The organism is Almyronema sp., from assembly GCF_052168255.1.
GTDB lineage: Bacteria > Cyanobacteriota > Cyanobacteriia > Phormidesmidales > Phormidesmidaceae > Sphaerothrix > Sphaerothrix epifaneia.
Genome location: NZ_JBQLZL010000022.1, coordinates 56247 through 109066 on the forward strand (window position 1 = coordinate 56247; position 52820 = coordinate 109066).

General features: G+C 50.1%; 37 protein-coding genes and 1 tRNA gene (1 of these 38 only partly in view). 27 read left to right on the plus strand and 11 right to left on the minus strand.

Translation table 11 applies throughout. The features are described from left to right. Positions 1–34: the 5' portion of a type I glyceraldehyde-3-phosphate dehydrogenase gene (locus tag ACTS3T_RS03655; protein ID WP_377966625.1), read on the minus strand. It extends 980 nt beyond the left edge of the window; 34 of the gene's 1014 nt are visible here — the first part of the coding sequence; the start codon lies at positions 32–34; the stop codon falls past the left edge of the window. Positions 35–578: 544 nt separating this feature from the next. Here ACTS3T_RS03655 and murC point away from each other — a divergent pair. The 7 genes from murC to ACTS3T_RS03690 all read left to right on the plus strand — a co-directional run bounded on the left by murC (position 579) and on the right by ACTS3T_RS03690 (position 10506). Beyond that, positions 579–2129 (plus strand): UDP-N-acetylmuramate--L-alanine ligase, encoded by a 1551-nt coding sequence (gene murC, locus ACTS3T_RS03660; RefSeq protein ID WP_377966623.1) that lies wholly within the window; start codon positions 579–581, stop codon positions 2127–2129. A 48-nt stretch (positions 2130–2177) separates the two neighbouring features. Further along, complete coding sequence (gene murB, locus ACTS3T_RS03665) at positions 2178–3092, plus strand: UDP-N-acetylmuramate dehydrogenase (protein WP_377966621.1); 915 nt, start codon at positions 2178–2180, stop codon at positions 3090–3092. 77 nt (positions 3093–3169) lie between these two features. Beyond that, positions 3170–3514 (plus strand): YbaB/EbfC family nucleoid-associated protein, encoded by a 345-nt coding sequence (locus tag ACTS3T_RS03670; protein WP_377966619.1) that lies wholly within the window; start codon positions 3170–3172, stop codon positions 3512–3514. Between the two features lie 20 nt (positions 3515–3534). Continuing rightward, on the plus strand, positions 3535–4014 hold the full coding sequence (locus ACTS3T_RS03675; protein ID WP_377966617.1) for a low molecular weight protein-tyrosine-phosphatase: 480 nt from the start codon (positions 3535–3537) through the stop codon (positions 4012–4014). Between the two features lie 340 nt (positions 4015–4354). Continuing rightward, complete coding sequence (locus ACTS3T_RS03680; protein WP_377966614.1) at positions 4355–6814, plus strand: response regulator; 2460 nt, start codon at positions 4355–4357, stop codon at positions 6812–6814. A gap of 125 nt (positions 6815–6939) precedes the next feature. Beyond that, positions 6940–8694: a hybrid sensor histidine kinase/response regulator gene (locus ACTS3T_RS03685; protein ID WP_377966612.1), complete on the plus strand. Its 1755-nt coding sequence runs from the start codon at positions 6940–6942 to the stop codon at positions 8692–8694. Between the two features lie 21 nt (positions 8695–8715). Continuing rightward, positions 8716–10506: a GGDEF/EAL domain-containing response regulator gene (locus ACTS3T_RS03690; protein WP_377966610.1), complete on the plus strand. Its 1791-nt coding sequence runs from the start codon at positions 8716–8718 to the stop codon at positions 10504–10506. A 4-nt stretch (positions 10507–10510) separates the two neighbouring features. On the opposite strand, the gene ACTS3T_RS03695 is transcribed toward ACTS3T_RS03690, so the two are convergent. Next, a complete protein-coding gene (locus ACTS3T_RS03695; RefSeq protein WP_377966608.1) occupies positions 10511–11176 on the minus strand; it encodes a response regulator transcription factor in 666 nt (221 codons plus the stop codon). Positions 11177–11435: 259 nt separating this feature from the next. Next, the gene (locus ACTS3T_RS03700) at positions 11436–13022 is read right to left on the minus strand and encodes a glucose-6-phosphate isomerase (protein ID WP_377966606.1); all 1587 of its coding nucleotides are present in this window, start codon (positions 13020–13022) and stop codon (positions 11436–11438) included. Between the two features lie 453 nt (positions 13023–13475). Here ACTS3T_RS03700 and glpX point away from each other — a divergent pair, with 453 nt between their 5' ends. From glpX to ACTS3T_RS03725, 5 genes are all read left to right on the plus strand, one after another. Next, positions 13476–14513, plus strand: a complete 1038-nt coding sequence (gene glpX, locus ACTS3T_RS03705) for a class II fructose-bisphosphatase (RefSeq protein ID WP_377964452.1) — start codon at positions 13476–13478, stop codon at positions 14511–14513. 338 nt (positions 14514–14851) lie between these two features. Continuing rightward, positions 14852–16144, plus strand: coding sequence for a glutamyl-tRNA reductase (locus tag ACTS3T_RS03710; RefSeq protein ID WP_377964450.1), 1293 nt, complete (start codon positions 14852–14854; stop codon positions 16142–16144). Between the two features lie 184 nt (positions 16145–16328). Then, positions 16329–19241, plus strand: coding sequence for a zinc-dependent metalloprotease (locus tag ACTS3T_RS03715; RefSeq protein ID WP_377964448.1), 2913 nt, complete (start codon positions 16329–16331; stop codon positions 19239–19241). A 127-nt stretch (positions 19242–19368) separates the two neighbouring features. Next, entirely contained in the window at positions 19369–20169 is an 801-nt protein-coding gene (locus ACTS3T_RS03720; RefSeq protein WP_377964446.1) for a M15 family metallopeptidase, read from the plus strand. Between the two features lie 50 nt (positions 20170–20219). Next, the gene (locus ACTS3T_RS03725; protein ID WP_462934794.1) at positions 20220–20861 is read left to right on the plus strand and encodes an ATP-dependent Zn protease; all 642 of its coding nucleotides are present in this window, start codon (positions 20220–20222) and stop codon (positions 20859–20861) included. A gap of 9 nt (positions 20862–20870) precedes the next feature. Here ACTS3T_RS03725 and ACTS3T_RS03730 read toward each other — a convergent pair whose 3' ends face one another. Continuing rightward, the gene (locus ACTS3T_RS03730) at positions 20871–21827 is read right to left on the minus strand and encodes a diguanylate cyclase (protein WP_377964442.1); all 957 of its coding nucleotides are present in this window, start codon (positions 21825–21827) and stop codon (positions 20871–20873) included. 567 nt (positions 21828–22394) lie between these two features. Here ACTS3T_RS03730 and alaS point away from each other — a divergent pair. Then, complete coding sequence (gene alaS / locus ACTS3T_RS03735; protein WP_377964440.1) at positions 22395–25055, plus strand: alanine--tRNA ligase; 2661 nt, start codon at positions 22395–22397, stop codon at positions 25053–25055. A gap of 368 nt (positions 25056–25423) precedes the next feature. Beyond that, complete coding sequence (locus tag ACTS3T_RS03740; protein ID WP_377964438.1) at positions 25424–27211, plus strand: DMT family transporter; 1788 nt, start codon at positions 25424–25426, stop codon at positions 27209–27211. A gap of 28 nt (positions 27212–27239) precedes the next feature. On the opposite strand, the gene ACTS3T_RS03745 is transcribed toward ACTS3T_RS03740, so the two are convergent. Beyond that, positions 27240–27327, minus strand: a tRNA-Ser gene (locus tag ACTS3T_RS03745). A 139-nt stretch (positions 27328–27466) separates the two neighbouring features. Here ACTS3T_RS03745 and ACTS3T_RS03750 point away from each other — a divergent pair. The 6 genes from ACTS3T_RS03750 to ACTS3T_RS03775 all read left to right on the plus strand — a co-directional run bounded on the left by ACTS3T_RS03750 (position 27467) and on the right by ACTS3T_RS03775 (position 31900). After that, positions 27467–27835 (plus strand): 2Fe-2S iron-sulfur cluster-binding protein, encoded by a 369-nt coding sequence (locus ACTS3T_RS03750; RefSeq protein ID WP_377964436.1) that lies wholly within the window; start codon positions 27467–27469, stop codon positions 27833–27835. A 103-nt stretch (positions 27836–27938) separates the two neighbouring features. Next, complete coding sequence (locus tag ACTS3T_RS03755) at positions 27939–28481, plus strand: thermonuclease family protein (protein ID WP_377964434.1); 543 nt, start codon at positions 27939–27941, stop codon at positions 28479–28481. A 7-nt stretch (positions 28482–28488) separates the two neighbouring features. Further along, positions 28489–29316 (plus strand): inositol monophosphatase family protein, encoded by an 828-nt coding sequence (locus tag ACTS3T_RS03760; RefSeq protein ID WP_377964464.1) that lies wholly within the window; start codon positions 28489–28491, stop codon positions 29314–29316. 100 nt (positions 29317–29416) lie between these two features. Further along, positions 29417–30373, plus strand: coding sequence for a J domain-containing protein (locus ACTS3T_RS03765; RefSeq protein ID WP_377964432.1), 957 nt, complete (start codon positions 29417–29419; stop codon positions 30371–30373). Continuing rightward, the gene (locus tag ACTS3T_RS03770) at positions 30373–31614 is read left to right on the plus strand and encodes an ATP phosphoribosyltransferase regulatory subunit (protein WP_377964430.1); all 1242 of its coding nucleotides are present in this window, start codon (positions 30373–30375) and stop codon (positions 31612–31614) included. Before ACTS3T_RS03765 ends, ACTS3T_RS03770 begins: the two co-directional genes overlap by 1 nt. Before the next feature lie 58 nt (positions 31615–31672). Then, complete coding sequence (locus ACTS3T_RS03775; protein ID WP_377964428.1) at positions 31673–31900, plus strand: indolepyruvate ferredoxin oxidoreductase subunit alpha; 228 nt, start codon at positions 31673–31675, stop codon at positions 31898–31900. Positions 31901–31995: 95 nt separating this feature from the next. Here the strand turns inward: ACTS3T_RS03775 and mutL are convergent, their stop codons facing one another. Beyond that, entirely contained in the window at positions 31996–33702 is a 1707-nt protein-coding gene (gene mutL / locus ACTS3T_RS03780; RefSeq protein WP_377964426.1) for a DNA mismatch repair endonuclease MutL, read from the minus strand. Positions 33703–33967: 265 nt separating this feature from the next. On the opposite strand from mutL, the gene ACTS3T_RS03785 reads away from it, so the two are divergent. Further along, complete coding sequence (locus ACTS3T_RS03785) at positions 33968–34327, plus strand: rhodanese-like domain-containing protein (protein ID WP_377964424.1); 360 nt, start codon at positions 33968–33970, stop codon at positions 34325–34327. Here ACTS3T_RS03785 and ACTS3T_RS03790 read toward each other — a convergent pair. Beyond that, positions 34324–35460: an ABC transporter ATP-binding protein gene (locus tag ACTS3T_RS03790; protein ID WP_377964422.1), complete on the minus strand. Its 1137-nt coding sequence runs from the start codon at positions 35458–35460 to the stop codon at positions 34324–34326. The two genes, ACTS3T_RS03785 and ACTS3T_RS03790, sit on opposite strands and share 4 nt — an antisense overlap. Positions 35461–36002: 542 nt before the next feature. Here ACTS3T_RS03790 and carB point away from each other — a divergent pair. Both carB and ACTS3T_RS03800 read left to right on the plus strand, forming a co-directional pair. Continuing rightward, positions 36003–39245 carry a carbamoyl-phosphate synthase large subunit gene (carB, locus tag ACTS3T_RS03795; protein WP_377964420.1) on the plus strand — a complete coding sequence of 1081 codons (3243 nt, stop codon included), beginning with the start codon at positions 36003–36005 and terminating at the stop codon, positions 39243–39245. A 418-nt stretch (positions 39246–39663) separates the two neighbouring features. Beyond that, on the plus strand, positions 39664–39801 hold the full coding sequence (locus tag ACTS3T_RS03800; RefSeq protein ID WP_377964418.1) for a hypothetical protein: 138 nt from the start codon (positions 39664–39666) through the stop codon (positions 39799–39801). An 87-nt stretch (positions 39802–39888) separates the two neighbouring features. On the opposite strand, the gene pdeM is transcribed toward ACTS3T_RS03800, so the two are convergent. Continuing rightward, positions 39889–40542, minus strand: coding sequence for a ligase-associated DNA damage response endonuclease PdeM (gene pdeM / locus ACTS3T_RS03805; RefSeq protein WP_377964416.1), 654 nt, complete (start codon positions 40540–40542; stop codon positions 39889–39891). A gap of 391 nt (positions 40543–40933) precedes the next feature. Between pdeM and ndhO the strand changes: the two genes are divergently transcribed. Next, positions 40934–41155 carry an NAD(P)H-quinone oxidoreductase subunit O gene (ndhO, locus tag ACTS3T_RS03810; RefSeq protein WP_377964414.1) on the plus strand — a complete coding sequence of 74 codons (222 nt, stop codon included), beginning with the start codon at positions 40934–40936 and terminating at the stop codon, positions 41153–41155. A gap of 363 nt (positions 41156–41518) precedes the next feature. After that, a complete protein-coding gene (gene mdh / locus ACTS3T_RS03815; RefSeq protein ID WP_377964412.1) occupies positions 41519–42475 on the plus strand; it encodes a malate dehydrogenase in 957 nt (318 codons plus the stop codon). Here the strand turns inward: mdh and ACTS3T_RS03820 are convergent. From ACTS3T_RS03820 to ACTS3T_RS03830, 3 genes are all read right to left on the minus strand, one after another. Next, positions 42467–43090, minus strand: coding sequence for a CDP-alcohol phosphatidyltransferase family protein (locus ACTS3T_RS03820; protein WP_462934796.1), 624 nt, complete (start codon positions 43088–43090; stop codon positions 42467–42469). The genes mdh and ACTS3T_RS03820 overlap by 9 nt on opposite strands. A 436-nt stretch (positions 43091–43526) precedes the next feature. Next, positions 43527–45215, minus strand: a complete 1689-nt coding sequence (locus ACTS3T_RS03825; RefSeq protein ID WP_377964408.1) for an NAD-binding protein — start codon at positions 45213–45215, stop codon at positions 43527–43529. A 288-nt stretch (positions 45216–45503) separates the two neighbouring features. Further along, positions 45504–47045 carry a phytoene desaturase family protein gene (locus tag ACTS3T_RS03830; RefSeq protein ID WP_377964406.1) on the minus strand — a complete coding sequence of 514 codons (1542 nt, stop codon included), beginning with the start codon at positions 47043–47045 and terminating at the stop codon, positions 45504–45506. Between the two features lie 77 nt (positions 47046–47122). Between ACTS3T_RS03830 and ACTS3T_RS03835 the strand changes: the two genes are divergently transcribed. Further along, positions 47123–51622, plus strand: a complete 4500-nt coding sequence (locus ACTS3T_RS03835) for a TIR domain-containing protein (RefSeq protein ID WP_462934797.1) — start codon at positions 47123–47125, stop codon at positions 51620–51622. 52 nt (positions 51623–51674) lie between these two features. After that, on the plus strand, positions 51675–52484 hold the full coding sequence (locus ACTS3T_RS03840) for a DUF928 domain-containing protein (protein ID WP_377964402.1): 810 nt from the start codon (positions 51675–51677) through the stop codon (positions 52482–52484). Positions 52485–52820 lie beyond the last annotated feature (336 nt).

Here is a 52820-nt window from a genome sequence, read left to right on the forward strand (position 1 = left end):
TGCGTCCAAAACCGTTGATCGCTACTCTAACCACTGCGCTTTACCCTCTGTCTTAATTCAATCAAGTTAAGTTTGATGTAAACGACATCATCATACACACTAGCCGGAACCCAGGGCAATCACCTCAGCACGGCCTAACGGTTCAATCAAGGGTAGGCAAAGTGAGTGGTTGAAAGCCTTACGGTTGATTTGGCTGCGATCAAAATTTAAACAGAAAAGCGGCCTAGCCGCGAAAATTCGTTTTTCTTCTTAAACAAATAAATCGCGCTCAGCAAAGTTTATGGCTGCTCGTAGGCTAGACTCTGAAATTACTCTTTTGAGGGTGAAGTCAGTGCAGATTGACTGAGAAATCGCAGATTTTTGCTGAATTTGGCTGAAGCGTTTGAATCTTCTAGATATAGATTGATAGCGTATGAGTCTACCTCCTGATCCCAACAGCTTTATCGGCAGTGCTGCTGAGGGCTGCGTCTGGATTCTCTGCTTTTCCCAGTCGCTGTTAAGAGAATTCCAGGGATCAAGGAAATTCCTGGTATGATATCGCGTGATATTGGTGTGGTGTGGTGTGTGAGGAAATTAGAATGCTGAATTCTGTAGATTTCAGCGGCAGGCCTTTCCATTTTATTGGCGTTGGTGGAATCGGCATGTCCGCGCTTGCCTATATCCTGGCTAGGTGTAACTTACCAGTCACGGGTTCAGATGTGCGTCTGAGTCATATTACAAAGCGACTGCAAGACGAAGGTGTTCATATATTCTGGCAACAGCAGGAGTCCAACCTGTCGTTTTTTCAGACGCCTCAAGCGATCGCCGCACCTGCTTCTCGGCCTAGCTCAGCGCCGCCCCTAGAGAGAAATTCGGCGGTTTCGGCTGCTCATGAATCTAGACGCCGACCCGCCGGAACAAGTTTCTTACCCCAAGTCATTTGCTCAACTGCAATCGACAAGAACAACTCTGAGTACCGCGCGGCTATAGAGTTGGGCTGTCCTATTTTTCACCGTTCCGATCTGTTGGCTGCTTTAATTGCCCAGTACAAGGGCATTGCGGTGGCTGGCACCCATGGCAAAACAACCACTAGCAGCTTGATTGGCTATTTGCTGCTCAAGGCCAATCTCGATCCCACCATTATTGTGGGGGGAGAAGTGGCGGCTTGGGAGGGAAATGCTCATTTAGGCCAAGGTGACTATCTCGTCGCAGAAGCGGACGAATCAGATGGTTCTTTGGTCAAGCTTTCTGCCCATATTGGCGTGATTACGAATATCGAACTTGATCATCCTGACCACTACAGCACCCTCGAACAAGTTGTCAGCATTTTTGATACGTTTGCCCAGAGCTGCCAGACGGTTGTCGGTTGTATCGACTGTCAAACGGTTCGCCAATCTATTCAACCCGATGTTACCTACAGTCTTGACCCTGAAACAGGCGCAGACTATGTGGCGGATGAAATTACCCATTATGCAGGTGGCACAGTCGCGACTGTCTGGGAAAAAGGCCGACGGCTTGGTCAGATTACCCTGCCGCTATTAGGACGCCATAATTTGAGTAATGCGTTAGCTGCGATCGCAGTTGGTCGTCTAGTCGGCTTAGACTTTGCCACTATTGCTGAAATTCTCAGCAGTTTTCAAGGGGCGCGGCGGCGCTTTGAACAGCGGGGATTTCATAACGGCATTTTGTTTGTCGATGATTACGCGCATCATCCCAGCGAAATTCGCGCCACCCTTGCCGCTGCTCGCATTAAAGCTAGTGAAGAACAAGACGAATTTCCTGGTCGCCGCGTGATTGCCGTTTTTCAGCCACACCGTTATAGCCGAACAGCGACTTTGCTGGCAGAGTTTGCTGAAGCTTTTAGCCAAGCTGATCAGGTAATTGTGACTGATATTTACAGCGCAGGTGAAAAAAACGCCTACGACATCAGCGGTTATCAAGTCACCGAGGCGATCGCCAAGCATCATACCCATGCCATTTACCGCGCTTCCCTAGCGGAAGTAACACAAGCCCTCAAGCAGGGACTACAAACTGGCGACATTGTCCTGTTTCTGACAGCCGGTAATCTTAACCAGGTGATCCCCGACGTCATGAGCTACTATCAGCAGCACAATGTCACTCCCCTGGCTGAAGCTGCTCAACTCGCTTAAAACTTGTATCAAGGTGCATTGATGTTGTCACTTACGGCTCGAGATCCTATGGCACAAGAGACTTACCGGGTTGGCGAAAACTGTGTAGTTCAGTCTCAAATACCGCTCAGCGGTTTGACTTCGTTTCGGGTAGGTGGCCCCGCAGAATGGCTGGTATTTCCACGTCAGCTAAGCGATTTGCAAGCCAGCCTAGAATGGGCTAAGCAGCGTGATTTGCCGATAACGTTCTTAGGGGCAGGTTCTAACTTGCTCATTAGCGATCGCGGCTTACCCGGTTTAGTCGTTTGTACCCGCTATCTCAGACAAGCCGAGTTTGATGAATCAAAAGGGCAAGTGTGGGCATCTGCTGGAGAACCGCTTGCCACCCTAGCCTGGAAAGCCGCTAAGCGAGGCTGGCAGGGGCTAGAGTGGGCAGTGGGTATTCCCGGAACGGTGGGCGGGGCTGTTGTGATGAATGCTGGCGCGCACGGAGCTTGCACGGCGGATATTTTGGTGTCGGCAGACATCCTGGATCCCAGCGGTAATTGTTCTCAACTGTACCCTGAGGATCTGGGCTTTCAGTATCGCACCTCGGTTTTACAGGGAGACTCTCGTTTAGTTACGCATGCCGTTTTGCAACTAAAACCAGGCAGCGACCGACAAGCGGTTATGGCTGCCACTGCTGCCGACCTCAAACAGCGCCGCACCACCCAGCCTTACCATTTGCCTAGCTGTGGCAGCGTCTTTCGCAATCCGACCCCTCATAGTGCTGGTTGGTTGATTGAGCAAGCGGGTCTGAAAGGGTATCAAATTGGCAACGCTCAGGTTTCTACTCAACACGCCAACTTTATTTTGAACTGTGGTGGCGCAACTGCCAGCGATATTTTGCGCCTGATTCGCCATGTGCAACACCAAGTTGAGACACGATGGGCGCTGCCCCTAAAGCCTGAGGTTAAAATTTTAGGGGAATTTCAGCTGGCATAGGCTGAAGCTCATATCAGCGTTAGAATGATTAAGATTCAAGCGTCTATAATTACCGTTTCGCAAACCATTAATAGACTATGACAAAAGGGCAAGGATTCGGCTTCGGCTTAGGCAAAATGAAGGAACTAACAGAAGCTTTCAAAAAAGCTCAGCAAGTTCAAGAAGGCGCTAAGCGACTGCAAGAAGAACTTGAACAAATGGAAATTGAGGGGCAAGCCGGAGGCGGTCTTGTCAAGGTAGTGCTAAGCGGCAATCAAGAACCCCGTGGCGTTACGATTGCAGCAGAAGCGCTCAATGAAGGGGCAGAAGTGCTATCTGACTTAGTCACCGCTGCTATGCAAGATGCCTACGACAAATCTACCGCAACCATGAGAGAGCGCATGGAAGAACTCACGGGTGGCCTCAACCTGCCAGGGCTTTAGCAGCTTGGCTAGATAGGCTAATGGTGACGAAACTTTTATTCGTGTGCTTAGGAAATATTTGCCGCTCTCCTTCTGCCGAAAACATTATGAATCACCTGATTGAGGAGCGGCAGCTGAGTCATACCATTGTGTGTGATTCGGCGGGTACGTCTAGCTACCACATAGGTAGTGCGCCCGATCGCCGGATGGCTTTAGCTGCTCAGAAGATGCTGGGTATTGCGCTTGAGGGTAAGGCTAGGCAGTTTCAAGCGCAAGATTTTGAGCGGTTCGATTTGATTCTAGCTATGGATCGAGAAAACCAGCGTGATATTTTATCTCACGACCTGAGCAACCAGTACCGTTCAAAAGTTCGCTTGATCTGTGATTTTTGTCGCCACCACCCTGACCAAGAAGTGCCTGATCCCTATTATGGTGGGGCTGAAGGTTTTCAATATGTAATCAGACTTTTGACAGATGCCTGTGAAGGTCTGCTTGAGGATATCTTAATACAGACTGACTGAGCGCTTTTTTGGCTAGTCATATTTGAGACTTGTCTGCTAACTAATTTTGCGGGCAAGTTTTTTGATTAACTAAGCTGCCCAAACTTTGGTTGAGCAGCTAGCTCATAGCTTTTGTCCCTCAATCTGCACCGAAAAATTAATCAGCTTTCGGTCGCAAATGTGTTTATTGTTACCCATGACGAGGTCATCACTCAGGCAGGCAAGGGTATTTTTAGAGTATTGCTCGATTTTGCCTCTGCGCTGGCGTTATTTTGTCGTTATTCGGCTGCTTGGTCAAAAGGTGGGCTGAAGTCGGCAGTGAGGCAAAGACTTTTACTGGCCAGAAGGATACTCACGCAATATGCAAGTTGGAGTGCTTTTGCTCAATGCCAATAGCGAAATTCTGGTCGCTAATCCGTCAGCGGTCGCCCTCCTGCATCTTCCTGAAACCTATCAAAAGCTGAAGTTCGGCCAAGGTAGCCAGTTTTTCGATGACCAAGGTCGTACCATCCGTTTTGACCAACTTCCCGTTCAACGGGCGATCGCTCAGCAACACTCTATTCAGGGGTGTGTGATTGGTTGGCGCTTAGCCTCGACCGACTTACAGGGCTGGCTAGAAATTAACGTAGATATTCCGCCAGCTATCCAATCCAATACCGACGTTGCTGCCATCTGTACGGTTCGCGAAATGACCGCTCCAAATCCAGCGCCAGAGTCTTTTCAAGAGCGGGTTTGGCCGGAAAAAGCAGGTTTGCGAGTCATTCAGGCTATGCGCCAAACCTTAGACCTACAAACTATTTTCAGCTCAACGGTAGAAGAGCTGCGTAAAACTTTAGCTTGCGATCGCGCCGTAATTTATCGCTTTAAACCCGATTGGAGTGGCGAATTTGTAGCCGAAGCAGTAGCTCCCAACTGGCCGCTACTCATGACTCGCCAGCTTGATCAACCCGAACTGAATCAAATCACTATCAATCGCTCAAGCTGTGTGCTAAAAACGCTAGGGGATCCTACTAATTGCATTGAAGATACCTATCTGCAAGAAACCCAAGGTGGCATCTACAGCAAAGGACTACCCTACCGTAGCGTTTGCGATATCTACACGGCTGGTTTTGACGACTGCTATTTAGAACTTTTAGAGCAGTTTCAAGCTAGAGCTTATGTAATCGTGCCAATTTTCTGTCGGGATGTCCTTTGGGGTCTGTTAGCCGTTTATCAAAATGCGCAGCCTCGTCATTGGCTATCTCACGAAGTTGAAATGGTTGTAACGATTAGCAGCCAGCTAGGCGTCGCCGTTCAGCAGGCCGAACTGCTCAGTCAGACGCAACAGCAAGCCGCCGAACTACAGCAGGCGAAAGAGATAGCCGACAACGCTAACCAGGCTAAAAGCGAGTTTTTAGCCCATATGAGCCATGAGTTGAGGACACCGCTCAACGCCATTTTGGGGTTTGCCCAAGTTCTGCAGCGAGATGACGAGCTATCTAACAATCAACGCCAAGCCATCGAAGTGATTTCCCACAGTGGAGAACATCTACTGGCTTTGATTAACGACATTTTAGAAATGTCAAAAATTGAAGCAGGTCAGGTCAGCCTCAGTCTTACCCCAATTCACCTCGCCAGTTTTCTAGCAGAAATTGAAGAAATGCTGCTTTTTAAGGCCAAAAGCAAGGGACTCGAGCTTATTTTTGAGCCTATAGAAGCGGTGCCTGCCTGGGTAATGGCAGATGAGAGTAAGCTCAAGCAAATTTTAATTAATCTGCTGAGCAATGCAATTAAGTTTACGGTAGTCGGTTTTGTGCGATTGCGGATTCATCCCGTCTCTACCCCAACTGTTTTGCTGCCTGCCACCCACAACCCTGTCTTGCTTCAATTTGTTGTTCAAGACAGCGGCCCCGGTATTGCCCCTGCAGAACAACATCTGCTTTTTAAGGCGTTTAGCCAAACTAAAACAGGACTACAGGCGCGAGAGGGAACCGGGTTAGGACTCGCAATTAGTCAAAAATTTGCTCACTTGATGAAAGGGCGAATTTGGGTTGATAGCCAAGTAGGGGCAGGCGCTAGCTTTACTTTAGAAGTGCCTTTGTCTATTGCAAATGAACTGTCTCATCCGCAGCCTGCTTTACGTGGGCTGCAAGGCAAAGCGGTGGGTTTGGCTGCTGAACAACCCAACTATCGTATTTTGATTGTGGATGATGACAGCTGCCACCAGCAGCTTTTACACGACGTGCTGGGGCATCTCGGTTTTCAGACGGTGGCAGCTAACAACGGTCAAGAAGGAATTGATTTGTGGCGTCAGTGGCGACCTGATTTTATTTGGATGGACATGCGGATGCCTGTTTTGGACGGCTACAGTGCCGTACGCATGATTCGAGCCGAGCCTGCAGGACAGACGATTCCGATTGTGGCGCTGACAGCTGATGTCTTTGAAGCGGAGAAGCAAAAGATTTTAGCTTCAGGTTGTAACGATGTTTTATGCAAACCGTTTCAAGTTGAAGACCTATTGGCGAAATTGCGAGCTTATCTGGGTGTGGAGTATCTCTACCAGCAGGCAGATATACCGCCGATACGGGTGAAAGAAGAGCTTGACTTAACCCATAGGACGCTTGAACAGCAAATTCTAGCTGTTTTGTCCCAAACCTCTAGCGACTGGCGGGCGAATCTCTACCGCGCGGCTACTCAAGGCAGCGATCGCCTGGTTTATGAGCTAGTTCAGCAGCTAAGTGCTGAGCAGCAACTACTAGCGACTCAGCTAATTCATTTAGCCGATAATTTCAGATTTGAAGAAATTATGCAGCTAGTTGAGCCGAACAACACTGATGATTGAGAACACAAGGACAATTTCTCAAAAAAAAATGGGCACTCTGACCTAGAAACCCTTTGGCTAAAACTAAGGGAATGCTTGTGCAGCTTGCGTTGAGCATAAGATAGTTTTGCTTTGATTTCTACCTGATGTTTACCTCTCTTATGCAAAGAGCCAAAGTTGGTGTGCTGCTGCTCAACGAAGCGGGACAAATTACTTTCGCCAATTCTGTCGCCACCCACTTACTGGATCTGCCGCAGGATGCTATCGGTCAGGTATTTGGCAGCCAGCAGCAGTTTGTCAATCAGCAGGGAGAGGTTTTAGCGTTTGAGCAACTGCCTACGCAGCAAGCCCTCACGACCGGGCAGGCGGTTTCTAATATGCTGTTGGGTCTCAATCTGACTGATCAACCATCACCGCGTTGGCTGCGGTTTGAAGTAGAATTACAAGTCAATTCTGGCGAGGCGATCGCCCTAGCGACTCAGCTTGTTTGTCTGTGCTGGGAAGTCGATTCACCCTTAGCTCAGGGGCTGCCAGACCTAGACGACGGCGCTATGCTGGCCTATATGGGGCATGAATTGCGGACACCGCTCAACGCAATTTTGGGGTTTACTCAGCTAATGCAGCGCGATCAAACGTTAGCCAGTAACCACCATGAGCTATTGAGTATCATTGAGCGCAGTGGCGAACAACTCCTCAATTTGATCAGCGACTTAGTCGAACTTGGTAAGATCAAGGCAGGGCAGGCTAGCTTAAACTATGCGCCGCTGAGTTTGCGCAATTTGCTGACAGGGCTTGAACAAATTTTGAGCCTCAAGGCAGAGGCTCAAGGGCTACCGCTACAGTTTGATTTGGCAGCAGAGGTTCCCACTTACGTTAAAGCTGACGAAGGTAAACTCCGTCAGAGCTTGCTCAGTTTACTGAGCAGTATTATTAGACTTTCTCAATCTGAACCGCTTCATATAGCCGTTGAATCGGTAGCCACCTCTGCTAGCGAGATGGTTTTGCGCTTACAGGTGTTTAGCTCGTCGGCGAATGTCGCTCAACTGCGATCGCATCTGCTCGAAGCCACTCAGCAGCAAAATCCCGATGGCTGGAATCTCAGATTGACCATTAGCCAAAAACTGATTCAAATGCTAGGCGGTACGCTGCGCATTGGGGCTGAAAGCGATTTAGTGGCAGTCTGTGAACTGCCCATATGGCTAACTGAACCCGAAGGATCAGACGCGCAAGCACAGACTCAAAACCAGATAGTTGGGCTAGCCTCAGATCAGCCAGCGTATCAAATTTTGGTGGTTGATGATGATCCTGTGAGCCGTTCTCTTATGGCTAGGATTTTAGGAGAGATTGGTTTTAAGGTGAAACAGGCTATTGACGGCCAGCAAGCGGTGCAGATCTGGCAACAGTGCCAGCCTGATCTCATTTTTATGGATATGCGTATGCCTAAAATGGATGGCTATGAAGCCACTCAGCAAATCAAAGCGCAAGCGCCCGCCTTGCCCATTCTGGTGCTGACCGCTAACCAGCTTACGGCAGAACAGATCCGAGCAGCTCAATGGACGGATCTGGTTTCTAAGCCAGTTCGCCGAGAAGTGCTACTAGGTAAGCTTCAGCAGCACTTGGGCTTACGCTATCTTTACGAAGCAGCCTCACGACCGCCTGAACAACCTGTTGCTTTGCCTTTAGAACTACAAATCGAAACCCTGCAACAAATGCCTCACGACTGGCTGCAAGCGGTTTATCAAGCTGCTGCCCAAGGCAGCGATCGCTTGATTTACAACCTGGTTCAACAGGTTCCTGCCGAGCAACTTGCCCTTTCAAAAGCAATAACCGCGCTTGCCGATGAGTTCCAGTTTGACCAAATTTTGAAATGTTTGCAGCGGGCAGGTCTAGACGCTGCTTAATCAATCCCAGAGAAAGAGTTTATGCAAAGTCCTCCCGCCACCAGCAGCAGTATCTTGATTGTGGATGATAATCCCGATAACCTGCGTCTGCTCTCTGAGGTTTTGACGCATGAAGGTTACGAAGTGCGTAAGGCAACCAGCGGCTCTATGGCGATTAAATCGGTACAGACACTCTTACCCGATTTGATTTTGCTAGATATTTTGATGCCGGAAATGAGCGGTTATGAGGTCTGTCAACAGCTCAAAACAAATCCAGTAACCGCTGCTGCCCCCATCATTTTTCTCAGTGCCCTCAACGACCCGTTTGACAAAGTAAAGGCCTTTAACGTAGGGGCTGCAGACTATATTGCGAAACCTTTTCAGTTTGAGGAGGTGATTGCCCGCGTCCGTCATCAGTTAGCGCTGCGAGCGGTTAACCACGAACTAGAAAGTCTCAACGTTGCGTTAGAAGAGCGAGTACAGGAGCGGACGCAACAGCTAGAACTTGCCAATGCTCAGCTTTTAGAGCTGGCTTTTCAAGACAAGCTCACAGGGTTGCCAAATCGCACTTTGTTTGTGCAACGGCTGGAAAAAAAGCTGTTCAAATCGCAAGCTTCAGAAAACTATGACTTTGCTGTCTTGTTTATAGACTGCGATCGCTTCAAAACCATCAACGACGCGCTCGGACACGACGCGGGTGACCAACTACTCAAAGACGTTGCCGAACGAATCAAACAGCTAATGCCAAAGCGCGATGTGCTGTCACGCTTTGGCGAAGACGAGTTTGCTCTTTTACTTGTCGATATTGCTAGTCAGCAGGCAGTATTGCAATTAGCAGACAAAATTCTGGCAGCCTTTGCCCAGCCCTTTAGCGTGCGAGAACGCGATATTTTTCTCAGCATTAGTATGGGCATTGTTTTAGGCGATGTTCATCATACCCAGCCTGAGCATTTGCTACGAGATGTCAATAAAGCTTTGCATCAAGCTAAACTTTCAGGGCAAGGGCGCTATCAGTTGTTTGAAACCAGTTCGCGAGACGAGAGTTTGCAATCTCTCAACTTAGAAACCGATTTGCGAACCGCAATTGAACAGCAGGCGATCGCGGTTTTGTATCAACCCATCATCAATTTACAAAATGGCCAAATTGCTGGATTAGAGGCTTTGGCTCACTGGCATCATCCCACGCAGGGCGCTATTCAGCCCGGTGTTTTTATCAGCCTAGCGGAAGAAACCGGGCTAATTTCAGAAATTGATTTTCTGGTGATGAAACAGGCGGCTCAACAGCTCCAAGCTTGGCAAAAGCAGCAGTTAGTTGATGCCGATTTGTCAGTAAGCCTGAATATTTCCCCTAAACATTTGGCTCAAAATACGCTGTTGCGCCAAGTAGATTACATCCTCGAAGAAACAAAACTTTCACCGCAAAATTTGAGAGTTGAAATTACCGAAAGCTCTATTGTTTTTGACACTGAATTTTCAATTTCAATGCTACAAGTGCTGCAAGAGCGGGGATTAAAACTGAGCTTAGATGATTTTGGCCGTAGCTATTCATCCCTTAGCGCTTTGCAAAGACTACCAGTTAATTTTCTCAAAATTGATCAATCCTTTGTTCAAGGCTTAGAAAATCAGCCCCTCGATGACAGTATTGCTGCTTTGATCGTAAATATTGCCCGCACAATGCATATGGAGGTTATTGCTGAAGGGATTGAAACTTCTCATCAACTGACTTTAGTAAGAGAGTTGGGTTGCAAACTGGGGCAGGGCTACTTTTTTTCTAAACCTCAAGCTGCGGAAGCAACTTTGGCTTTATTGCGAGAAAAACAGCAGTTTTTCTAAGTTTTTACTTAATTAAATGGTGATCTAAGGCAAAACGAACCAGTTCGGCTCGATTGCTCGTTTCAGTTTTGCGTAGCAAGCTACTGACGTATTTTTCGACGGTTCGAGGACTGAGAAAAAGGCGATCGCCGATTTGAGCATTAGATAACCCACCTGCTAGCAACACCAAAACATCTTGTTCGCGTGAAGTGAGTTCGGGGGATGAACCTCTCAGCGGTTCGGCGGTAACAGCGGCGTGGGCAAACTGTGATGGCACTGCCGCCATCTGTAGCTGTTGTAGCCAAGAATTTTGGATGATTTGAGTGCGCTCTAGTAAATTACGGACGACTGCGCCTAGTTCTTCTAATTCAAACGGCTTTGGCAAATAAACATCGCACCCCAATTGGTAACCACGAACCCGATCTTGGGTTTCATTGCGAGCCGTCAAAAAAACAACAGGTAGTAGACGAAAAGGAGGATGCTGGCGCAGTTGTTGAATCAGTTCATAGCCGTCAACCTGAGGCATGGCAATATCGGTAATGATCAGGTGAGGCTGTTGTTTTTCAACTAGCTTTAGCGCCTCGCGCCCATTACTAGCGACAATTACGGAATAACCCGATAGCCGCAAAAATTCTCCAATCGAGAGGCGAGTACCTTCTTCATCATCCACAACTAGAATGGTCAACGGCATAGGGATTGCAGGCTCAAGTCGCTACTTCTAGCGTAGGCGAAGTTTACAAGCGCTAGCAGACTAGGTGGCTTGAAGTTTAGGGAGAGATACATATTGTTGCGAAAGCTTACATTTTCTCTGCCCAATGACCCTGGTGTTTAATCAAACGCGAGAGCCTACCTTTAAAGTTCCCCGCCCAAAACTCAGTAAACCAGTGTTTTTTGGGCTAGATCCGGCGATCGCCTGCTTCCGTCGTTAGCCCGTGTTGGTGTGACTAGACTCAAAGCGCCGACAACCTGATTTCGCTGGGCAGACCGGGATCTCCCTGAATAACAACCTGTCGCTGGTTAGCGTGCAGGTGGCGCACAAGTTTGTAGACAGTTTCGATATCGTGAGTAGCCCCCATTTTTTCTGCCAAAGACTGAAGCGACAAAGGTTCTTCTGCGGCTTGAAGAATCTGAACCGCTTGCAACTGCAGTTCTAAAACACTAGCGGCTGCTTTCTTGCCCGCTTCAACGCCAGGTTGGTGGTAAGCATTAATGTTTACCAGCGATGCGTAAAGCCCGACTGCGCGTTCATAAAGCGCAATTAGCGCGCCGACGGTATGGGCATTGACTTGGGGAATGGTGAGCGTAATTGACTCGCGGCCATTGTCAAACAGCGCTTGCCGCGTGCCTTGCAAAAAACCAAACAGATAGTCGCCAGAGGTAATCCCTGGTTCAACCTGTACAGACTCACCCTGTCGGTCTTCTAAAACTTCAATGAAGGTGACAAAAAAGCTGGGTACCCCCTCACGCAGTTGCTGAACATAGGCATGTTGATCGGTAGATCCTTTGTTACCGTAAACGGCAATACCCTGGTAAACCACATTGCCGTCTAGATCTTTCTCTTTCCCCAAAGATTCCATCACTAGCTGCTGTAGGTAGCGGCTAAACAGCAGCAGGCTATCTTTGTAGGGCAAAATCACCATGTCTTTTTCGCCCTTGCCGTTGCCAGCGTGGTACCAAGCCAAAGCCAACAAGGCGGCTGGATTTTGGCTGAGTTCGGGAGTCCGCGTTACCCCGTCCATTTGCTTGGCACCGCCTAGAATTGAGCGAATGTCAATACCTTGAAGCGCCGCAGGTAATAAACCCACCGCTGAAAGCTCAGAAGTGCGGCCACCCACCCAATCATGCATGGGGAAGGTGGCTAGCCAGCCCTGACTGTGAGCCATTTTTTCTAGATTGCTGCTAGCGCCTGTGACGGCGATCGCATACTTTGAAAAGTCCAGTCCTTGGGCTTCATATCGATATTTTGTCTCGATCATGCCGTTGCGCGTTTCTTGCGTGCCGCCTGATTTAGAGGTCACGATTACCAGAGTGGTTGATAGACGCTCAGCTAACCGAGATAGCGTTCGATCGATGCCTTCGGGGTCGGTGTTATCGATGAAATGAACTTCTAACGGTGGAAAATCAGGGCCTAGGGCTTGAGCCACAAACTGAGGCCCTAAAGCAGAACCGCCGATGCCAATGGAAAGAATATCGGTAAATTTTTCGCGATCGGGAGGATGAATTACCCCAGTCCGCACTTTGCTAGAAAATTCTTCGATATAGACTAAGGTGTCAATGATGTCTTGGCGAATGATAGACGTAGGTGCCAGATCGGGATCTCTCAACCAATAATGGCCTACCATACGGTTTTCGTCAGGATTGGCGATCGCGCCTGCCTCTAGTGCAGCCATATCCTCAAAGGCTTTGTTAAAGCGTGGCTGCATCTGCTCCACAAATGCCTCATCAAAGCGCATACGGCTGATGTCGAGATAAAACCCCAATCCCGCATCGTAGAATAGCCAGTCTTGGTACCGTTGCCAGAGTGCGGCAGCATCCATAGTGATCTAAACCTATTGTTCTAAGACACTCAACAAGTAGTGTAATGGCTGCAGCTTAGGAAACAATGAGGCGATCGATGGAAAATCGCAACAGGATCTTTAGGATCGCTGGAGAGGGGGAGGTGGAGATGGGGGGAGGTGGAGAAGATGGGAGAGGGGGACGCGGAGACAGGGAGAGGGGGGAGGTGGAGAAGATGGGGGAGGTGGGGGAGGTGAGTGGGTGGGTTGAGGTTTGGAGTCGAAAGGAAACTCCTATCAAGTTTTAAGGAAAGTCCTATCAAAGTTTGAAGTCGAAAGGAAACTCCTATCCCATCCCCTCCTCTCCCCCATCTCCCCATCCCCTCCCCACTCACGCTCAAAACCTTCCTGCCGATCCCCCCTTCTGATAGACTTTTAGGTTGAGATCGGTCTATGAAAACCAACGCAGAATCGGCAGTTTAGAGGAGATATCCCGTGGAAAGTACCCTCGGTTTGGAAATTATTGAGGTTGTCGAACAGGCGGCGATCGCATCGGCTCGGTGGATGGGCAAAGGCGAGAAAGATACCGCTGACCAAGTGGCTGTAGAAGCTATGCGGGAGCGGATGAACAAGATTTATATGCGTGGCAAAATCGTCATTGGTGAGGGTGAGCGGGATGACGCGCCTATGCTCTACATCGGTGAAGAAGTAGGCATTTGTACTCAGCCTGATGCCAAAGAGTACTGCAATCCTGATGAACTCATTGAAATTGATATTGCGGTTGACCCGTGCGAAGGGACTAACCTGGTTGCTTATGGCCAAAATGGGTCAATGGCAGTTCTGGCTATTTCTGAGAAAGGTGGGCTATTTGCAGCGCCTGATTTCTACATGAAGAAGCTAGCTGCTCCCCCCCAGGCGAAGGGCAAAGTAGATATTAACAAGTCTGCTACCGAAAACCTCAAAATCTTGGCTGAATGCCTCGATCGCGGCATTGATGAGCTAGTGGTTGTGGTCATGAAGCGCGATCGCCACACTGACTTGATCAAAGAAATTCGCGAGGCTGGCGCTCGGGTTCGGCTGATCTCAGATGGTGATGTCTCGGCAGCTCTGTCGTGTGCTTTCTCTGGAACTAATATTCACGCGCTGATGGGGATTGGAGCAGCTCCAGAAGGGGTGATCTCGGCAGCGGCTATGCGTTGCTTGGGTGGCCACTTCCAAGGGCAGCTTATCTACGATCCGGCTATTGTCAAAACTGGACTGATTGGCGAAAGCAAAGAAGCAAACCTGAAGCGTTTATCCGATATGGGCATCACTGATCCTGACAAGGTTTATGATGCGAACGAATTGGCTTCTGGCGAAACGGTGCTGTTTGCTGCTTGCGGCATTACCCCTGGCGACCTGATGGAGGGCGTACGCTTCTTCCATGGGGGAGCACGTACTCAATCTTTGGTTATTTCCAATCAATCTATGACGGCTCGGTTTGTCGATACCATTCATATGGTTGAGGCACCCAAAACCCTGCAGTTGCGCTAGGTCAGTTAGCGTTTAGGCAGGGCTGATAGTTCTTGTCCAACGTTCGCTGCTGCCAACCCCTTAAGATGGGAATAGAACGACGCAGCAATGGCTCCCTGGTGGTGTCTAGAGTCGTGCTATTCCCATTTGCCTTTGTAAGAGAAAATTCTATTTGATGGACTTTTGTTGAGTTTTCTTGAGTTACAGTCAGTTTCTTCATAAGTTCAAAAATGCTGGTTTAGTTTGGGCTTCAAGGATTTTTGTCCTGCTCGAACGCTCCGGCTTTTATAAAGCCGAGTTTTAGTCTTAGCTGCGATCGCCCATTGGGCAGTGTGGATAACAAATCTTTGGGAGGAAGAATGAATATTGCCGTTGTCGGCCTCAGTCACAAAACAGCGCCTGTCGAAGTTCGTGAAAAGCTCAGTATTCCAACGCCCCAGACCGCTGATGCGATCGCTCAACTTTGTAGCTACCCTCATATCGAAGAAGTTTGCATCCTAAGCACCTGCAACCGCTTAGAGTTGCACCTGGTGATTAGCGATACCGAGCAAGGCATTCGCGAAGTCAGTCAGTTTTTGGCTGATTATGGCCAGGTACCGCTATCAGAACTGCGGCGGCACTTGTTCATCCTGCTGCATCAAGACGCCGTTATGCACCTGATGCGGGTGGCGGCTGGCCTTGACAGCTTGGTGTTAGGAGAAGGCCAGATTTTGTCACAGGTGAAGCATGCGCATCAATTAGGCCAGCAGCACAAAGGGGTTGGTCGGGTGCTCAGCCGTTTGTTTAAGCAAGCGATTAGCGCGGGCAAGCGGGTACGCACTGAAACCAGTATTGGCACTGGGGCTGTTTCGATTAGCTCGGCGGCAGCAGAACTCGCCTGCATGAAAGTGGGAGATTTGGCTCCCTGCCGTATCGTCATTTTAGGCGCGGGCAAAATGGCTCGCCTTTTGGTGCAGCACCTCATCTCTAAGCGAGCGACGCAAATTACCATCCTCAACCGCTCAATTGAACGAGCCAATTCGTTAGCCGCCCAGTTTGACCAAAGCCCGATTCAAACGGGTACGCTCGATACCATGCTAGAGGTGATTCTAGACGCAGAACTGGTATTCACCTGTACCGCAGCAACAGAACCGCTGATTGCCCGTGACCATTTAGAGGCAAGCTTACTTGCCCCGCGATCGCTGATGCTATTTGACATTGCTGTGCCACGCAACGTTCACAGCAACGTCAATGAACTAAGTAACGTGCAGGCTTTTAACGTTGATGACCTCAAAGCCGTTGTCGCCCAAAATCAAGAAAGCCGTCGCCAAATGGCACTTGAAGCAGAGGCGCTATTAGAAGAAGAAATTGAAGCTTTTGTAGACTGGTGGCGATCGCTCGATACCGTTTCAACGATTAGCAGCCTGCGTAGCAAAGTTGAAGGTATTCGCGAACAAGAACTCGAAAAAGCGCTCTCTCGCCTTGGGTCTGAATTCACTGATAAGCACCAGGCCGTTATTGAAGCGTTGACGCGAGGTATCGTCAACAAAATTCTGCACGATCCTATGGTGCAACTTCGTGCCCAGCGCGATATTGAAGCTCGCCGCCAAGCAATGCAAACTTTACAGGTGCTATTTAACCTAGAAGCGGCTTCGAGCGAAAAATATAGCTAGTCCGGCTAGCAAAAATAGGTAAAACTTTGAGGCGGTTTGTTGGCATTTTGACGAACAAATCGCCTTGAATGTGAGGTACTTAAATTTTGCATTTTGCTGCAGGCGACCTTTTTTTTCAGCGCTGACAAGCTAAATTAAGACTGATGTTCTCACAAATAGCAGCCTTAGAGACGGAGCCAGTTGAGTGATCAGAGCAGCGTGGAAATCAACGGCTTGGATGCGCCTGGGATGGAATAGCTTTCGTACATCAGTTCAAATTTTGCTATGGCTAACTGCTACGGCTGTTGCTGCCGAAACCACGGCCATTGCTGCATCGACGCCCTCTCTGGCTGCAGTCTCTAGTGGCAGGGGTGGGCTGATGCTGGAGCAATCGGCTGTCGCTAAAGAAGCCGATAGCGATTCAGCGGCCAGTAACAATCGACCAAACGGTCTGCAACCTTTCGAGACCACTGTTCGAAATCTGGAAAAAATAGAGGGTCTTTTTACCCTCTACCGAAATGCTGAAAAAGGAACGCTTTATCTGGCCTTATCGCCCCAACAGTTGAACCACAACTATTTGCTGGTTGCCACTTTAGACTCAGGTATTGGTGAAGCCGGACTATTTAGTAGCTGGCCACTCAATGACGCTTTAATTCAGTTTAGACGCGCTCCTAATAACAAGCTTCACCTGGTTGTTCCCAATATTAATTTTCGCCACCCGCCTGATCAACCAGGGGGGCAAGCCCTGTTAGAGCGTTCCTACAGCGACTCCATTCTGGCTGCTTTAAACATCATTAGCATTGAGCCGGAAACGAATGTAATGCTGGTCGATTTAGGCAGTCTGCTGCTAAACAACGATCCGGCCAATATCTTGGCGGCTTTGAGCTGGGGACTGGGTGGCTACAGCCTCAACACCAGCACTTCCTATGTCGATCAGGTGCAGAACTTTCCTTCTAACCTGGAAATTGAGTCGGTTTTGGGCTTTTCAGGCGGCGGCGACAGCTTTTTGTTTTCGGGGTTTGCCAGTATTCCGGATGCTCGTGGATTTAGTCTGCGGGTGCGCTATAGCTGGTCAGACTTGCCAACAAACAATGGCTATCAGCCCCGTTTGGCGGATGAGCGGGTGGGCTATTTTGTCACAGCCTACCAAACGCCTCTAGATAACCGCCGTCAAGACCCCTTCGTGCGTTATATCCAGCGCTGGCATCTAGAAAAGCAAGACCCAACAGCCCAGCTCTCGCCGCCTCGCGAACCGATTGTTTTTTGGATTGAAAATACAGTACCTGAGGATTACCGAGCGGCTATTCGCGAAGGCATTTTGATGTGGAATGCGGCTTTTGAAAAAATAGGTTTTCAAAATGCGATCGAAGTGCGGCAAATGCCAGTTGATGCTGATTGGGATCCGGCAGATATTCGCTACAACACCATTCGCTGGTCAGATTCGTTTCAGCCCTGGGCGGAAGCTCTTGGCCCTGTTCGTGTGAATCCGCTAACGGGTGAAATTTTAGATGCCGATATTATCATTGATGCCAATGTCATTCGCCATTTAACGGGAAGCTATCGGACGTTAGCCAGCAACCTTGATGCCAGCGAACAGTTTTATGGACAGCTCTGTGGGCACCGCTATCAAAGCTATTTAGCGCAGTGGATGCTATCTCAAGCTAACCACTCATTGCCCCAGCTACTAGAGAATCCTCGTCAGCTAGCAGTTGTGCCTGAGGCTTTGCAGCGACAGCTTCGTCAGCGCTGCGTGGGATTGGCAACTGCCCAACAAACTGCGTTTGGGGCTTTGGCGTTGGCAACGCTGCAGCTAGGATCGACCGATCGCTTAGATCTAGATACCTACATTTATCAATATTTGCGGGCACTCACAGCTCATGAGGTGGGGCATACGCTGGGGTTGCGGCACAATTTTCGGGGCAGCTTGATGCTATCACCTGCCGAACTGCACGATCCCAGCATCACCCGATCGCGCGGTTTGGTGAGTTCTTTGATGGACTACTTTCCGATCAACTTAGCTCCACCGGGTATGCCTCAAGGCGACTATTTCCCAATGCGGCTAGGGCCTTATGATGAGTGGGCCATTGAGTATGGCTATAAACCGATTGAGGCGATTCATCCCCAGTTAGAACAGCAGGCGCTTCGAGCGATCGCCAGCCGCATCAACCAGCCTGAACTAACCTATGGCACTGATGAAGACGCCTTCACGCTGCTAGATCCAGAAACTAATGCTTTTGATCTCAGCAATGATCCGCTACAGTATGCCCAATGGCAAATGCAAAATGCCCAGGCTGTTTGGCAGCGTCTAGAAAATGGATATTTGCTGCCTGATGAGAGCTATAGCGTGCTGCGCGATCGCTTTGAAACGGTCTTTAACTACTACTTCAACCAAGCGCTTACCGTATCTAATTATGTTGGCGGTCAGCGGTTCAATCGCCAATATCCCGGCGATGTGGATGGCCGTTTGCCGTTTGAGCCAATTGCCCTCGAAAAACAACAAGCGGCGCTAGAGACTTTACAAACCTATGTGTTTGCGGCAGATGCCTTTAATTTTTCGCCTCAGTTGCTCAACCAGCTAGCCCCCGATCGGTGGTATCACTGGGGTAGCTATGGGCTGGTGGCTCCGCTTGACTATCCCATCTACGACCGGATTTCTTTGTTGCAAGGCATCGTTTTAGTAGACTTGCTTTCGGCGAACCGTCTGTCCCGCATTCAGGAATTAGAATTAAAAGCCAACTCAGCAGAAGTCTTAACGGTGTCTGATCTGTTTGCCAGCCTACAGCAAGGTATTTGGCGCGAACTCGAAGCTGACTCGGTAGAAATAGGGTTGCTCCGTCGAGGCTTGCAGCGACACTATCTTAATATCTTGAGTGGTATGGTGTTGCGTAGCTATAGCCAACCCACAACTTTTTTGGAACTGATTACCGTTGTAGAAACGATGTCGGCTCCTGAAGATGCCCGCGTGATTGCCCGGTATCAGCTCAGGCAGTTAGCGCGCCAGATTGATCAAGTGCTGAGGAAACAAGGCCGTGACCTAGACGTGACAACGCTGGCTCACTTAGAAGATAGTCGTGAACGTATTCAGCAAATTCTTAATGCTCAGCGGGTGGCGCAGTAAGTGTGCGATCTGAAGTGACGTTTGCTCCATGATTGAATCGGTCTGGATTCAAACTAAAATCAAGTCGTTAATGGGTCTTTTTTCGTCAAGGGGCTATGATCGGTCTGGTTGACTAACACTGATTGCTATGGATGACATTCCAGAGGCGCTAAGGGAGAACTCAATGAGCGATCGCAGCGATCGCTCGTTGAATGCTCGCTGGTTTTGGCTGGGGATCGGCACTATGATTGCGATTGGCTTAGGGGCTTTGACCGCTTGGCAAACGGCTTCTTTGAGCCAATCGAATGTCAATGGCACAGTCACTCAAATTGATCCGGCTACTGGAGATGCGGCTAGGGTGTTAGCCCCGGATGCAACGACGTCTGACGCGGCGGCTACAGCCGAGCAAGTCGCGACCGTATTGGGGCACCGAGCTTATCAGGAAGTGCCGCGCGATCGCCTCACCAACGTTGTCGCTGACGGCAGCATCAAACTCCATAAGTCTGCTGCCGCCAAATTTTTAGACATGCAAGCGCAAGCGCGATCGGAAGGTATTTATCTGCGTCCGGTTTCGGGCTTTAGATCTTTTGAAGATCAAGACTACTTATTTTTTCAAGTCAAAGCTGATCGAACGCAGACAGCATCGGTTCGCGCTGAGGTGAGTGCGCCGCCTGGTTACAGCGAACACCACACAGGTTATGCCATTGACATTGCCGATGGTTCCCGACCTGAAACCGATCTCGAAGTGGCCTTCGAGAACACATCGGCCTTTCGCTGGTTGCAAAAAAACGCAGCCCGCTATGACTTTGAACTTTCCTTTCCCAAAGACAATGCTCAAGGCATTAGTTACGAACCCTGGCATTGGCGCTATGTAGGCGATCGCGATAGCCTAGAAACATTCTACAAACAAGAGGCGACTCCTGAGCCGACAGCAGCACCTACCCCCTAATGCGACAAACCACGCTCAATCTTCTGGCTATCAGTGTTTTTGTGATTACAATGGCGAGCCTTTTAGGGCCACTTTTGCAAGTGTCGCCGCTGGTTCCGGCGACCCTAACGGTTGGTTTATTAGGGCTGGTCACTTTTGATCAGCTAGGTTTGGGCGGGCGTCTAGGCGCTATCGTCGTTGACGGTCTCGATCGCACCTCTTCTACCTACCGAGAACGCATCTTGCACCACGAAGCTGGTCATTTTTTGGTGGCTCACCTGCTCGATATCCCGGTGGTTGATTACACCCTTAGCCCTTGGGAAACCTGGCGAAAAGGGTTACCGGGTCTAGGCGGCGTTATTTTTGACACGCAGCCTCTAGAACAAACGCTGGCCCAAGGACAGATTTCAGCTCTGGCCTTAAACCACTTTTGTATGGTCTGGATGGCGGGAATTGCGGCTGAGCAAATTGTTTATGGCTCAGCGATTGGTGGGGATGACGATCGCCAAAAGCTGCGTTCGATGTGCGGCAGCCTGCAGCTAGCCCCCACCCAAACAGCGATGCGAGAGCGCTGGTCACTTCTGCAAGCCAAATCTTTAATTCAGCAGCATCAGACTACCTACTCGGCTCTAATCCAGGCGATGGCTGAACGTCAACCCATGGCGGACTGTCGGCAATTGCTCCAGTCTACGACCGATACCCTATCTCTCTGAGGCGATCGCTTAGCTACTAACAATTTGATTACGACCGGCTGATTTAGCTTTCAGCAGGTTCTGATCGGCTCGCTGTAGCAGTTCCATACCTGATTCTGCTTCGTCGCGGCGTAAGCTAGCCACTCCAATGCTGACGGTGAGCGCTAAAGCTAGCGTTTGATTGACCCTGAAAGGATGCTGACAGATGAGCTGGCAAAGTCTTTGGGCAATCTGAGTGGCTTCTGCCTTGCCCGTGTTAGCCAGAACGATGACAAACTCTTCTCCCCCGTAGCGATAGGGCGTGTCATCAAAGCGCATATTGTGTTTTAAGCGCTCTGCCAGTAGACGCAGCACCTCATCTCCAACCAAGTGCCCATGAGTATCGTTGACGACTTTGAAATAGTCAATATCAATCATCATCAGGCTCAGATCGGCTGCCTTTTCCTGGGCGCTTTTAATTTGCCGAGGCAGTTCCCAGTCAAAAGCGCGGCGATTGCTGATTTGAGTGAGCGAATCGGAAAGGGCAATGGCAGAAAGCAAATTGTTCTCTTGAGAGAGATCGCGGTGCATTTTAGACTGCCGCAAACCTGCTTCAATGTGAGCTTTTAACAGCCGTTCTCCCTCGCTATGGGTCGCTGTGGCGCTAGCCGCCGACAGCCAGAGATAGGCATTCGCTCCTGCTTCTAAAGCGGCAATCGTGCTGCTAATAGGCACCGTCGCCGTTGGCACCGAAGCGGGCTGATGCTCCAATAAGATGCAGTAAATCCAGCCCAGTTGTCCTGCTTGCTTTAACTGGCGACAAAGTTCCCAACTCAGCGGCTGTGTGGCCTCTAGCAGCAAGACATCTGGAGGAGAACTGTAGATTAGTGTCTCGGCTTCACCATAGCTCTGGGCAGTGTTGATTTCTGCCTCCGTCAGTGGGCGAATCCGCTCTAGCGTTTTGTCAGAGAAAGGGCGATCGCCCACTAAAAGCAAGACTGCGGTCATGCGCGCATCAAAAGGCTAATAAAATCATCACACAACAGGCCAGCTTATACAGGCGACAAAAATAGCCTAAAGCTAACAAAGAAGCTCCGCAAAAGCAGCTTTTCGAAGCTAAGAAAGACCATGAGCCGATTGATTGCTGCACTCTAATAGCCCAAGCAATCGGCGAAGAAATTCCCCTGGCTGGAGATTTCTAGACAGCACGGCAGGATTGAGGTCTCAGCGTCTACACTTAGAGGTGAGTCCTGACAATAGGCCAACAGGCTAAAGTGCAACAGGTAAGTACTGGGGGCGGGCAGAAGGCCGCTTCCTTGTCTTCAAGGTCAGATTCCCTGGCTCCGGAATCCTACGGTACTGGTTTAAGTAGAATCAAGACAACTGAGAAAATGCCAATATTTTCAGGACTAAACTATTTGGCGATCGCCCGCTTACTTTAAGCCAGTCTGCCCAGCCTGCTTTGAGTTAAATCTATATCCTTAAATATCTGATTGAGGCGCTTGCCTTTAGCTTGAGCTTTCTAGGGGATATCGTTCAGAATAGAAATCTAAAAAATTACATCCAAAGCTGTTCATGCCTGTTTCTCGCTCCCAGTCTCAACCTCATATGCTAAGCGGTGCAGAGATTCGTCAAAAGTTTCTGTCTTTTTATGCAGACCGTGGACACAAGGTACTGCCTAGCGCTTCGTTAATTCCTGAAGACCCAACGGTTTTACTGACGATCGCGGGCATGTTGCCGTTTAAACCCATTTTTTTAGGGCAGCGACAGGCCGATTATGAACGCGCCACCTCAGCTCAAAAATGTATTCGCACCAACGACATCGAAAATGTCGGTCGTACGGCGCGACACCACACTTTTTTTGAAATGCTGGGCAACTTCAGCTTTGGTGATTACTTTAAAGAACAGGCGATCGCTTGGGCTTGGGAACTTTCGACTCAGGTTTTTGGTTTATCGCCTCACCAGGTAGTCGTCAGCGTTTTTGAAGAGGATGACGAAGCGTTTGCTATCTGGCGCGATCAAATAGGCATTGCAGCCCATCGCATTATTCGGATGGGAGCCGCAGATAATTTTTGGGCAGCGGGGCCAACGGGGCCATGTGGGCCGTGTTCTGAGCTGTACTATGACTTTTATCCAGAGCAAGGAGATGAGGCGATTGATCTAGAAGATGACAGTCGCTTTATCGAGTTCTACAACCTGGTGTTTATGCAGTACAACCGGGATAGCGAAGGAACTTTAACACCCTTGCAGAATCAAAACATTGATACAGGGTTGGGTCTAGAGCGCATGGCCCAGATTCTGCAAAAAAAGCCCAATAACTACGAAACCGACCTGATTTTTCCCATTATTCAAGCCGCCGCCGCGATCGCTGATCTTGACTATACCCAGGCTGATGAATCGGCTCAGGTATCGCTGAAGGTAATTGGGGATCATGTGCGGGCAGTTACGCATCTAATTGCAGATGGGGTAAAAGCCTCCAACGAAGAACGCGGCTATGTGCTGCGACGTCTGATTCGCCGCGTTGTCCGTCATGGCAGACTGCTCGGCATTGAGCAACCTTTTACCGTGAAAGTTGCCGAAGCGGCGATTGACCTGATGGCAGCAGCTTATCCCAACCTCAAAGAGCGGGAAGTCGCTATTAAAGCCGAACTAGAGCGCGAAGAAAAGCGTTTCCTCGAAACCCTCGATCGCGGCGAGAAGCTCTTGGCTGAGACGATTGCTCAAGCAATGGCCACCCAGCAGTCGCAAATATCTGGCGCAGATGCTTTCATTCTTTACGATACCTATGGCTTTCCAGTCGAGCTAACCGAAGAAATTGCTGCCGAGCAGGGGCTTGGCGTTGATTTGGCCAGCTATCAAGCTGAGATGGCTCAGCAAAAGGCGCGATCGCGGGCGGCGCATGAAACGATTGATCTAACGGTTCAAGGCAGTCTAGATAAGCTGGCTGAGCATGTTCACTCAACTGAGTTTTTGGGCTATAGTGCCTCAGCGGCTGAAACCCAGGTTGAGGCGGTTCTGGTTGCTGGTAAGGCGGTTGAGCAGGCCAAAACGGGGACTATGGTACAGGTGGTGCTGTCTCAAACGCCGTTTTATGCGGAGTCTGGCGGGCAAATTGGCGATCGCGGCTACCTCTCAGGCGACAATTTGCTGATCCGCGTTGAAGATGTCAAAAAAGAAGGTGATATTTTTGTCCACTTTGGCCGGGTTGAGCGGGGGCAAGTTGGCATCGGCGATCGCGTCTCAGCTCAGATTGATCGTGCTTGTCGTCGTCGTGCCCAGGCCAACCACACCGCCACTCATCTGCTACAAGCAGCGCTGAAAAAAATTGTAGATAGCTCCATTTCTCAAGCAGGCTCATTAGTCGATTTTGATCGCCTCCGCTTTGACTTCAACTGTCCACGGGCGCTCACGGCTGAAGACTTACAGCAAATAGAAGAACAGGTCAATACCTGGATTGCCGAAGGCCATCAAGCGGATGTAGTGATTTTGCCGATTGATGACGCCAAAGCCAGGGGAGCCGTCGCCATGTTTGGCGAAAAATATGGCGACGAAGTGCGCGTTATCGATTTTCCTGGGGTTTCGATGGAGCTGTGTGGCGGTACCCATGTGAGCAACACCGCTGAAATTGGCGCTTTTAAGATTACTTCTGAATCTGGCATTTCTGCTGGCGTGCGCCGGATTGAGGCAGTTGCGGGGCCAGCAGTACTCGACTACTTGAACCTGCGAGATCAGGTGGTGCGAGAACTCAGCGATCGCTTCAAAGCTAAACCCGAAGAACTACCTGAACGCATTGCTAACCTTCAAGCTGAGCTAAAGTCGGCTCACAAAGCGATTGACACCCTCAAATCAGAATTGGCTCAGGCAAAGTCAGCCCAACTGGTGAGTGATGCCAAATCTTTGGGCGACTTCAAAGTTCTCGTTTCTGCCCTAGAAGGGGTGGATGCTGAAGCTTTGAAAGGGGCTGCCGAGCGACTGCTGCAAAAGTTGGGTGAAGGGGCGGTTGTGTTGGGTTCTGTCCCTGAAGCCGATAAAGTGAGCTTGGTAGCAGCCTTTAGTCCGGCTGTGGTCAAAAAAGGACTCCAGGCTGGTAAATTCATTGGCGCTATTGCTAAGCTTTGCGGCGGCGGCGGCGGCGGGCGACCTAACCTAGCTCAAGCGGGAGGACGTCAGCCAGAAAAACTAGAAGAAGCCTTGGCGATCGCTTCTCAACAGTTGCTAGAAGCCCTAGCCCCCTAATCCGTAAACTTTTGCGACCAAACGGGCAAATGGGTCGCTTTTGGGTACGTTGTCCCATACAGTCAGGGGCAACTGCCAAGCGTGTAGAGAAGCGATCGCGCTTTTGAGCCAATCGGCCTGATTGCTAAAGACTGAGGGCAGCAGGCAGAAGGAAAGCTTCTCTGTCAGCGGCTTTCAGCGATTGCGGTGTCTCAGTGCTTGTGGCTACAGTTATAACTGAATCAATGCTTAAGTTGGAACCTGTGAGATTTAGTGAGATTTTTAGGAAGTTTTTGCGCAAAATAACAACAATAGTCTGTGGAACTTTCTAGGTCAGCCGATTTAGAAAGCTTGGTTTAGTGGACGAACTTTTTCGGAATTCTATACCCATGGGGCAGCGAGACGATCTACCAAATCAACCGGAAGCGTCTACTCAAGATCCGGCAGCTATCCTTAGGGAACTGCGGCAAGATTTAGATCGGTTTCAACAACAGTTCTCTGGGCAGCTTTTGCAGGATATTGACCAATTGCAAGCCCGCAAGTCTAGGTTGATGCAGGACATTGAGGATCTAGAAGCTGATTATGAAGCTCTACAAGCGGACTATCAGGCTTTACAGACCCATCAAGAAGTGGCGCTTTCTAAACAACAGCAAGCCCAGCAGCAAGTTTGGGCTAAGCGTTTAGCGCAAGCGCTGGCCAGCCACCTGCAAACTCAGCTTTCGCAGACTGTCTACACGGCTGCGCTCGAATCGCGCGATCGCGACTTGCCGACCGCCGTTTCGCCTGATGCTTACCGCTCAACTCACAACATTCATCAATTACTCACTTCGCTCGACTCAAGTTTAAGCAGCACCCTGCAGTCGCTACAGCAAGATCTCAACAGTTATCAAAGCGGACTGAATCGCCAGATCAGTCGCATGCACTCGCTGGAAAAACAGGGAGAAGTGATTTTAGAAGCCCTGGTAGGGCGGCTCAACCAAAAGCTACAGCAGCAAATTAACCACCTACAAGCTTCTGCCGCTGAAGGGTACGGGCAGGCTGCGGCTGACAACTTAGATTGGTCAGCAAAGCCAGTAAACGGCAGTTCACAGCGGCATCAAGACTTTCCCCTGTCTCCTCGCCAGCTTTCTCGCTTTCAAAAGGGGCTAGCGCTCATTTTTATGTCTACGCTAGCGCTGTCCTTCCACAACGTTTTAGTCAAGATTATTGGGGGCGGAGCGCGGTTATTTAACTGGCTACCGATTGACCAAATACTACCGCTGAATGTCCCCAATGCGTTGTTGCTGCTGTTTTTGCGTATGCTGGTCGTGCTGCCGCTGATGGGGCTAATTGCCCAGCAGCTTTATCCGCCTGTGTGGCAGGAATTGAGCCAGTTTTTATCAGGACGCGATCGCCGGGCGGTTTTTCAAGTGATCGGCAGCGGTTTCTTTTTGTTCACTTCTCAAATCTTGATTTACAAGTCAATTCCTGAAATTGGTCCTGGTGTAGCGGTAACGCTGCTCTTTATGTATCCGCTCATTACGGTGCCTTTGGCTTGGTTTTTGTTTGGCGATCGCCCGACTGCCCTGCGAGGAATGGTCATGGTTGCGATCGCGATGGGAATTTGCATGGTGTCTTGGCCAACCATCAATAGCTATGTATTGGCTGGGGGAAGCATTTCACCGTGGGGCATAGGAGCCGCCCTGCTTTCGAGCGTTGCCTTCGCCCTCTATCTCATTTCAATGCAGATCAGCTTTCGTAAACTGCATCCGGTGCCCGTGACGCTAATGCAATTTACAACGATTTTGGTGTTGACCGGGGTAGTGGTGGCGATACTGTCAGTCTCTCAGGCGTTAGGTTTTGCAGTGTTAGGAGCCCGTCTAGAACCGCCGACCCAAGCTTCTGCTTTGGCGATCGCTGTTTTGCTGCTAGGTGTTTTAACGCTGGTGGGCTATTTGTTCAACAACTATGGCGTTCGCTTGATGGGCGCTGCTAAAGCCTCTATCGTTGCTTCAAGCGGGCCAGTGGTCACCGCTGTGCTAGCTGCTGTCATTACCCCTGGTATTCAAACCCATTTACAGCTGATTGAATGGGTGGGGATTTTGCTGGTGACGCTAGGCGTAGCGGCGCTCAGCTTCGAACGTATGGCTGTTAAACAGAAGCCAGTCGCTCCCACCCTGGCCGCCAGAACTCGCTAGCCTGGTAAATTAAAGAAATTGATTAAAACGGAGAGGGAGGGATTCGAACCCTCGTTACCCGGTTAGGATAAACAGCATTTCCAGTGCTGCGCCTTCAACCACTCGGCCACCTCTCCAAAGGTGCAATATTTTATTTTCCGCACTGAATCGATATCGTATCAGAAATTCAGCCCTGCCGCACAGAAAATCTCAGATTTACACTTCGCCGACCGCTATGATCGAAGCGTGTTGTTGAGGTTGACCTGATTGTAATTCATGACTGATTTTTATACTGTTCGTGTTCATCATCGTCAAAAAGGGACTGATTACACCCTAAAAGTGCCTGATAACCGCTACATTTTGCAGACTGCCGAAAATCAGGGCGCTGATTTGCCTTTTGCCTGCCGTAACGGTGCTTGCACAAGCTGCGCAGTGCGTATTTTGTCGGGTGAGGTGCATCAACCAGAAGCCATGGGTCTTTCGCCTGATTTGCGGCAGCAAGGCTATGCTCTACTTTGTGTTAGCTATGCTCGCTCTGATTTAGAGGTTGAAACCCAAGACGAAGACGAAGTTTACGAACTGCAGTTTGGCCGCTACTTTGGTAAAGGGAAGGTTCGCTTTGGCCTGCCCCTAGATGAGGATTAGTGTTTTTGCTGGCGATTGGGTTTTAAGCCCAAGCTAAATTAGCCTGATTGCGCCCAAACAGAACTCATTTCTGGTTTTGAGATTTTGATTTTGAGCTAAGCCGATGTTGCGATCGCGCCTTTGGGGCTTTCTTTTGGTTTGTTTGTTCAGCGGCTATCTGGGCGGCTGCCAAGGGATAACCCCTCCCTTAGAAAACAGTTACCAGAGCCAAGTAGATTATGTAGTCAGTGGCCAAGCGATCGCTTTAACCACTCCGATTGGGTCTGATCCGGCGATTGATCAAATTCGGCTAGCAGGCATTCAAGCGCCTGATTTAGAACAAACTCCTTGGGGAGAAGCCGCCCGCCAACGCCTACAAGAACTGGTGGAAAAAGCTGCGGTTCGTTTAGAGCTAACCAGCCTTGAACCAGATGCCTATCAGCGCCTTTGGGCCTATGTCTGGCGCGATCGCCAGTTGATTAACCAGCAGTTGGTCAATGAAGGCTATGTACTTGTAGACTTAGACAGCTTAGCCCATTCTCCCTATGAGCAATCCTTCAGACGGGCGCAAGAACGTGCCCGCTTGGTCGGAGTGGGTATTTGGCAGCCTGATCAGCCTCTGCGGCTAACGCCAACAGAATTTCGCCAACAGCAATCTCATCCCTAGTGCAATGATGACGCCAACAGAACGACAGCGCCTACTAGAAATTGCCACAGAGGCCGCTTTGGCAGGTGGAGCAGTGCTACAGCACTATTGGGGACGGCTGAAGCAGGTAGAAGAAAAAGGCCGCGCCGATAACCTTGTCACTGAAGCTGATAAAGCGGCTGAAGTAGAAGTATTGGCTGTGCTACAGCGCCACGTCCCGGAACATGCCATCTTAGCCGAAGAATCAGGAGCCAGAGGCAGGGCTGAAAGCGACTACCTGTGGGCTATTGATCCGCTAGACGGCACCACCAACTATGCCCATCAGTATCCTTTTTCGGCGGTATCGGTTGGCCTCCTTTTTCAAGGTCAACCCGTAGTCGGGGCTATTTTTGATCCTTTTCACAAAGAGTTATTTAGAGCTGCTCAAGGCTTAGGCGCTACACGCGATCGCCAACCCATTCACGTTTCAGACACAACTGATTTAGCCAGGAGTCTGTTAGTAACTGGATTTGCCTACGATCGCCGCGAAACCGCAGACAACAATTACGCTGAGTTTTGCCACTTCACCCATTTGAGCCAGGGGGTTCGACGCGGTGGTGCTGCCTCTTTAGATTTGGCTTACGTGGCCTGTGGGCGTTTGGATGGCTACTGGGAGCGGGGCTTGTCTCCCTGGGATTTAGCCGCTGGGGTTGTTTTAGTCAAAGAAGCGGGCGGAAAAGTCACTGCTTATGACCAAAGCCCCTTTGATATTTTCTCCGGTCGAATTTTGGCAACCAACGGTCATTTACACGACTCGATGAGTCAGGAACTCAACCGGATCAAGCCCCTCTCTCAGTTTGCACCCGTACCCAGCTAAACCAAGTACCCACAAGAGTCTGGTGCAAACTGAAGAACCGAGGATACACTGAGATTATTAAGCTGGACTCACTCAGCCAAGGGATTATCGCTAACAGCCTATGAAGATTGACAAAGGGCTTTTTCAATTAGATTTCACCGATCACCATGCCGTTTTGGGGCTACCTGTAGATGCAGATGCTAAGCAGGTACGTAAGCGCTATCTCAAAATTGCGCGTAAGCTACACCCCGATAGCTTTGCCAGTGCTAGTGAAATTGAGAAGAAACAGGCTAGCGAATTTCTTTCTAAGCTAGTGAACCCAGCTTATGAAAAACTGAGCCAGGAAAAAGAATTCACTGAGTACAACATTGTGCTACAGCTCAAAGGTCAGCAGCTCAAACAGCAACCTGATACCTGGCAAGTAGACGGTGCTGCTGCCCGCCAAATGCTGACCAGCAGCAACATTGAGCAACTCTATACAACTAGCCTCAAGTCTTTAGCAGAACAACAATACGAGACTTTAGAAGCAACGCTTGAGCTAATCGGCCAACTTAGCGAATTGAACCTGGTTTACCTGATGCGCAAAGCCGCAGAAGGTCAGCCAGCTACCCGACCTCAGGCTTCTTCGCAGGCAGCGTCAGCAACTTCGCAGTCGCCTGCTTCGAGCCAATCCACTCAAACCCCGGCGACTCCTACAACCCCTCGGCGGCGGCAAAACGTCATTGAGAGTTACCTCAACCGCGCCAAAGAATTTGAAGACAAGCAAGACTATAACCGAGCTATTTTGGAACTGCGCGAAGCCCTACAGTCACACCCTAAAAATGCACGCTGCCACCACCAGCTAGCTGGGGTTTATATGCGTAAAGGGCAGCCTAAAATGGCTAAAATTCATTTAGCCAAAGTAGTTGAGTTAAGTCCTGAGAGCGATTTGGGCAAAAGTGCGCAGCGGCGCTTAGATAACCTTGAACCTAAATCAATCAGTGGTCGCCAAGAGGGCAGCAAAGGCAGTGAGCGCCAGCAACCTGCTAGCAAAACGCGCGGTGGACTCTTTGGATTGTTTGGTGGAAAGAAAAACTAATGGTTTATCAAACCCCCTCTGGGGCGCGGGATCTTCTACCGCTAGACGTGATTCAAAAGCTCAGTATTGAGCAGCAACTAGATCAGGTTTTTCAGCGCTGGGGGTATCACCGTATTATCACTTCGACGGTTGAACATCTCAGCACTTTGATGGCGGGTGGCGCGATTAATCAATCAACGGTGATTGAGCTGCAAAGTCCCCATTCAGAGCCGCTGGGGTTACGACCTGAGCTAACGGCTTCGATCGCACGAGCGGCGGTAACGCGGATGGCCGATATGACGCATCCGCAGCGGCTCTACTACAACGCCAATGTTTTTCGTCACGCAGACAAAGGCAGTCATGGCGGCCAGCAAGAATATTATCAAGCTGGCGTAGAACTGCTGGGAACCGGGGGTAATCTGGCAGATGCAGAAGTTTTGCTGTTGTTGGCAGACTGCCTCAGTAGCTTGAATCTCCATGCTTGGCATGTTGTGTTAGGAGATGCTGGCTTAACGCAGTCTATGCTCATGCCTTTTCCGGCCAGTGTGCGGCAGCAAGTGCGGCAGGCGATCGCCCAACTTGATCGGGTTGCCATTGAAACTTTGCCCTTGAGTGCAGAACTACGGCAGCGCGCCCTGTTTTTATTAGACCTGCGCGGCAAACCAGAGGATGTACTGCAAGCTGTTTCGCAGCTATCCTTAACTGCCGAGCAGCAAGAAACGGTGATGGCGCTGAAGTCGCTGATAGCCGTTTTGCAAGAAACGGCTCAGACGGCTGAAGGTAAGGCGGCGGCTATTCCTTCTTTGGTGCTAGACCTGAGCTTGCTAAAGCCGTTTGATTATTACACAGGCATTGTCTTTGAAGTTGTTGGCGATACTGAATTAGGCCGTCAAGTAATTGGCCAGGGGGGGCGTTACGACAACCTGTTGGGCGTCTTTCATCCGGAAAAGCGTTCTTATCCGGGAATTGGGTTTTCGCTCAATATCGAAGCGCTACAGCAGGTACTTGCGGCTCGGCGTCAATTGCCCCAAGAATTACCTGCGGCTGACTGGCTGGTGGTGCCAACAGCCCCTCAAGCCGCCGCCGCCGCCTTTGCCCATGCCCAAAAGATCCGAGCGGCAACCAATTTGGTGCGAGTAGAAGTTCACTTGGCTGAACCGACTGCGCCTGAAGTCATTCGAGACTTAGCGCGATCGCGGCAGATTAGCCGGATTGCTTGGATTCCGGTATCTGGTTTGCCGGAAATCGAAGCACTCAATTAGGCTGGTAGGGTAGATTAATCTAAATTAATCCAGTTGTTAGTTAAAAGCGAGAAAGACTGTGCCGCATACTATCGTCACCAACGTTTGCGAAGGCGTTGCCGACTGCGTTGACGCTTGCCCGGTTGCCTGCATTCATCCCGGCCCTAGCAAAAATACCAAAGGAACAGACTGGTACTGGATCGATTTTGCCACCTGTATCGATTGTGGTATTTGCCTGCAAGTTTGCCCGGTTGAAGGGGCGATTCTACCAGAAGAAAAACCAGAACTGCAAAACACACCAACCTAACTGCTAGGCGAAGGTTTGCCTAAATTCTTGTCCAAACAATAGAAAAAATTCCAGGACGGCGAGGGTAGCCTGTAGCTCCTTCCAAGTTGTGTAACCTACTCAAGGCCGTGACTTTTACCGATCACCCAGTGGCGTCGGAAAAAACGCGACAGGCTAGATTCCTCTAGCGTTAAGCAAATGGGTCGTCCGTGAGGACAGGTGCGAGGTTGGCGAGTTTGCTGCCACTGGTTGAGCAAGGTTTGCATTTCAGGCTGGCTCAACGGTGAGCCATTGCGAATGGCGGTGCGGCAAGCGGTGGCGACTAAAGCGGCTTCTAGGCTACCGCCTAAGCTTAACTCGACGAGCGCCTCGGCGCAGTCTTCCCGGCAGGCTAGCGCCGCTGGTATGCCGCGCACCGCCCAGAGGTTTTCGCCAAAAGGTTCGATGGGTAAGGCTAGCGCTTGCAACTGTTGTACCTGAGCCGGGGTTAAATGGGGCAAAACGATGGCAGGTTCTTGGGGAACGATCTGCCAGCGATCGCAAAGTTGCTCATACAGCACCCGTTCGTGGGCAATATGCTGCTCAATTAGACAAATGCCCGTGGGCGATTCAGCCAAGATATAGCGACCATGCACTTGAGCGATCGCCTTTAGGCCGTCGGCTTTTGCGATTGCATCGGCCACCATTTGGCGCGAGCTACCGTAAACTCCTTCAGCTTCCGCCGCTTTAATCACCTGATCGATGCGGCTGTGGGTAGATGTTTCTAAAAGCTGATAAGGTGCCAAACGTAAGCCCTGATCGATGGCCTCGGTAATTTGCGTTTGCCAATGGGCTAGATGGTGCAAATAAACCACTGACTTAGCCGGATGGCGGTTCCAGTCAATGTAAGTAGGGGCAATTTGTAAATGTACAAAGCAAACCGGATAGCGATCGCGCGGCAGCAAGCGCTGAAAACAGCGAACCAAAGCTTGTTCTAGCTCTGGTATATGAATGATGCGACCATTGAGCGCCACTTTAACCCAGTCAGGACGGCGACGATGGCAGCGATCGGGTAAGCCCATCAAAACAGCAGCCTGTTCTAGCGCGATCGCTGTTTGGTCGTTTTCTACCGGATTTGCCTGATCAGTAGGAGCCACTAGGGGCCAGATCACTTCGCGCAAATCAGCAGGTTCAGTTTCGCGCAGCAGTTGCGGCAAAATGGCTTTAGCCGACGTTCCGGGCCAAAGCGTAAACCAGGGGCGATCGCGCTGCTCTACCTGCCAGGTTACTTGGGGATGGCAAAGCGCTAACTGCTGCACCGTTAGCTGAATGGCTCGCAACTGCTGAGAAGGGCTAGGTAAACTCTCTCGGCGGGTAGGCCAGTTCTGAAACAAATTAGCGACTGTAACAATCGTGCCAGGTGCGATCGCAAGGGTGTTTAGCTCAGTTGCAAGCCCTTGGCGATCGTAGATAGCCTGCCAGCCTGCTATCGCTGTAGATTGCCGACTGCAAATGGTTAAATCTGCTAGCTGAGTTAGGCTATGGAGCGCCTCTCCTCGAAAGCCCAAACTGTGAATGGCCCACAAGTCGTCCTGGGTGCGAATTTTGCTGGTGCTATGAGGTCTAGCGGCTTGTTTTAGGTCAGCTAGCGTCATGCCCTGCCCATTATCAACCACGCGAATACATCCCGACTCTGGCCAGACAGAAATGACCAGCCGAGTCGCTTGGGCATCTAACGCATTTTCGACCAGTTCACGCACCACTGCCGCTGGCGAGTCAATCACCTCTCCGGCGGCAATTAGATGAACCAACTCAGTAGAAAGTGGCTGAATTTGTGAAATCACACGCTGCCTGCAATCCCTGTGCCCTTTTCTCAGGGTAGCGCAGCCAACTGTTTCGCACGGGGCTAGGGCAGCGCGGCTCAGCACAAAGATAGAGAAATCTCGCCTGTGGCTATAAATTGTGCCCTATGGCACAGCCCTATACCAGAAAGCGGCAATAATTCAATTTATCAGGAATAAAATTTTACACAAAGCCAGCCTGTTTTGTTAAGTTGCAGATAGACCCATTAAGTTTTCTGCCCGCCCAAACTGCTAGGAGAGCCTACTTATGTTTCCAAAGCCTGACCCGCTCAAGGCTCACTCTCGGGTATACGATCTCAAGCTGCGTTTAGATTGGGGTGAGCCAGCCCTGACCATTATTGATGTGCGCGAACGGCAGCTATTTTTGCAGGCTCGGATTTTAGGCGCTGTTTCCATGCCAATGGCCGTTTTAGTAGACAGTGCCCAGGCTAGCTTGGAACCTGAACGCGACCTCTACGTTTACGCCGAAACCGACGAAGAAGCGGCTGAAGCCGTTGCCCGTTTGCAGTCGGCTGGCTTTCAAAATGTTTCTTTGTTGCGTGGGGGAGTTGCTGCTTGGAAAGCAGTGGGATTTCCCATTGAATCTTCTGGAAACCGGGCAGCTTAGGCAGCAGAGGCGGCTTTTCCATAGGCTGCCGACGGTGCTGTGGGGAAAAAGCGGAGCTGGTGTTGGGTAACAGCGGCACGTACACGGGCTCCTACAGGTAAACGAGCGGTGGTACGGGCGTGTAGCATCCGATTAGAGGGTGTTTTCAAGCAGTATTTGTATTCTCGTCCTAGAAAGTGGCGATCGCGTACCAAAAGGGGTGCTTGCTCATCTAGCTCAATTTGCAAATCTTCTTGCCGAATCATGATCTCGCCGTAGTCGGCTTCTGTTTCCAAGCTGGTACTAATTTCAAATTGACCTACTTCGGTTTCCCACAGTTGGCCTCGGCGCTGGGCGGGAATAAAATTGGCCTGCGTAACAAACTCAGCGACAAAGCGAGAAGCGGGTTGGCGATAAATTTCTTCTGGCGTGCCCACCTGCTCAAGCTGACCTTGACGCATCACCGCCATCCGATCCGAAATGGCGAGGGCTTCTTCTTGGTCATGGGTAACAAAAATACCAGAAGCGTTGATGCTTTTAAGAATATCGCGCACTTCCTGCCGTAAATAGAGCCTCACCTGCACATCTAAATTACTAAAAGGTTCATCCAGCAAAATTAGAGACGGTCGGGGGGCTAGCGCTCTGGCTAGGGCAACGCGCTGCTGCTGACCGCCCGATAGCTCGTGGGGATAGCGCTGCTCCAGCCCACTTAGCCCGACTAGGGCGATCGCCTCTTGAGTTCTCTGCCCACACGCTGACTTGCTCAAACACCCTTGTCGGGCTAATGGCTTAAGGCCAAACAACACATTCTCAGCGACGCTCAAATGTGGGAACAAAGCATAGTCTTGAAACACAATGCCCACGCCCCGGTGTTCCGGTGCGATCCACCGACCCGCGGCACACACCGTTTGATTTTCTAGTTCAATTACCCCTTGTTGAGGACGCTCGAAACCAGCAATGACTCGTAGCAGCGTAGTTTTGCCACAACCCGAAGGCCCCAACAAACTCAGAAGTTCGCCTTTATGCAACTGCAAATTAGCTGCTTCAACTGCATTAGGGCCAGACCGTCCGTAGCGCTTGGTGATGTTCTCTAGGCGCAGAATGGGCGGTTGCTGTAAGGTCTGAGTGGGTGGAACCTCTGATTTAAGCAGCATTGATTTAGAAAAAGTGGAGGGTTTGATGAAATAAAAACTTTGAACGATGAAGTTAGTTCTGAGCTGGTTTTTATTAAAGCTGGTCTTTATTGAAAGTTTTACTCATTAGAGTGTTTAGTTGCTCAAGACCCATTTTAAGATCTTTTCACCGTAGCCGCGAGATATTTTAGCCTATGCGATCGCTGCTACGGTTTGCTATTGGCTCATTAGGGTTGATTGGAGCAAAATTTTTTCACTGAGATCATCCGGTTAAATTCAAGCCAGAACCGGATTCATCATGCGGCTTCTAACCAGAGCGGCGAGTTTGTTTCCTTGCCTTTTGCTGCGACTGACTTTCAATTGATTAAGTTATAGGGTCAAGCGTCAAAGCTAAAGACATCGAGCGCCAGCCTAAAGATCTCCATTGCTGCCCTGAACGGCGGCTGCTGAAGGGCTAGACAAAAGCAAAGTCAGCAACTCGAGATGAAATCGTCGAATAACGATCAGCGATTAACCAAGAAAGCCACTAAAATAGTTTGGATTTTCAAAAGCCGATAAAGTCTATGCCCCGTCGCGACGACCTCCACAAAATTCTGCTAGTTGGCTCAGGGCCAATTGTCATTGGCCAAGCCTGTGAGTTTGACTATTCAGGCACCCAAGCTTGTAAAGCACTGCGAGAAGAAGGTTACGAGGTCGTGTTGGTGAACTCTAATCCAGCCACCATTATGACGGATCCAGAAATCGCCAGCCGCACCTATATTGAGCCGCTGACGCCAGAACTGGTTGAAAAAGTAATTGCTAAGGAGCGACCAGACGCCTTATTACCCACAATGGGAGGGCAAACAGCCCTGAATATTGCCGTTACGCTGGCGAAAAGCGGCATTTTAGAGCAGTACGGTGTTGACCTAATCGGAGCCAATTTAGCAGCGATTGAAAAAGCTGAAGATCGCAAGCTCTTTAAGGAGGCGATGGAGCGCATTGGGGTAGGCGTTTGTCCCTCTGGATTGGCAGAAACCATGGATGAGGCCAAAGCGATCGCGGTTCAAATTGGTAGCTACCCGCTGATTATTCGTCCTGCCTTTACGATGGGGGGATCCGGGGGGGGAATTGCCTATAACCAAGAAGAATTTGAAGAAATCGCTCAGTCTGGTCTTGACGCCAGCCCAGTTTCGCAGATTTTGATCGAACAGTCACTTTTAGGCTGGAAAGAGTACGAGCTGGAAGTGATGCGCGACCTGGCGGATAACGTCGTCATTATCTGCTCTATTGAAAACCTAGATCCAATGGGAATTCATACCGGAGATTCCATTACAGTAGCTCCGGCGCAAACCTTAACCGACAAAGAGTATCAGCGGCTGCGAGATTACTCAATCAAAATTATTCGAGAAATTGGCGTAGAAACTGGCGGATCTAACATTCAGTTTGCGGTCAATCCCGAAAACGGTGAGGTGATCGTGATTGAGATGAATCCACGGGTGTCGCGGAGTTCGGCGCTGGCTTCAAAAGCTACCGGATTTCCGATCGCTAAGTTTGCGGCTAAGCTCGCCGTTGGCTATACGCTAGATGAAATTCCCAACGACATTACCCAAAAAACGCCTGCTAGTTTTGAACCCACTATTGACTACGTCGTCACCAAGATTCCGCGCTTTACCTTTGAGAAATTTAGCGGTGCCAAGCCAATTCTGACGACGCAGATGAAGTCTGTTGGTGAGGCGATGGCAATTGGCCGTACCTTCCAAGAATCTTTTCAAAAGGCGCTGCGATCGCTGGAAATTGGTCGCGCTGGCTGGGGCTGCGATCGCCACGAAAAGCTACCAACGCTAGCGCAAGCGCGGGCTAATCTGCGGACGCCCAACCCCGATCGCATTTTTACTTTGCGTCATGCCTTGCAATTGGGTATGTCGGTTGCAGAAATTTATGAGCTAACCGGGATTGACCCTTGGTTTCTAGACAAGCTCAAAGGGTTATTAGATACCGAGAAATTGCTCAAGCGCACACCTTTGCCAGACCTCACACAGGCGCAGCTTTGGGCTATTAAGCAGCAGGGCTTTAGCGATCGCCAAATTGCCTATGCCACCAAAACCACCGAAGATGCGGTGCGTACCTACCGCAAATCATTGGGAGTCGTGCCTGCCTATAAAACGGTCGATACCTGTGCGGCTGAGTTTGAAGCTTACACTCCTTACTATTACTCCACCTACGAAGCCGAAAACGAAGTTACCCCTTCAGAACGTCGTAAAGTGATGATTTTGGGAGGCGGGCCTAATCGCATCGGCCAGGGAATTGAATTTGATTACTGCTGCTGTCATGCCTCCTTTGCGCTACAGGATGACGACTTTGAAACCATCATGGTCAACTCCAACCCCGAAACGGTTTCGACTGACTATGACACCAGCGATCGCCTCTATTTTGAGCCGCTCACCAAAGAAGATGTGCTCAACATTATTGAAATGGAGCAGCCAGAAGGCATCATTATTCAATTTGGCGGACAGACACCGCTCAAGCTGGCTGTGCCCCTGCAGCAGTACTTAGCGGCGCTCGACGAAACCAATCCAACCCAAATTTGGGGCACCTCACCAGATTCTATTGATATGGCTGAGGATCGAGAGCGCTTTGAGCAAATCTTACGTGAACTCGATATTTTGCAGCCGCCCAATGGCATTGCCCGTAGCTACGACGAAGCGCTACGCATTGCCCAAAAAATTAAGTATCCAGCCGTGGTACGACCGAGCTACGTCCTTGGTGGCCGAGCAATGGAAATTGTTTACTCTGACCAAGAGCTAGAGCACTACATGACCTATGCGGTGGAAGTAGAACCCGAACATCCCATCTTAATTGATAAGTTTTTGGAGAATGCCATTGAGGTAGATGTAGATGCGATCGCCGATCACACAGGCGCAGTAGTGATTGGGGGCATCATGGAGCACATTGAGCAAGCCGGAATTCACTCTGGTGATTCGGCCTGTTCGCTACCTTCTATTACCCTGAGCTCAGCCGCGCTTAGCACCATCCGCGACTGGACTACAAAGCTAGCCAAGCGGCTTCAAGTGATTGGCTTGATGAATATTCAGTTTGCCGTCCAAGGCGATCAGGTGTATATCTTAGAGGCAAATCCACGAGCCTCCCGCACCGTTCCCTTTGTATCTAAAGCTACCGGGCAACCCTTAGCCAAAATTGCCGTTAGGATAATGTCGGGCAAAACCCTAGCCGAGCTAGGTGTCACCCAAGAAATTATTCCCAAACATATTGCTGTTAAAGAAGCCGTCCTCCCCTTCGAAAAGTTTCCGGGCACTGATACGATTTTGGGGCCTGAAATGCGCTCGACGGGGGAAGTCATGGGTATTGATGTTGATTTTGGTCGAGCTTTTGCCAAAGCAGAGCTAGCCGCCAATCAGCGTTTGCCGCTAGAAGGCACTGTCTTTATCTCAATGAACGATCGCGACAAAATGGCGGTGATTCCGGCGGCTCAGTCGTTTGCCGAAATGGGCTTTAAAGTTGTAGCTACCGCTGGCACCCGGCAAGTGTTACAAGCTGAAAATCTAGATGCGGAGCTAGTTTTGAAGGTACATGAGGGGCGTCCTCATGTGTTGGACTGGATTAAAAACAATCAAATTCAGCTAATTCTTAACACCCCAACTGGTGAAGAAGCGCAAGAAGACGATCGCTTAATTCGTCGAACCGCACTGGCTTATAAAATCCCTATTATCACCACCATCGCAGGGGCAAAAGCGACAGCGGCAGCTATTCGCGCTTTACAAAAAGAAGCGCTAGAGGTCAAAGCCTTGCAAGACTATCTGAGTCTTTAGCATTTGTAGCCGTAACCTAAAGTGTTAAGACGCTTCAATGGCGGAAAGCCTCTGACAGAATAGGCTTTCCGTCTGCCCTCTATCTTTGGCTATACCAGCAAACGTTACTGTTTGAGTTTTGAGTAGGGCTAAAGTCAGTTCGGTATTTACCCTCCGCAAAGCCGATTCAGCTTGTGCTGCGAAGTGTTAGCTTAAGGATTGCTGAGCCTTTGACTGCGGTTCTTTTTAGCCAGACAAGATAAGCCAACAAATTATTGAGATAGGGTATCGATTTGATGCGTTTCTTGAATAAGCTGCTCGACTAATCGGCTAAAAGAGGGCTTACTAAGGAGGGAGGCGACCAAGCCTGGGAGCTGTCATGATCGCCTTAATCCTCTTCTCTTTCATCTCAGTTCACTCCAGCACATCCTGTAGATTTATGACGACGCAAAACCAAGACAACTCAACGCCAGCCTTCAACTCTGAAGCCCCTTTACCCAAAGAAAACTTCAACCGCTGGGCTAGGGCTGTTCGTCAGCAAATGCTAGAAGCTCTACGCAAGCGCGAACAGCAATAACGGACGGGCTACTTCGGATTTTCGTTTTCGCCAAAGCTTTGCAGCGACCCTGCTGCGATGATTGTAGGGTCGCTGTTGCTGATGGCGTTATCCTTCAAAAGCAACAATTGTATCTTCAACTGCAATATAAGCGGCGGTTTGCGGCTGAAGTTTGACTTCGTACCCACCTGTAAACTCTCCAAAAGCAGGGAGTATGAGTTGCTTAGCTGACTTGTCTAGAAAAAAACAGGGTAGTCGCAATCGGTCTAGCGCTGTGCGTAAATGTAAGCAGGGATGAAGATGACCACAAATATTGAGGCGATCGCTTTGTGTTAGCGGTTCATGACTCAGTATCACGTTTTCTAGCTCTAGCGCTCCGTCAATACATTGAATCCCATAATCTGACAAAAGGCTGGCTAAGCCGCGATCGTGATTGCCAAGGACAAGCTGCACTTCAACGCCAGTGAAGGCTATAAACTGCTTTAGCGGCAACAACACTGACTCGGTTAGCGCTAGTCGCGAATGAAACAAATCTCCTAAAACCAAGAGCCGTTTAGGTGTCAACTGGTGGCAGAGTTGAGTTAGGCGATCGAGCGTCGTTTGGTTAACCGCGCTAGGAATGGGCAAGCCAAACTGCTGGAAGTTTTCAGATTTTCCCAGATGAACATCCGCTACCAAGAGGCTGTCTAGCGATTTGATGTACACTCCTTTTTGCGGCAGCAGGGTGAGAGTTATGTTGTCAAAATCAAGCAGTTGCATCATCACGGTCTTGATAGCTAAAGGCAGCAGGTAGAGTTGGGGGCAAAAGGAAGGCTTGCTGTCCGGGGCTTGTAGCTATTTGAGTGTCTCAACGCTGATGGCTACAGCCACCTCACAAACCCGGTTTATGGTTAATCTATGCCTGCTTTGAGTAATACCCGGCTATCGGTTTGTGGATTAGGTGCTTGGGCCATGATTGTGTGCTGACGACTTCTAGGAAAAGCTGTAGCCAATTTTATTCAAGTTGCCTGAGCTGAATCGGGGGTGATTGACAATTCTACAGCCACTAGCGCGGGGCAGCACTTTTACCTTCAAATTGATGGAAATCCTGACCTCGCTACTCCTGAGGCAAACCAACAGCTTACAATGCTAAAGGTGAACCTACGAGAAAGCTATGGCTGGTAAGTTGAAGAAAGGCAGTATTGTTCGAGCCGTGCGTGAAAAGTTAGAGAACAGCCTCGAAGCCCAGGCAAGTGATGATCGCTTTCCGCCTTATTTGTTTGAAACCAAGGGCGAAATTTTAGATACGCGAGGCGAGTATGCCCTTGTCATGTTTGGCTATACGCCGACGCCGAATATTTGGCTACGTCTTGATCAGCTGGAAGCGTTTGAATAAAGCCTTAGATTTCTGAAAAGGGTGGGCTTTTTCAGGACTAGCGTCAAAAGTCAGCCTGACTAGGTTCTCTGCTAGGTAGCGCCTGAGGTTGAAAGTGGGTAGGCTCAGGCGGCAGGCGGCTGTAGCTACTTGGGCTGAACGTCTTAAATGGCTGTAAACGGCTGCCAAAAATCTTTTGATTGGCGTTCTGCTTTGAACTTAGCTAGCTATCAGCCGCTAAAAGGTTCTGTTTTGCCAGCTTTGTCCGGGCAAAGCTGGGTAGCTGTGTTAAGAAAAGGCGATCGCCCTGACAAGGGTTCTCTTCAGCTTTTAAGATCAAAGTACCCCAGCTAATTTGCCGCTACATCAAGGGGGTTTAGCTCAATGGATTTGGCTTCAGCTTATCGATCTCGCCGGGTTGCTATTGTCGGTGCGGGCAATGTGGGCAGTACCCTGGCTCAGCGCATTGCCGAAAAAAATCTAGCGGACGTGGTGCTGTTAGATGTAGTAGAAGGACGTCCCCAAGGATTGGCTTTAGACTTGCTAGAAGCGAGTGGCTTAGTGGGGCACCACCGCCAGATTATCGGTACCAATGACTATGCTGATACTGCTGATTCAGACATCGTTGTGATTACGGCTGGTTTACCCCGCAAGCCAGGTATGAGCCGCGATGATTTGTTACAGGTCAATGGCAAAATTGTTTTAGAAGTGGCTCGGCAAGCGATCGCCTATTCGCCCCAGGCTCGCTTTGTTGTCGTGACCAATCCGCTGGATGTGATGGTTTATCTGGTGTGGAAAGCGACTGGATTGCCCTCGCAGCAGGTGATGGGCATGGCTGGGGTACTCGATTCTGCTCGATTTCAAACTTTTATCTCGCTGGAGCTGAAGGTACCGCCGCAGGATGTGTCGGCTATGGTGCTGGGGGGTCATGGCGACTTGATGGTACCGCTGCCTCAGTACTCGACTGTGTGTGGTATTCCAATTCCAGAATTGCTGGATCAGGCAACTGTAGAGCGACTGTGCGATCGCACGCGTCATGGCGGCGCTGAAATTGTCGGCCTGCTGCAGCGGGGTGGGGCTTACTCAGCCCCTTCTGCCGCTATTTATAAAATGGTAGAAGCAATTTTGCTCAATCAGTCTCGTATTTTGCCTGCTTCGGCTTATTTAGAAGGACAGTATGGATTACAAGATTTGTACCTGGGTGTTCCCTGTCGTGTAGGCTGGCCAGGAGTTGAAGAAATTTTAGAACTGCGGCTAACGGATGCAGAACATGACTTGTTACAGCGTTCAGGTGATTTTGTAAAAGTGCGCACTGAGCAAGTTTTACAACAGTTAATGTGAGGCTGAGGTGGTTTGTAGTTTTCGTAGCTGCCAGGCTTTTTGCAAGCTGACTACGTCATAGTGCCACCGCGGCAAAACGAGCGTCATTGTAATTTCTTCCAGGTTGTGCAAGATACCTGTGATCAAGGCTAACCAAAGCGTCCAGCCTGCATAGCCAAACCCAAATAGGGCAACCGTGGCGATCGCAAGCGTTAGCCCCCAAAATTTGGCCGAGTAACTATGATAGCTAGCTAAACGGCCATATTTCAGCAAGCTAGCCAACCAGTGCAACCCTTGGCAGGCCATCAAAGCCGTTAAGGGCCAAGAAAAGGCCGTCCAGACTAACGGGTATAGACGCCATAGGCTAATAGCAATACAGATATAAAGACACAAATCAGCGCGACTGTCGGCTTCTCTCAGCCCAGCCGTAACCCCCGACCAGCGACGGGCAATCATGCCATCAACAATGTCAGAAATGACTGCCAAGACAAAAAGAATGGTGAAACTGCTATCAATTTGTCTATCCCAGGCCATTTGTAATAAAACAAAAGCAGCCAAAAAACGAAAAACCACTAGAAAAGCTGGCAAGTTTTTGACAGCCGAAACTGTTTTCACTGTTTGCAAAAAAGCCTGCATTAAATACCTACAACCTTGTTTGAATTTAGCCCTTAGCGACAAGAACGGTCAGTGGCAATACCGTTTATAGGCTGCCTTTTATCAGCAGTCAGTGGGCGATCGCCTATGCCGCTTTAGAAATTGGTCAAAGGCTAGACAAACCAGAGCAGGCTGAGCTTTAGACAGTAAGCTCTACAGCAAAACGATGACCAGAAACAAAAAACCAGCAACTGAAAGACCCGATTCTACAAAAATTTGCACTACAGTGTTGTTAGATTTCATTGGATTTTAGCTTCTCAAAAAGCTCAATGAAGGGATAGTTTTAAGCTAACAAATCTCCGCTAATGGCTGTGTGATAGCTCACGACTGATAGGGTGATTGTGAGTTGAGAAACTGTTGATTAAGGTCGTTAGCCACCGTGATGTGAGGATGTTTCGGTTGTGACGCCTATCACCTTTCAGCTTGCCATCAAAGAGAGAAGTGAAGTACGCCAAAGCTGCTCTATCCGGTTGGCTGGCATGGTCAGGTACAGCACATCGTTTTCGTCTAGGTTGTGTTCCAACAGGCTCAATCCATGCACGGTGGCCTGACGAGACTCAACATAGAGAGGCACAAAATCTGCTGTGGCGGCGGCTTCTCGAATCGACTTGCCGCAAAAAGGATGTCCAGCCGTAATCAAGGTGGCGATCGCCACCCATAGGCTATTGGCCGTCATGCCATTACCTAAAATACGCCCGCCTAAAGCGGCGGCGGCAAAGGCGGGTGCAGCCAGATCGGTAGGACTCATGACGCGCTCAAACTCAAACACCTGCTGCACCTGCTGGGCAAATTCAGCATCTTGGTTGCGTACCACAACAGCGATATGAGGAGCTAAACTTTTGGCCGTTAAAGCAATTTCGAGGTTGATAGTGTCGTCGCTGGTAACGGCCAGCAGCGCTGCGGCCTGCTGCACATTTACGATTGACAATGTCGCAGCGACACTAGCATCGCCCATGACGACTGGAATTTTCAGCGATCGCGCTGCATTAATAAAACGGTTGTTGGGATCTCGCTCTAAAACAACCACATCTTGGTGTAGCGATCGAAGTTGGGTGACAATTTGAAAGCCGACCCCCCCCAAGCCACAAACCACGTAATGGTGCCTTTGCGGTAAACGAGCGGCGTTGAGCACCTGTTGAAAGCGAGCGCCCAGCACATAGTCATTTAGCAAGGCATAGCAAATGCCAATGACGCCTGCGCCAACCAGCATCATAGAAGCAGTAAAGACTTTAATTAACCCCGAAGAGGTTTCGGCAACTTCTTCTAACCCGCCTGCGCCTGTAATCATGCCGACGGAGAAGTAAAGAGCATCCACAAATGAGGTGTTGAAATTGACGCTGATATAGGTCAGCGTGGCCACAAAAATGGTGGTGAGCAAAGTCAGTAAGACCAGTAGGGTCACCCGACTTTGCCGCCGAAAGTGACTAAAACTGATGAAAAAGCGCTCTAGGCGCTGCATGAAGTTAATTCGATTTTTGCGCAAGCTTGGTTTAGTGGCAACAATCAGGCGATCGCCCGTTTGCAAAGCTTTATTTTGGACAACAGCAGACACCAGATCAATTGCCTGGTTTTTGGGTAGGTAATAAATCAGCATTCGAGAGCGGTTTTCCCACAGTTCTCGCATTTGCCGTCCATTCCAGGGGTGGTCTTCGTCGATATATTCTTCGTGAATGGGCCAGGTTCGATCCATCAGCCGAATTTGACCAATGGCACGATTGCCCAAGGCAGCAAAGGCAAATAGCGGAGCTGCTAACGAAGCCACGCTCATGCTGACGTGATGGGGCAAGGTGCTATCGAGGCGATCGCCCAAACTGGAATTAAATAGGCGATTGATAATGCGAATGCGGGGATTTAGCAGCCGTGCTTGGGTCAAAATGGCTAGATTCAGCGCATCGTCAGAGTTGGCAAGCAAAAGGGTATGGGCTTCGCGAATGCCTGCGGCAATCAAGGTGGTAGCAGCCCGCATATCGCCAACGACAACACTGCTGTCTTCGGGGATGAGGGGATGATAGTGAATGCCGACAACCTGAGCACCCTGCTGCTTGAGAAGTAAAAAGATGCGGTATCCGGTTCGACCTAAACCACAGACAATAATTTGTGGTGTCATGTGTTTAATAACGGGTAAAACGAGCAATGGTTGGTTAAGGGCGATCGCGGATGAGTCGCTAGATTAAGGTTATAGCCAAAGGCAGAAGGCTGAGAGCTGAGGGCAGAAGGAAAGCTTTTTTGTTAGGGACTGGTAGCTATTGGGGGGTCTCAACGCTGGTGGCGACAGCTATAGTCTTTTATTTTCTGTGGCGGGGGGCGAGAGAACTGTAAAGCAGAGCACTTCAGCGATCGCTTTTAGAATTTGTAATTGTTGTGGCTTAGCCCGCGAAGGGAGAGCAGCGGTTACCTATAGCCCGATCCGCTGCAGCCTTTTGAGGTGAACAGGCACTGGTATCAGGCTGTTTGCGGCTATCATCCCACTTGCGGCTACAGCAGGTAAGCCAATGCCAGGAAAGGTCGAATCTCCACAGCACAGTAGCCCTGCTAAAGGCGTTTTTGCGCCTGGAAATAGTCCTGATCCAGCCCGAATTGCAGGCCCGTAGGTGCCCCGGTGACGGCGCAAAAACCGTTCGTGTGTGAGCGGGGTGCCGACAAGGGTGACTTCACAGCGATCGCCAATATCGGGAATCACTCGTTTTAAGGCTTGCCACATAACAGCTGAACGAGCCTGCTTTTGCTGTTGATACGCCAGACTGTTGCGGGCTAGCCCCTGCCAAAGATCGTAAGGTTCGTTGGCTGGTGTGTAGACATGAATGACCTGCTTGCCTGCCGGAGCGAGACTGGCATCTAGCTGCGAAGGCATTGAGATCAAAACTACATTCTGACTGGCTTCTACTCCTTTTGCCCAATCGTTCACCACAATGTGATGGCAGGGTAAATCCGGCGGCAAATCTTTTCCCTCAATCCCAAGGTGTAAGTGCATAAAGCTGTTGCAGGTAGGCGTGGCTTGCTGCTGGGCGACATACGGTTTGGAAACAGCCCCCGGTGGCAAAAGCTTGAGCGTATCCCAGCTCGATGCATTCGATACGACAGCTCGACGCGCTTGAATAACCTCGCCTTGCCGCAGCTTTACCCCAACAGCGCGATCGCCCTTCACCTGAATTTGCTCGACGTGTGCCCCTAAATGTAGCTCACCCCCCCTGCGCTTGAGGGCGGTAACCAGCGCTTGCACCAGGGCAGCACTGCCGCCGATAGGATACTCTAACTGCACGTTGGGGCGATACCAATCAGCAAACATAAAGGCCATTTCGGCGGCACTCGTTGCCTCAGCCGACAAGCCTGACAGCAAAAAGCAGAGCAAGTTCAGCCAGTTGCGTAAAAATGGATCGCTAATAACCGAGTTCATCAGCGGGGCAAATGCGCCAGTAAGTTTAAGCGCTTTAGACCCGTGGCGCAGCAGAGCTGGCGCAAAGCGCCCGATGGTCAATAGTGCGCCCCAGTCGTAGCGAATAGCCGCAGGGGGGAGCGCTACGGCAGCTTCGCTATAAGGAGCCATCAGTTGTTGCAGCGATCGCCATTCAGCTACAGCGCGATCGCCGCGTAATTTTTGTAGCACCTGGCAAAATTGATCGGCTCCCACGGCTGTTTCAAAGTGACCTTCCGGTAGCCAACAGCCCCAGGTTTGATAGGTTGCCCAGTCTATGTCTATCGCCAAGGCATCGAAAACTTGCCGTAGCGGATTGGACGAAGGACTGTAGGAAAGGCCAGAGTAAAGAGAAGGCCCCGAATCAAACTGAAACCCTCGGTACTCAAATCCGTGAGCTGCCCCACCGGGTAAGGTGTGGCTTTCACAAACGATGACCTTGAAGCCAGCGTCAGCCAGCAGCGCCGCACAGCACAGCCCCCCCATGCCGCTGCCAATGACGACTACATCTGCTATTTGAATCATTTTGAAGACGTCATCCGGTTTGCTTTATCCCCAATTAGGGTTGATATAGTTTGAGCATAGCTGCTTCCTGAAAGTCCATGAATCCGTTTCAAGACGCCTTTATTGTCTATAGTTGCGTTGATAGCCAGCCGTTTGTCTATAAGTTAAGCGATCGCTTGGTAAGGGCGGGGCTAGCGGTGGGAAGAGATTTTGCGGACTATGCTTCTAGCACCAAGACAGCTCGGCAAATAGAGGGTGACATTGTAACGGCTGACAACATAATCTTTGTCATCTCGCCTGAGGCGTTGAAGGCTGCTGATTGTTTGCAAGCGCTTGACCTCGCCCGACAACATCACAAACGCTTGCTGCCGCTGCTGCATATTGAACCTGAGTCACTGATTGCGGCTGACGAGCCTCAACGCCATCCTCAGCGGCCATCCCCTGGCTGGCCAATAACGCCTAACAAAGCGCCAGATTTGGGCTACTCGCAGTTGCCGATTGGGCTAAGTCAGCTCAACTGGATCAACTGCCGCGATGGCCTAGATGATTTTGAGCCAGCTTTTGCAGCTCTGCTTGAGCAAATACAGCGTCATCAGCCGGATGTGCGGCAGCATACCACTTGGCTAGACAGGGCTTTGACCTGGCAGCGGCAACAGTATGCTCAGGCGTATCTGCTACCAGCAGACACACTCCAGTCGGCTGAAGACTGGTTGCAAAGGTGCTTGCAAGCGCAGTCCTCTTGCATACCAACTGATTTGCACTGTGAACTCATTACGGAAAGTTTAAAGTTTGCCAATGATGGCATGACTCAGGTGTTTCTCTCTTACGGAGAAGCCGATCGGGCGATCGCAGAACAAGTGCGCAAAGCACTACTGCGGGCAGGACTTACCGTTTGGATTGACAAAGCCGACATCAAAACCGCTGAAGATTTTCAAAAAGCCATTTGTCGAGGTATCGAAAAAGCCGATAACGTCATTTATCTGCTCTCGCCAGCCTCCCTGAAATCTACCTACTGCCAGCAAGAACTAGCCTATGCCCGCACTTATCACAAACGCCTGATTCCCCTACTGGTACGAGAAACTGATTTGTCGCAGGTGCCAGCCGAATTAAACACCCTACAGTTTATTGACTTTACTCAGTTTCAGCAGCCAGAGGCGTTTGCGATCGCCTGTGATCAGCTAATTCAAGCGCTTGAGGCTGAGGCGCTTTACTACGCTCAGCACAAACGGTTGTTGCTCAAAGCGTTGGCTTGGGAGCGTCAGGATCGAGCTAAGACCCTGGTGCTGCGAGGGGGGGAATTTGCGATCGCCGCCGATTGGCTAGCTCAAAGTCAGCGAACCGACAAGCCGCAGCCACCGACTGACTTACATCGGGCTTATATTCTCGCTAGCCAGGAGATGAATCAGTATTTTGACGCCTTCATCTCCTATGGACGGGCTGATAGCAAAGCGTTCGCCATCGAGCTACGAGATCGTTTAACGGCTATGGGATTTCGCATTTGGTTTGACCAAAACGATATTCCTTTAGCAGTTGATTACCAAGATAAGATCGACGAAGGCATTGACAAAGCCCATAATTTTCTCTTCATCCTGTCGCCGCACTCAGTCAATTCACCCTACTGCGCCAAAGAAGTGAGCTTGGCTCTAAAGCGCCACAAGCGGATAATTCCCATCGTCCATGTTGAGCAAATTTCAAAAGCTACCTGGCAGCAGCGTCACCCCGGTGGCAGTGAGTTAGCCTGGGTCAATTATCAAGCAAACGGGCTGCACTCAATTTTTGCCAATATGCCGCCAGAGATAGGCAAAATCAACTGGCTTTATTTTCGGCAAGAAGACGATTTTGAAGCGGCGCTCACTGACTTAATCCGTTTGTTTCACCACGACGAAAACTACGTTCAGCAACACACCGATTTGCTAGCAAAAGCTTTAATTTGGGAGCGCCACCAGTATCAGTCGCAGTATTTGCTGGTTGGAGAAGATTGCAAGGCGGCTCAAGAATGGCTGGGGCGACGTTTGCAAAACAAGCTGTTGCCGTGTTTACCCACCGATCTGCACTGCGAGTTTGTCACGGCCAGTACTAAACATGCTGAAAACTCAATGGCACAGGTGTTCCTTTCCTATGCCGAAACCGTTGTGGAAGCAGAGGCTTTAGAAGCGGGCGATCGCAGTCAGTGGTTTTCTCCGGCTGATGGAGCTAGTCACAAAATCTATCGCAGTTTGATTCGCGCAGGCTTTACCGTTTGGAATCGTCGCCTAGATGTGGTTTCTGGAGAAAACCTGAAAACCGCTGTGTTTCGAGGCATTGCTGAGGCCGACAATTTTGTTTTTTTGCTTTCTAGCTTGGCGCTGCGATCGCCTCAGTGCCAGCAAGAATTGCGCTATGCGCTTGAGCTAAATAAACGCATTATTCCGGTTTTGGCGCGGCGACTTGAATCAGCAGCGCTGCCAGAGGCGCTGACTCATTTACAAGTGATTGATCTTACTGACAATCAAGTTGAAGCTGACTATTTAGAAGACGAAAACCAACTGCTTAAAACTCTTCAGCAGGAAGCCGACTACCACCGCACTCACAAGCTGCTGCTGGTTCAGGCTCAAAAATGGCAGCGGCAAAAACAAAATCCCAGTGTTTTGTTGCGAGGGCAGGATCTACAGCACTACGCGGCCTGGTTAAAGCTAGCCAAAAGCCGCGATCGCTATCGCCCGACTCCACTACAAATAGACTTTGTTACAGCCAGTCGCCAGCAGCCCCCTGATCTGACCATTGATGTTTTTATTGCTTACTCGCCGATTGATGCCGACTTTGTTCGCCGCCTGAATGACACACTGCAAGTGCAAGGGAAGTCTACTTATTCTGAACGGGTGGCGAAAACGGATGGCGACACCCAGCAGAACTGGCAACTAGCGGTTGAAAACGCTGAAAATTTTCTGTTTGTGCTATCTCCTAGTTCAGTGAGATCTGCTGACTGTCTCGAACAACTTCACTACGCTCAATCCCTCAACAAACGGCTCATTCCCATTGGTTATCGATCCGTTTTTCGAACTAATCTGCCCGCTACGCTAAAGTCACTGGCTCAGATAGATTTTCAGCCGCAAGGGCGCGATTTTCTCACTAGCTTTGGTGAACTCTATCGCACGTTAGAAAGCGAACCAGAGCATGTTAAAACCCATACGCGTCTGCTGGTTAAAGCTAGGGAGTGGGATCAGGCTAGCCGGGATGATAGCTTTTTGCTGCGCGGCAAAGACTTGGCCGCAGCCTTGTTGTGGCAACAGCAGGCTATCGGTAAGTTTCCCCAGCCGACTGCCTTGCAGCAAGCCTATCTGCACGCTAGCCAAGAACTCCCTTTTCGCAAAATTAAAGGGCGATCGCTGGTGATGGCTAGTTTGGCTGCCACGGCGGTAGTGCTTTTAGCGCGTTTTGTGAGTCTGTTTCAAATGGCAGAGCTAGCAGCTTATGACCACCTGTTGCGACAGCGGCCTAGCGAACCACAAGACGATCGCTTTTTGCTGGTAGAAGTTGATGAAGAAAGCGGTTCTTGGCTGCGATCGCGTTTGATTGAAGGCACTTATCAGCCCAGTATTGGCACCATTCCCGATCAAGCTCTCAATGATGCGTTGGCGAGGCTATCGGCTTACGAACCTCGACTAATTGGCCTGGATTTTTATCGCGATTTTCCGGCTGCAGCCGTCGTCGCTGAACGACTACAGCAAACCGATAACCTGATTGGTTTGTGCAAACTAAGTACCGATACCGAAGCAGGGGTACCGCAAATAGATATTCCATCAATCCAGACCGGATTTAATGACTTTGTAGACAACATCAGCATTCAATTTGTCCGACGCCAATTGCTAATGCATCCCTTAGATGCTGCTCTTTGCCCTACGCAAACGGCCTTCAGTTTGTTGTTAGCCCAGCGCTATTTGGCGGCTGAAAATATCCCGGTTACGGCTGAACAAATTAACCACCCAGACGGAACCTATCGGTACCTGCCGCTGCGGTTGGGTGAGATTACTGTTCCTCAACTCAGGTTTGCCGCAGGCCCTTATTACCTTGATCCGGCGGCGCTAAACGGCTATCAAACCTTGCTCAACTTTCGAACCTACCAGGGAGAACTTGACCAGTTTGCTCCTAAAATTACGCTCGAACGGCTGCTGACAGAACCGTCGGAAAAGGTGCTAGACCAGATGATTCGCGATCGCATTGTGATTATTGGCTACACCGACAAAACCGATCGCAACGCCGACACCTGGGATACCCCCTACGGCGAAGATGTGCCGGGGGCTGTGATGCAAGCTCAGATGGCAAGTCAGCTGATCAGTGCGGCTCTAGACGGTCGGCCTTTAATTCGCTGGTGGCCATTTTGGGGTGAAGTTCTCTGGATTGGGGGGTGGTCAGCCGTCGGCGGAGCGATCTTTTGGCAACTGGTTCGCCCTTGGCGTTTGGCACTTACTAGCGCTGGGGCTTTAGTGGTTTTGTATGGGGTTTGTTTGGGCTTTTTACTGGGAGCAACTGTTTGGGTGTCTTTGGTGCCGCCTGCTGCCGCCTTTGGTTTGTCAGGTTTAAGCGTTGCGCTTCTTAATGCCCGCTTGCGGCGAATCTAAACAGAGAATCGTAGACTGGAACTAGGGCTATCTTGAATCAAAGACTTAAATCATGGCTGGTTTGAATCAACAGTTGCCTCAAAAACAATGGCTGAGATTGCTAGCCACTGGGCTGATGACCGTAGGGATATTTGGTTGGGTCGAGCCTGAAGCTAAAGCCGTTGATGTGATTGGGCGTATTCGGCAAATTTTTGGTGGCGATACTCAGCAAGGGGGGGCAACCGGGCGATCGCGCGGAGGCGCTATTCGCGATGAGTATTGCATTTATAGAAACGCCGAGCGAGATCCCATTGGCCGGACGCTGGAAAACCTGGTAGCGTTGCTCCCAACCGCTAACATTGGCCAAACGACAAAAGCTTATCCAGCTTTTTGGTTTTATGTCCCAGTCGGACAAAACGCTGATGCTAACCATGCCCAATTCGACCTGCTAGATGGGGAAACATTAGAGCCAATTTTCACCCGTCCCATACGCTTTGAGCTACCAGAAACGCCTGGAATTGTAGGCTTTTCATTGCCCGAAAGTAGCCCCCCTTTGCAAATTGGTAAAAACTATATTTGGTTCTTTTCCGTCGAATGTAGCGAAGTAGATGCGTCGCGCAATCCGGTTGTGTTTGGCGAAATTGAGCGAGTTGAAGCCAGCGCCGAACTCAATCAGCAGCTAGCGACTACGCCAGACGCTCAAGACTATGGTATTTATGCCGAGTTTGGTTTGGTCTACGAGATGTTGACATCGTTGGTTGAACATCGCCAAGCTAACGCGGAGGTTTGGCAATTTGTCTTAGAGGCCAACGAACTGAGCCAAATCAACGGCAGCTCGGTGGAAATGCTAACACCCTACGCCTTTCCCGCTTATAGCGATTAATTGGTAGAGAGCAGAGATCTGGCTTTGTTGTTTAGCTGCCAACGGTTCTACCGCTAGATACGGCTCTAATCCTAACCGTCAGCCCAAAGATAGAAGTTGATCCCCCGAACATTTGTCAGCATTTAGCTAGCGGGCTATTGCGATCGCTCTGCTGCCTTTCGGAGCAGACTACGGTCTTCGCCGATTTCTGCAATAGCGGCTGGCAACTATAGCCATGAGCAAGACTATTAGGACACAGCATTTTTCAGAACCACTTCTGTGGCTTGTCGTAGAGAACTATCGCTGTTGCCACTAGCGTTGAGGCACTTCAATGGCTGAAAGCCACTAACAGAAAAG

Coding starts and splice junctions, on each gene's coding strand:
- ndhO (WP_377964414.1), top strand. CDS start 40,934: ATGGCTGGTAAGTTGAAGAAAGGCAGTATTGTTCGAGCCGTGCGTGAA.
- ACTS3T_RS03750 (WP_377964436.1), top strand. CDS start 27,467: ATGACTGATTTTTATACTGTTCGTGTTCATCATCGTCAAAAAGGGACT.
- ACTS3T_RS03725 (WP_462934794.1), top strand. CDS start 20,220: ATGGCGAGCCTTTTAGGGCCACTTTTGCAAGTGTCGCCGCTGGTTCCG.
- pdeM (WP_377964416.1), bottom strand. CDS start 40,542: ATGATGCAACTGCTTGATTTTGACAACATAACTCTCACCCTGCTGCCG.
- ACTS3T_RS03800 (WP_377964418.1), top strand. CDS start 39,664: ATGACGACGCAAAACCAAGACAACTCAACGCCAGCCTTCAACTCTGAA.
- ACTS3T_RS03675 (WP_377966617.1), top strand. CDS start 3,535: ATGGTGACGAAACTTTTATTCGTGTGCTTAGGAAATATTTGCCGCTCT.
- ACTS3T_RS03730 (WP_377964442.1), bottom strand. CDS start 21,827: ATGACCGCAGTCTTGCTTTTAGTGGGCGATCGCCCTTTCTCTGACAAA.
- ACTS3T_RS03755 (WP_377964434.1), top strand. CDS start 27,939: ATGTTGCGATCGCGCCTTTGGGGCTTTCTTTTGGTTTGTTTGTTCAGC.
- ACTS3T_RS03710 (WP_377964450.1), top strand. CDS start 14,852: ATGAATATTGCCGTTGTCGGCCTCAGTCACAAAACAGCGCCTGTCGAA.
- ACTS3T_RS03765 (WP_377964432.1), top strand. CDS start 29,417: ATGAAGATTGACAAAGGGCTTTTTCAATTAGATTTCACCGATCACCAT.
- carB (WP_377964420.1), top strand. CDS start 36,003: ATGCCCCGTCGCGACGACCTCCACAAAATTCTGCTAGTTGGCTCAGGG.
- ACTS3T_RS03825 (WP_377964408.1), bottom strand. CDS start 45,215: ATGACACCACAAATTATTGTCTGTGGTTTAGGTCGAACCGGATACCGC.
- ACTS3T_RS03785 (WP_377964424.1), top strand. CDS start 33,968: ATGTTTCCAAAGCCTGACCCGCTCAAGGCTCACTCTCGGGTATACGAT.
- ACTS3T_RS03740 (WP_377964438.1), top strand. CDS start 25,424: ATGGGGCAGCGAGACGATCTACCAAATCAACCGGAAGCGTCTACTCAA.
- ACTS3T_RS03830 (WP_377964406.1), bottom strand. CDS start 47,045: ATGATTCAAATAGCAGATGTAGTCGTCATTGGCAGCGGCATGGGGGGG.
- ACTS3T_RS03670 (WP_377966619.1), top strand. CDS start 3,170: ATGACAAAAGGGCAAGGATTCGGCTTCGGCTTAGGCAAAATGAAGGAA.
- ACTS3T_RS03840 (WP_377964402.1), top strand. CDS start 51,675: ATGGCTGGTTTGAATCAACAGTTGCCTCAAAAACAATGGCTGAGATTG.
- ACTS3T_RS03790 (WP_377964422.1), bottom strand. CDS start 35,460: ATGCTGCTTAAATCAGAGGTTCCACCCACTCAGACCTTACAGCAACCG.
- murB (WP_377966621.1), top strand. CDS start 2,178: ATGGCACAAGAGACTTACCGGGTTGGCGAAAACTGTGTAGTTCAGTCT.
- ACTS3T_RS03760 (WP_377964464.1), top strand. CDS start 28,489: ATGACGCCAACAGAACGACAGCGCCTACTAGAAATTGCCACAGAGGCC.
- ACTS3T_RS03695 (WP_377966608.1), bottom strand. CDS start 11,176: ATGCCGTTGACCATTCTAGTTGTGGATGATGAAGAAGGTACTCGCCTC.
- ACTS3T_RS03680 (WP_377966614.1), top strand. CDS start 4,355: ATGCAAGTTGGAGTGCTTTTGCTCAATGCCAATAGCGAAATTCTGGTC.
- ACTS3T_RS03770 (WP_377964430.1), top strand. CDS start 30,373: ATGGTTTATCAAACCCCCTCTGGGGCGCGGGATCTTCTACCGCTAGAC.
- ACTS3T_RS03720 (WP_377964446.1), top strand. CDS start 19,369: ATGGATGACATTCCAGAGGCGCTAAGGGAGAACTCAATGAGCGATCGC.
- ACTS3T_RS03700 (WP_377966606.1), bottom strand. CDS start 13,022: ATGGATGCTGCCGCACTCTGGCAACGGTACCAAGACTGGCTATTCTAC.
- mdh (WP_377964412.1), top strand. CDS start 41,519: ATGGATTTGGCTTCAGCTTATCGATCTCGCCGGGTTGCTATTGTCGGT.
- alaS (WP_377964440.1), top strand. CDS start 22,395: ATGCCTGTTTCTCGCTCCCAGTCTCAACCTCATATGCTAAGCGGTGCA.
- murC (WP_377966623.1), top strand. CDS start 579: ATGCTGAATTCTGTAGATTTCAGCGGCAGGCCTTTCCATTTTATTGGC.
- ACTS3T_RS03835 (WP_462934797.1), top strand. CDS start 47,123: ATGAATCCGTTTCAAGACGCCTTTATTGTCTATAGTTGCGTTGATAGC.
- ACTS3T_RS03685 (WP_377966612.1), top strand. CDS start 6,940: ATGTTTACCTCTCTTATGCAAAGAGCCAAAGTTGGTGTGCTGCTGCTC.
- ACTS3T_RS03820 (WP_462934796.1), bottom strand. CDS start 43,090: ATGCAGGCTTTTTTGCAAACAGTGAAAACAGTTTCGGCTGTCAAAAAC.
- ACTS3T_RS03690 (WP_377966610.1), top strand. CDS start 8,716: ATGCAAAGTCCTCCCGCCACCAGCAGCAGTATCTTGATTGTGGATGAT.